Source organism: Micromonospora sp. NPDC049903 (assembly GCF_044460945.1).
GTDB lineage: Bacteria > Actinomycetota > Actinomycetes > Mycobacteriales > Micromonosporaceae > Micromonospora.
This window is the reverse complement of sequence record NZ_JBITKL010000007.1, coordinates 171463-228349: the sequence shown is the minus strand read 5'-3', so window position 1 is coordinate 228349 and position 56887 is coordinate 171463. Positions and strand designations below refer to the sequence as shown.

General features: G+C 72.8%; 51 protein-coding genes (2 of these 51 running past the window's edge). 19 read left to right on the top strand and 32 right to left on the bottom strand.

Translation table 11 applies throughout. The annotated features are described in order from the left end of the window. The 11 genes from ACIBO1_RS14870 to ACIBO1_RS14820 form a co-directional block, all read right to left on the bottom strand. Positions 1 to 282, bottom strand: the beginning of a protein-coding gene (locus ACIBO1_RS14870) for an HpcH/HpaI aldolase/citrate lyase family protein (RefSeq protein ID WP_396746015.1). Its footprint begins 594 nt before the window's first position; 282 of the gene's 876 nt are visible here — the first part of the coding sequence; the start codon lies at positions 280 to 282; its stop codon lies off the left edge, out of view. After that, complete coding sequence (locus tag ACIBO1_RS14865; protein WP_396746012.1) at positions 279 to 1745, bottom strand: dihydroorotase family protein; 1467 nt, start codon at positions 1743 to 1745, stop codon at positions 279 to 281. The genes ACIBO1_RS14870 and ACIBO1_RS14865 overlap by 4 nt, the downstream gene beginning before the upstream one ends. Before the next feature lie 41 nt (positions 1746 to 1786). Beyond that, on the bottom strand, positions 1787 to 3211 hold the full coding sequence (locus tag ACIBO1_RS14860) for an MmgE/PrpD family protein (protein WP_396746009.1): 1425 nt from the start codon (positions 3209 to 3211) through the stop codon (positions 1787 to 1789). Further along, positions 3204 to 4055 (bottom strand): cyclase family protein, encoded by an 852-nt coding sequence (locus ACIBO1_RS14855; RefSeq protein WP_396746147.1) that lies wholly within the window; start codon positions 4053 to 4055, stop codon positions 3204 to 3206. The genes ACIBO1_RS14860 and ACIBO1_RS14855 overlap by 8 nt, the downstream gene beginning before the upstream one ends. Before the next feature lie 38 nt (positions 4056 to 4093). Next, the gene (locus ACIBO1_RS14850; protein ID WP_396746006.1) at positions 4094 to 5305 is read right to left on the bottom strand and encodes a CaiB/BaiF CoA transferase family protein; all 1212 of its coding nucleotides are present in this window, start codon (positions 5303 to 5305) and stop codon (positions 4094 to 4096) included. 80 nt (positions 5306 to 5385) lie between these two features. After that, positions 5386 to 6630 carry an MFS transporter gene (locus ACIBO1_RS14845; RefSeq protein WP_396746003.1) on the bottom strand — a complete coding sequence of 415 codons (1245 nt, stop codon included), beginning with the start codon at positions 6628 to 6630 and terminating at the stop codon, positions 5386 to 5388. Beyond that, positions 6617 to 8041: an aldehyde dehydrogenase family protein gene (locus ACIBO1_RS14840; protein ID WP_396746000.1), complete on the bottom strand. Its 1425-nt coding sequence runs from the start codon at positions 8039 to 8041 to the stop codon at positions 6617 to 6619. Before ACIBO1_RS14840 ends, ACIBO1_RS14845 begins: the two co-directional genes overlap by 14 nt. Further along, positions 8034 to 9764, bottom strand: a complete 1731-nt coding sequence (locus ACIBO1_RS14835) for a thiamine pyrophosphate-dependent enzyme (RefSeq protein ID WP_396745997.1) — start codon at positions 9762 to 9764, stop codon at positions 8034 to 8036. Before ACIBO1_RS14835 ends, ACIBO1_RS14840 begins: the two co-directional genes overlap by 8 nt. Beyond that, positions 9761 to 10834, bottom strand: coding sequence for an ABC transporter substrate-binding protein (locus ACIBO1_RS14830; RefSeq protein WP_176094144.1), 1074 nt, complete (start codon positions 10832 to 10834; stop codon positions 9761 to 9763). Before ACIBO1_RS14830 ends, ACIBO1_RS14835 begins: the two co-directional genes overlap by 4 nt. A 124-nt stretch (positions 10835 to 10958) precedes the next feature. Beyond that, complete coding sequence (locus ACIBO1_RS14825; protein WP_176094143.1) at positions 10959 to 11831, bottom strand: ABC transporter permease; 873 nt, start codon at positions 11829 to 11831, stop codon at positions 10959 to 10961. Positions 11832 to 11853: 22 nt separating this feature from the next. Then, positions 11854 to 12645, bottom strand: a complete 792-nt coding sequence (locus ACIBO1_RS14820; RefSeq protein ID WP_176094142.1) for an ABC transporter ATP-binding protein — start codon at positions 12643 to 12645, stop codon at positions 11854 to 11856. 173 nt (positions 12646 to 12818) lie between these two features. On the opposite strand from ACIBO1_RS14820, the gene ACIBO1_RS14815 reads away from it, so the two are divergent. Continuing rightward, positions 12819 to 13439 carry a cysteine hydrolase family protein gene (locus tag ACIBO1_RS14815; RefSeq protein WP_396745992.1) on the top strand — a complete coding sequence of 207 codons (621 nt, stop codon included), beginning with the start codon at positions 12819 to 12821 and terminating at the stop codon, positions 13437 to 13439. On the opposite strand, the gene ACIBO1_RS14810 is transcribed toward ACIBO1_RS14815, so the two are convergent. The 4 genes from ACIBO1_RS14810 to ACIBO1_RS14795 form a co-directional block, all read right to left on the bottom strand. Next, positions 13370 to 14281: an IclR family transcriptional regulator gene (locus tag ACIBO1_RS14810; RefSeq protein ID WP_396745989.1), complete on the bottom strand. Its 912-nt coding sequence runs from the start codon at positions 14279 to 14281 to the stop codon at positions 13370 to 13372. The genes ACIBO1_RS14815 and ACIBO1_RS14810 overlap by 70 nt on opposite strands. Positions 14282 to 14358: 77 nt before the next feature. After that, positions 14359 to 15558 (bottom strand): FAD-dependent oxidoreductase, encoded by a 1200-nt coding sequence (locus ACIBO1_RS14805; RefSeq protein WP_396745986.1) that lies wholly within the window; start codon positions 15556 to 15558, stop codon positions 14359 to 14361. Positions 15559 to 15560: 2 nt separating this feature from the next. Then, complete coding sequence (locus ACIBO1_RS14800; RefSeq protein ID WP_396745983.1) at positions 15561 to 16343, bottom strand: hypothetical protein; 783 nt, start codon at positions 16341 to 16343, stop codon at positions 15561 to 15563. Positions 16344 to 16480: 137 nt separating this feature from the next. Further along, entirely contained in the window at positions 16481 to 17209 is a 729-nt protein-coding gene (locus ACIBO1_RS14795; protein WP_396745980.1) for an SDR family NAD(P)-dependent oxidoreductase, read from the bottom strand. 146 nt (positions 17210 to 17355) lie between these two features. Here ACIBO1_RS14795 and ACIBO1_RS14790 point away from each other — a divergent pair, with 146 nt between their 5' ends. Beyond that, entirely contained in the window at positions 17356 to 17817 is a 462-nt protein-coding gene (locus ACIBO1_RS14790; protein ID WP_396745977.1) for a peroxiredoxin, read from the top strand. Positions 17818 to 17889: 72 nt separating this feature from the next. After that, positions 17890 to 18591 carry a hypothetical protein gene (locus ACIBO1_RS14785; protein WP_396745975.1) on the top strand — a complete coding sequence of 234 codons (702 nt, stop codon included), beginning with the start codon at positions 17890 to 17892 and terminating at the stop codon, positions 18589 to 18591. A gap of 67 nt (positions 18592 to 18658) precedes the next feature. On the opposite strand, the gene ACIBO1_RS14780 is transcribed toward ACIBO1_RS14785, so the two are convergent. Genes ACIBO1_RS14780 through ACIBO1_RS14770 form a run of 3 tightly spaced genes read right to left on the bottom strand, consistent with a single transcriptional unit; the run spans position 18659 to position 21612 of the window. Then, a complete protein-coding gene (locus ACIBO1_RS14780) occupies positions 18659 to 19132 on the bottom strand; it encodes an OsmC family protein (RefSeq protein WP_396745972.1) in 474 nt (157 codons plus the stop codon). A gap of 51 nt (positions 19133 to 19183) precedes the next feature. Then, positions 19184 to 20182: a cytochrome d ubiquinol oxidase subunit II gene (cydB, locus tag ACIBO1_RS14775; RefSeq protein WP_396745969.1), complete on the bottom strand. Its 999-nt coding sequence runs from the start codon at positions 20180 to 20182 to the stop codon at positions 19184 to 19186. A 14-nt stretch (positions 20183 to 20196) separates the two neighbouring features. Next, on the bottom strand, positions 20197 to 21612 hold the full coding sequence (locus ACIBO1_RS14770; RefSeq protein WP_396745966.1) for a cytochrome ubiquinol oxidase subunit I: 1416 nt from the start codon (positions 21610 to 21612) through the stop codon (positions 20197 to 20199). A 175-nt stretch (positions 21613 to 21787) separates the two neighbouring features. On the opposite strand from ACIBO1_RS14770, the gene ACIBO1_RS14765 reads away from it, so the two are divergent. Next, the gene (locus tag ACIBO1_RS14765) at positions 21788 to 22567 is read left to right on the top strand and encodes a lysophospholipid acyltransferase family protein (RefSeq protein WP_396745963.1); all 780 of its coding nucleotides are present in this window, start codon (positions 21788 to 21790) and stop codon (positions 22565 to 22567) included. Between the two features lie 67 nt (positions 22568 to 22634). Here ACIBO1_RS14765 and ACIBO1_RS14760 read toward each other — a convergent pair whose 3' ends face one another. From ACIBO1_RS14760 to ACIBO1_RS14750, 3 genes are read right to left on the bottom strand one after another with little or no spacing between them, the layout of a single operon-like run. Beyond that, positions 22635 to 22994: a hypothetical protein gene (locus tag ACIBO1_RS14760; protein ID WP_396745960.1), complete on the bottom strand. Its 360-nt coding sequence runs from the start codon at positions 22992 to 22994 to the stop codon at positions 22635 to 22637. An 18-nt stretch (positions 22995 to 23012) separates the two neighbouring features. Next, positions 23013 to 24689, bottom strand: a complete 1677-nt coding sequence (locus ACIBO1_RS14755; RefSeq protein ID WP_396745957.1) for a hypothetical protein — start codon at positions 24687 to 24689, stop codon at positions 23013 to 23015. After that, complete coding sequence (locus ACIBO1_RS14750; RefSeq protein WP_396745954.1) at positions 24686 to 25366, bottom strand: hypothetical protein; 681 nt, start codon at positions 25364 to 25366, stop codon at positions 24686 to 24688. The genes ACIBO1_RS14755 and ACIBO1_RS14750 overlap by 4 nt, the downstream gene beginning before the upstream one ends. A 121-nt stretch (positions 25367 to 25487) precedes the next feature. On the opposite strand from ACIBO1_RS14750, the gene ACIBO1_RS14745 reads away from it, so the two are divergent. The 7 genes from ACIBO1_RS14745 to ACIBO1_RS14715 all read left to right on the top strand — a co-directional run bounded on the left by ACIBO1_RS14745 (position 25488) and on the right by ACIBO1_RS14715 (position 36204). Then, positions 25488 to 26255 (top strand): glycerophosphodiester phosphodiesterase, encoded by a 768-nt coding sequence (locus ACIBO1_RS14745; RefSeq protein ID WP_396745951.1) that lies wholly within the window; start codon positions 25488 to 25490, stop codon positions 26253 to 26255. 23 nt (positions 26256 to 26278) lie between these two features. Beyond that, a complete protein-coding gene (locus ACIBO1_RS14740; RefSeq protein ID WP_396745948.1) occupies positions 26279 to 27676 on the top strand; it encodes an MFS transporter in 1398 nt (465 codons plus the stop codon). Between the two features lie 109 nt (positions 27677 to 27785). Next, on the top strand, positions 27786 to 28475 hold the full coding sequence (locus ACIBO1_RS14735; RefSeq protein ID WP_396746144.1) for a thymidine kinase: 690 nt from the start codon (positions 27786 to 27788) through the stop codon (positions 28473 to 28475). A gap of 125 nt (positions 28476 to 28600) precedes the next feature. Further along, the gene (locus ACIBO1_RS14730; RefSeq protein ID WP_396745945.1) at positions 28601 to 31798 is read left to right on the top strand and encodes an FtsX-like permease family protein; all 3198 of its coding nucleotides are present in this window, start codon (positions 28601 to 28603) and stop codon (positions 31796 to 31798) included. Then, positions 31795 to 34473, top strand: a complete 2679-nt coding sequence (locus ACIBO1_RS14725; protein ID WP_396745942.1) for an ABC transporter permease — start codon at positions 31795 to 31797, stop codon at positions 34471 to 34473. Before ACIBO1_RS14730 ends, ACIBO1_RS14725 begins: the two co-directional genes overlap by 4 nt. Before the next feature lie 67 nt (positions 34474 to 34540). Beyond that, positions 34541 to 35509 carry an ABC transporter ATP-binding protein gene (locus tag ACIBO1_RS14720; RefSeq protein WP_396745939.1) on the top strand — a complete coding sequence of 323 codons (969 nt, stop codon included), beginning with the start codon at positions 34541 to 34543 and terminating at the stop codon, positions 35507 to 35509. Next, on the top strand, positions 35506 to 36204 hold the full coding sequence (locus tag ACIBO1_RS14715) for an ABC transporter ATP-binding protein (protein ID WP_396745936.1): 699 nt from the start codon (positions 35506 to 35508) through the stop codon (positions 36202 to 36204). The genes ACIBO1_RS14720 and ACIBO1_RS14715 overlap by 4 nt, the downstream gene beginning before the upstream one ends. Here the strand turns inward: ACIBO1_RS14715 and ACIBO1_RS14710 are convergent, their stop codons facing one another. From ACIBO1_RS14710 to ACIBO1_RS14695, 4 genes are all read right to left on the bottom strand, one after another. Further along, a complete protein-coding gene (locus tag ACIBO1_RS14710) occupies positions 36205 to 36612 on the bottom strand; it encodes a hypothetical protein (protein ID WP_350694927.1) in 408 nt (135 codons plus the stop codon). 106 nt (positions 36613 to 36718) lie between these two features. Further along, positions 36719 to 37717: a tyrosine-type recombinase/integrase gene (locus tag ACIBO1_RS14705; RefSeq protein ID WP_396745933.1), complete on the bottom strand. Its 999-nt coding sequence runs from the start codon at positions 37715 to 37717 to the stop codon at positions 36719 to 36721. Between the two features lie 132 nt (positions 37718 to 37849). Then, positions 37850 to 38275 (bottom strand): Hsp20/alpha crystallin family protein, encoded by a 426-nt coding sequence (locus ACIBO1_RS14700; protein ID WP_396745930.1) that lies wholly within the window; start codon positions 38273 to 38275, stop codon positions 37850 to 37852. Positions 38276 to 38376: 101 nt separating this feature from the next. Then, on the bottom strand, positions 38377 to 39036 hold the full coding sequence (locus ACIBO1_RS14695; protein WP_396745927.1) for a winged helix-turn-helix transcriptional regulator: 660 nt from the start codon (positions 39034 to 39036) through the stop codon (positions 38377 to 38379). 72 nt (positions 39037 to 39108) lie between these two features. Here ACIBO1_RS14695 and ACIBO1_RS14690 point away from each other — a divergent pair, with 72 nt between their 5' ends. The 3 genes from ACIBO1_RS14690 (at position 39109) to ACIBO1_RS14680 (ending at position 41311) form a co-directional block, all read left to right on the top strand. Beyond that, the gene (locus ACIBO1_RS14690) at positions 39109 to 39912 is read left to right on the top strand and encodes an alpha/beta fold hydrolase (protein ID WP_396745924.1); all 804 of its coding nucleotides are present in this window, start codon (positions 39109 to 39111) and stop codon (positions 39910 to 39912) included. 90 nt (positions 39913 to 40002) lie between these two features. Further along, positions 40003 to 40785, top strand: a complete 783-nt coding sequence (locus ACIBO1_RS14685; RefSeq protein ID WP_396745921.1) for an FkbM family methyltransferase — start codon at positions 40003 to 40005, stop codon at positions 40783 to 40785. A 58-nt stretch (positions 40786 to 40843) separates the two neighbouring features. Next, the gene (locus ACIBO1_RS14680) at positions 40844 to 41311 is read left to right on the top strand and encodes an HNH endonuclease (protein WP_396745918.1); all 468 of its coding nucleotides are present in this window, start codon (positions 40844 to 40846) and stop codon (positions 41309 to 41311) included. Between the two features lie 231 nt (positions 41312 to 41542). Here the strand turns inward: ACIBO1_RS14680 and ACIBO1_RS14675 are convergent, their stop codons facing one another. The 4 genes from ACIBO1_RS14675 to ACIBO1_RS14660 all read right to left on the bottom strand — a co-directional run bounded on the left by ACIBO1_RS14675 (position 41543) and on the right by ACIBO1_RS14660 (position 45321). Continuing rightward, complete coding sequence (locus tag ACIBO1_RS14675) at positions 41543 to 42235, bottom strand: class I SAM-dependent methyltransferase (RefSeq protein WP_396745915.1); 693 nt, start codon at positions 42233 to 42235, stop codon at positions 41543 to 41545. Positions 42236 to 42295: 60 nt separating this feature from the next. Next, positions 42296 to 42571, bottom strand: a complete 276-nt coding sequence (locus tag ACIBO1_RS14670; protein ID WP_396745912.1) for a putative quinol monooxygenase — start codon at positions 42569 to 42571, stop codon at positions 42296 to 42298. Positions 42572 to 42668: 97 nt separating this feature from the next. After that, on the bottom strand, positions 42669 to 43136 hold the full coding sequence (locus tag ACIBO1_RS14665; protein WP_396746141.1) for a DUF1992 domain-containing protein: 468 nt from the start codon (positions 43134 to 43136) through the stop codon (positions 42669 to 42671). A 181-nt stretch (positions 43137 to 43317) separates the two neighbouring features. Further along, the gene (locus ACIBO1_RS14660) at positions 43318 to 45321 is read right to left on the bottom strand and encodes a beta-galactosidase (RefSeq protein WP_396745909.1); all 2004 of its coding nucleotides are present in this window, start codon (positions 45319 to 45321) and stop codon (positions 43318 to 43320) included. Between the two features lie 162 nt (positions 45322 to 45483). On the opposite strand from ACIBO1_RS14660, the gene ACIBO1_RS14655 reads away from it, so the two are divergent. Further along, on the top strand, positions 45484 to 47826 hold the full coding sequence (locus ACIBO1_RS14655; RefSeq protein ID WP_396745906.1) for a TIM-barrel domain-containing protein: 2343 nt from the start codon (positions 45484 to 45486) through the stop codon (positions 47824 to 47826). A 109-nt stretch (positions 47827 to 47935) separates the two neighbouring features. Here the strand turns inward: ACIBO1_RS14655 and ACIBO1_RS14650 are convergent, their stop codons facing one another. From ACIBO1_RS14650 to ACIBO1_RS14640, 3 genes are read right to left on the bottom strand one after another with little or no spacing between them, the layout of a single operon-like run. Further along, complete coding sequence (locus ACIBO1_RS14650; protein ID WP_396745903.1) at positions 47936 to 48919, bottom strand: carbohydrate ABC transporter permease; 984 nt, start codon at positions 48917 to 48919, stop codon at positions 47936 to 47938. After that, positions 48916 to 49923, bottom strand: coding sequence for an ABC transporter permease (locus tag ACIBO1_RS14645; protein WP_396745900.1), 1008 nt, complete (start codon positions 49921 to 49923; stop codon positions 48916 to 48918). The genes ACIBO1_RS14650 and ACIBO1_RS14645 overlap by 4 nt, the downstream gene beginning before the upstream one ends. Continuing rightward, on the bottom strand, positions 49920 to 51584 hold the full coding sequence (locus tag ACIBO1_RS14640) for an extracellular solute-binding protein (protein ID WP_396745897.1): 1665 nt from the start codon (positions 51582 to 51584) through the stop codon (positions 49920 to 49922). Before ACIBO1_RS14640 ends, ACIBO1_RS14645 begins: the two co-directional genes overlap by 4 nt. A 211-nt stretch (positions 51585 to 51795) precedes the next feature. Here ACIBO1_RS14640 and ACIBO1_RS14635 point away from each other — a divergent pair, with 211 nt between their 5' ends. The 4 genes from ACIBO1_RS14635 to ACIBO1_RS14620 form a co-directional block, all read left to right on the top strand. Beyond that, complete coding sequence (locus ACIBO1_RS14635; protein ID WP_396745894.1) at positions 51796 to 53013, top strand: ROK family protein; 1218 nt, start codon at positions 51796 to 51798, stop codon at positions 53011 to 53013. 230 nt (positions 53014 to 53243) lie between these two features. Further along, positions 53244 to 55691 carry a glycoside hydrolase family 3 C-terminal domain-containing protein gene (locus tag ACIBO1_RS14630; RefSeq protein WP_396745891.1) on the top strand — a complete coding sequence of 816 codons (2448 nt, stop codon included), beginning with the start codon at positions 53244 to 53246 and terminating at the stop codon, positions 55689 to 55691. Beyond that, complete coding sequence (locus ACIBO1_RS14625; RefSeq protein ID WP_396745888.1) at positions 55688 to 56761, top strand: LacI family DNA-binding transcriptional regulator; 1074 nt, start codon at positions 55688 to 55690, stop codon at positions 56759 to 56761. Before ACIBO1_RS14630 ends, ACIBO1_RS14625 begins: the two co-directional genes overlap by 4 nt. Positions 56762 to 56807: 46 nt before the next feature. Next, a protein-coding gene (locus tag ACIBO1_RS14620) for a hypothetical protein (RefSeq protein WP_396745885.1) crosses the window boundary here: on the top strand, positions 56808 to 56887 show its 5' end (the start). 1114 nt of this gene lie beyond the right edge of the window; 80 of the gene's 1194 nt are visible here — the first part of the coding sequence; it begins with the start codon at positions 56808 to 56810; its stop codon lies beyond the right edge, outside the window.

Below are 56887 nucleotides of genomic sequence, written 5' to 3'. Positions count from 1 at the left end.
CACCACGCCGGTGAGGCGTGGCCCGGCGATCGCGGTGATGTCGGCCGCCGGGGTGTCGGCGTTGACGCGTACCCACCACTGGGGGGCGGCGGGCGCGTCGGCGAGGAACGTCGCGACGGTGTCGCGGGCGGCGCTCTTGTGTGCGGGTGCGACCGCGTCCTCCAGGTCGAGGATGCAGGCGTCGGCGCCGCGGGTGGCGGCTCGGGCCAGTTTGTCCGGCTGGTCCCCCGGTACGTACAGGTAGCTGCGGGCGATGGGCGGGGACGTGCCGACGGCGGTCACGGGCGGGTCGGGCGGGACAGGTATCGGCCGCGTGGCTGCCCGACCACGGTGCCGTCGCGCAGGATCTGCTCGCCGCGCAGGAACGTGTCGGTGACGCGGGCGGTCAGTTCCATGCCCTCGAACGGCGTGTACTCCTGTGCGGAGAGTGACTCGTCGGCGCGGACGGTCCAGGTGTGGTCGGCGTCGACCAGGCAGAAGTCGGCGTCCAGGCCTTCGGCGATGGCGCCCTTGGTGGCCAGGCCGAAGCGGCGGGCCGGTGCCCATGAGGTCAGTTCGGCGACGCGGGCGTAGGACAGGCCGCGTTTGGTGCCTTCGCTGATCAGGCCGGGCAGCAGGTATTCGGCGCCGCCGAAGCCGGACTTGGCGACGAAGATGTCGTCGTCGGGTTCGCCGAACTTGACTTCGGCGCGGCAGCAGGCGTGGTCGCTGACGACCCAGTCGAGTTGGCCGTCGAGCAGGTGCGCCCAGAGTGCCTCGACGTCCTCGCGGGGACGCAGCGGCGGGTTGACCTTGCCGCCGAGGCCGTAGGCGGTGTCGATGTCGGCCAGCAGGTGACCGATGGTGACTTCGCGGCGGAAGTCGACGTGCGGGAACGCCTGGGCCATGCGGATCGCCGCGTCGACGGCTTTGGCCGAGGAGAGGTGCAGCAGGTTGATGGTGGGTAGGCCGGTCTCGTGGGCGAGGTAGGCGGCGATGCTGACCGCGAGGCCCTCGGAGTGCGGTGGGCGGGAGGCGCTGTAGGCGGCCAGGCCGGTGAGGCTGCCCTCCTGTTCGACCATCCGGGTGTACGCGGACATGATCTCGGCGGTCTCGCAGTGCAGCGACAGGGAGATCTCGTCGGCGAGTTCGGGGAACTGTTCGCGGGCGGCCTGCACGCCGCGCATGACGAACTCGAAGTGCGCGTAGTCGTAGCGGGCGTCGGGCGGGATCATCAGGAACGAGCTCTGGTCGGCGGAGCGTCCGTGCAGGCCGTGGCCGCCGTAGAACATGAAGATCTTGAACGAGGTGATGCCGTGTTCGCGGACGAGGTCGGGGATCTCGTCGATGTGTTCGGCGGTCATCGGCGCCACGTGGAAGGCGTAGTCGACCCAGGAGCGGTGGTCGGTGGCGGCGCGGACCTCGGGGAAGAATTCGCCGTACGGTCCGCCCCGGTTGAGGTAGTACTGGCCGGTGCGGATGTAGTTGATGGCGGAGGTGACGCCGCCCTGGGCGCAGGCGCGGCTCTCGGTGCCGGTGTCCTCGGCCAGTGGGTGGTAGATGCCCCAGTGCTGGTGAGCGTCGACGACGCCGGGGAAGGCGAGTTTGCCGCCGCCGTCGACGACGGTGGTCGCCTCGGCGGTGTCGATGCTCGGGGCGAGGTGGGCGACCCGGCCGTCGCGTACGCCGATGTCCAGCGCCGCCGGCTCCGCCTGGTCGTGTCGCACCACGCGGACGTTGCGCACTACGAGATCGAAGGGTTGCATGTTGTGCTCCTGATGGTCGGCGGGCGACGGGTCGCGGGCGGTCAGTCGGTGACGGTGCGCAGCCGGGTCAGTGGGCGCAGCAGGTCGGCCACGTCGGTGACGTCGGCGAGGTCGGCGACGGCGGCCACCACCTTCTCGGCGGTGTCGGGGTCGAGGCGACCGGCGACGTTGTCGTGGAACTTCATGGCCAGTTCCGCGTCGGACAGTGGTCGTTGGGGGCCGCCCCGGTTGGTGAGGACCTCTTCGCGCCAGGTCCGGCCGTCGTCGGTGCGGACGGTCACGATGGCCGGGAACTGGTAGGGGAAGATCTTGGTGCATTCGTCGTCGGCGACCACGTCGACGCGGGCCATCAACGCGCGGCGGGCCGGGTCGCGGGCCAACTCGTCGGTGAAGTCGCCCAGGCCGAGGCCGAGTCCGCCGCCGCCGAGCAGTCCGGCGACGACGGCGTACGGGCCGCTGAACTGGGCCTGGTAGCCGGTGTCCGGGGTGCGTTTGGTGTCGATGGGCTGGCCGATGGTGCGGATGACGGCGGCGGGTACCCGCAGTTCGATGTGGTCGATGCGGTCGACCGGTATGTCTTGGGCGCGCAGGGCCAGGCCGGCGTCGATGGCGGCGTGGGTGAAGTGGTTGGCCGGGTAGGGCTTGAAGAAGATGTCCGGCACCGCCCAGCGTTCGCCGAGTCCGTCGGTGACCTGGTCGTGGTCGGCTTCGCCGCGCAGGAAGGCGGTGAAGAACCCGAACCGGCCCTCCAGCACGGTGGGTGGTCCGGTGAAGCCGCGTCGGACCAGGTCGGCGGCGGTGACGGCGCTGTGTGCGGCCCAGCCGCAGTGCAGTCGTTTGACGGTGCCGCCGGTGCGGTTGGCCTCGATCACTCCGGCGGCCATCGAGGCGGTCACGCCGAGTACGTCCAGCAGGCCGTCCTCGTCGAGGCCGACGAGCATGCCGGCGGCCACGGCGGCACCCATCGCGCCGCAGATGGAGGTGGCGTGCTGGCCGTGTTCGAAGAAGACCGAGTTGTTCAGCGCCGGGTCGTAGCCGGCCATGCCGAGGCGGACGGTGACTTCGATGCCGACGGCGACGGCGGTGGTGAGGGCCGTGCCGTCGGCGCCGGCGGCCTGGGCGGCAGCCAGGGCGGCCGGTACCACGGCGGCGCTGGGGTGCAGTACCGACGGCAGGTGGGTGTCGTCGTAGTCCAGCGAGTGGGCCAGGACGCCGTTGCCGAACGCGGCCTGCGCGGCGGGTACCGCGTCGGGTAGGCCGACGACGTACGCCTGGGCGCGTCCGCCCTGCTCGGCGACGTGGTCGAGGGCGGCGTGGCTGGTGGGGAGCCGGTGGGCGGCGACGCAGAGGCCGAGGATGTCCAGGACCCGTTGACGCACGCTGGTGACGACCGGTTCGGGCAGGGGTGCGGTGCGGGCGTGGGCGGCGAACGCGGCGAGCTGCCGGGCGAGGGTCTGCTCAGGCATCGACGACCACCGCCAGCGGACGCACCGGTGAGCCGGTGGCGCCGAAGATGGCCAGCGGTGAGAGCACGAACAGGAACTCGTGCACTCCGGCGGCGGCCAGTTCCTCCAGTGCCATCGTCTCGATGATGTAGACGCCGCGTTCGACCAGCAGCACCCGGTGTGCGGGCAGGACGCTGTGGCCGGCGCCGGGGCGCAGGCATTCGAAGGCGATGGTGTCCGCGCCGGCGGCGTGCACGCCCTGGTCGGCGAGCCAGGTGGCGCCGGCCTCACCGACGCCGGGTACGCCGCTGTCGTGGCCGACGAAGCGGGTGCGGTCGTCGTCGTCGAAGTGTCGGCCCCAGCCGCTGCGGATCAGCACCACGTCGCCGGGGCGCAGCGGGGTGCCCTGCTGTTCGGCGGTGCGGGTCAGGTCCTGTGGGGTGATCTCGTAGCCGGGTTCGCAGCCTTCGGGGGTGCCCAGCGCGGCCGGCACGTCGAGCAGCACACCGCGGCGCACCATCGGGGCGATGGTGTGGGCGCCCAGGTCGGCGAAGCGTCCGCCGCGTCCGGCGTCGGCGGCGTCGGCGCCGTCGTACAGCCGTCCGTCCTGGGAGACGTGGGAGAAGGCGTCGATGTGGGTGCCGACGTGGGTGCCCATGGTGATGATGTCGTTGGCGGCGGAGCCGCCGTCGACGCGGACCGCGTCGCCGTGCCGTCGCGGCAGGGCGTGCCAGAACGGCGGGTGGTTCGGTGACTGGGGCATGCCGATGGTCAGGCGGCGGCCCAGGTCGTAGACCCGGGTTCCGGTGGCCACGGCGGCCAGCAGCGTCTGCGTTCCGCTCGCCGGGCTGGTGGTGGTGCTCATGGTGGTCACGGCAATCCTTACCTTCGTGGTGGCGGCCGTCAGGCCACGATCTCCCGGTCGCGCAGGTCGGCGACGATGTCGGGGGTGCAGCCGAGTTCGTTGACGAGGAGATCGTCGGTGTCGGCGCCGAGTGGTCGGCCGGTGAAGCGGATCCGGCCGGGGGTCTCGGACATCCGCCACAGGACGTTGTGCATCAGGACCTGACCGAAGTCGGGGTCGGGGACGTCGACGACCATCTCGGCGGCGCGGACGTGCTCGTCGGTGACGATGTCGCGGGCGTCGTAGACGGGTGCGACGGCGGCGCCGGCCTCGTCGAAGGCCCGCATGACCTCGTCGCGGGTGCGTTCGGCGATCCAGCCGCCGACGTAGGAGTCGAGCAGGTCGGCGTGTTCGGCGCGTTGGCGTCCGGAGGCGAACCACGGTTCGTCGATGACCTCGGGGTGTCCGACGAGGCGCAGGACCCGTTCGGCGATGGTCTGGGCGCTGGTGGAGATGGCCACCCAGGAGCCGTCGCGGGTGCGGTAGGTGTTGCGGGGCGCGTTGTTGGTGGAGCGGTTGCCGTGGCGTTGGCCGATGATGCCGAGTTGGTCGTAGACGGTGGGTCCGGGACCGACGGCCATCATGATCGGTTCGAGCAGGCTGAGGTCGACGACCTGGCCCTTGCCGCCGTTGTGGTGGCGGGCCCAGAGCGCGACCATGGTGGCCGAGGAGGCGGCGATGCCGCAGATGCTGTCGGCCAGGCCGAACGCCGGCAGGGTGGGCGGGCCGTTCTCGTCGCCGGTGAGGTGGGCGAAGCCGCTCATCGCCTCGGCGAGGGTGCCGAAGCCGGGCCGGTGGGCGTAGGGGCCGCGTTGGCCGAAGCCGGAGATGCGGACGACGACCAGCGCCGGGTTGATCTCCAGGAGGGTGTCGGGGCCGATCCCCCACCGTTCCAGGGTGCCGGGTCGGAAGTTCTCCACCAGCACGTCGGCGGTGGCGGCGAGGCGGCGCAGCAGGTCGGCGCCTTCCGGTGTGGACAGCTTGAGGCCGAGCGTGCGCTTGTTGCGGGAGATCTCCTTCCACCACAGCGGTACGCCGTCCTTGGCGTGGCCGTGTCCGCGCATGCTGTCCCCGGCGACGGGGTGTTCGACCTTGATGACGTCGGCGCCGTAGTCGCCGAGGATCTGGCAGCACAGCGGTCCGGCCAGGATCGTCGAGGCGTCGATGACGCGCAGGCCGGTCAGCGGTCCGTCGTGCACGGGAGCCCCCATTTCATATCGTTCGCATCAAGCGAACGGTGTTTCGCTCAGCAGAATAGTTTGTTGTCGGGTGTGGGGTCAACGCACCGCCCTCACCGCCCGGCGGCGCGCAGCGCCCGTCGACCGCGCAGGACCACCGCGGCGGCGAGGGCGGCCACCACCGCCACGACCGCGCCGGTGCGTGCGGAAAACGCGTCGCCGAGCCAGCCGTGCAGGATCGCCGCCGCCGGGCGGATGCCCAGGAAACACATCGACCACAGCGCCATCACCCGGCCCCGTACCTCGTCGGCCAGGCCGTGCTGCATGGTGGCGTTGACGTCGCTGACCGCCAGCAGGTAACCGGCGCCGCCCACGGCGATGCCCACCGTGGCCATCACCGGCCCCGGACTGACCGCCAGCACCGCCATCCCGACGCCCAGGGCGGCCACCCCGACCGCGCCGGTACGGCCACTGCCCATCACCCGCCGCAACCGGCCCACCCAGCCGGCGACCAGCGCCGAACCGAGCCCGAAACAGGTGATGAAGATGCCCACCATCAGCTCACCGCCGCCGAAGCCCTCGGCGAACAGCGGCGACAGCGTGTTGATCGGCTCCATCGCCAACCCGATCAGGGCCACCGCCACCAGGCAGCGCACCAGCTCCGGCCGGTGGCGTACGTAGGCGACGCCGTCGAACACCCCCAGCCGACGCTTGCCGGTCCCGGGTTGCGCCCGGGGCAGCCGTACGCCGGTCAGCGCCAGCGCGAACACCAGGAAGCTGGCGGCGTTGACGGCGAACGCGGCACCGGCCCCGGCCAGCGCGTACGTGGCCGCCCCGGCCACCGGACCGATCGCCCGGGACAGGTTGAAGGTCAGCGAGTGCAGCGCGATGGCCTGCGGGACGTCGGCGCGTCCGACGATGTTGGGCACCAGCGCCTGGGCCGCCGGCCCGGTCACCGCCTGCCCCACTCCGGACAGTCCCACGAACGTCAGCAGCAGCGGGGCGTTGAGGGCGTCCAGGAACGCCAGCACCGCGAGCACCGCGGCGGCGGTCCCGCCCAACGTCTGCCCGACGATGATCAGCAGCCGCCGGTCGACCCGGTCGGCCACCGCCCCGATCACCGGCGCGAGGACCAGCTGCATCGCGAACTGCAACGCGGTGACCAGCCCCACCATGAAGGCGGAGCGGGTCAACGCGAAGATGGTCAGGATCGCCGCGACGTTCTGGAACCAGGTGCCGGTGTTGGACGCCAGCGACCCGAAGAAGTACGGGCCGAAGCGGCGGTCCCGCAGCAACGCGAGCGCGCCGCGACCCACCTCCTCGGCCGACGCGTCGGGCGGGCGGTCAGCCTGCGGCACCCGCGCCACCCAGGCCGTACCCCTGCGGTGTGCCGGCCGTCAGCGAGGTCCACACCGACTTCGGCCGCAGATACAGCCGCGCCGCCTCGGTGCCGTTCTCCCGCCCGTACCCGGACAGACCCACCCCGCCGAAGGGCACCAGGTCCGACAGCACCCGGTACGTGTTGATCCACACCGTGCCGGCGCGGACCTGCCCGGCGAACCGGTGCGCCCGGGCGATGTCGGCGGTCCACACCCCGGCGGCGAGCCCGAAGTCGGTGTCGTCGGCCAGCCGCAGCGCCTCGGCGTCGTCGCGGAACGACGACACCGCCAGGACCGGGCCGAAGACCTCCTCGCGCAGCAGCCGCGCCTGCGCGTCCAACCGGTCGAAGACCGTCGGCGGCACGTAGAAACCGTCGCGCAGCCGCTCGTCGTCGGGCAGGGCGGCCTGCGCCACCAGCCGCCCGGCGGAACGGGTCTCGGCGATGAACTGCGCCGTCTTGTCCCGCTGCGCCGAGGTGATCTGCGGACCCAGGTCGGTGTCGTCGTCGAACGGGTCACCGACGCGCAGCCCGCGTACCCGCTCCGCGACCCGGTCGAGGACCTCGTCGTAGACGGACTCGTGCACCACCAGCCGGGAACCGGCGATGCACATCTGTCCGCAGGAGGCGAACACGCCCAACACCACCGCGTCGACCGCCCGGTCCAGGTCGGCGTCGCCGAAGACCACCTGCGGCGACTTGCCGCCCAGTTCCAGGGCGACCGGGGTCAGGTGCTCCGCCGCCGCGCGGGCGATCGCCTTGCCGGTGTCGTGGTGCCCGGTGAACACGATCAGGTCCACGTCCGGATGCGACACCAGCGCCGCGCCGGTCTCCCGACCGCCCGGCAGCACCGCCACCAGTTCCTCGGGCACACCGGCCTCGGCCAGCAGCCCGGCCAGCCGCAGCGCGGTCAGCGGGGTCTCCTCGGCCGGCTTGAGCAGGCAGGCGTTGCCGAACGCCAACGCCGGAGCGATCTTCTTGGCGGCGAAGAAGAACGGCACGTTCCACGGGATGACCCCGGCGACCACGCCGTGCGGCTCCGGCACCGTGTACGTGTGGTACTCGACGCCGACCGGGATGGTCTCCCCGCGTACCTGCTCGGCCCAGCCGGCGTAGTAGCGGAAGCTGCCGGCCGCCCGGCGCACCTCGCGCCGGGTGTCGCTGAGGATCTTGCCGGTGTTGCGGGTCTCGATCTCGGCCAGTTCCTCGACGGCGGCCTCGATGAGGTCGGCGACGGCGTGCAGGATCCGGCCGCGTTCGCTGCCGGTGCGGCGGGCCCAGGCCGGTTGCGCGGCCCGCGCCGCGCGGACCGCGGCGTGCACCTCCTCCGGCGCGGCGGGTGCCACCCGGGCCAGGACCCGGGCGTCGATCGGGGAGACGACCTCAGCCATCACTGGTCCCTTCGTCAGCGGCCGGGGTACGCGCCCGGCGACCCGGGTCCATCGACCCGGTGAGGTGTTCGGGCACCCAGACGTCCAGCACCGCCGGCACCCGGTCACGCTGCACGGCGGCGCGGGCCCGGTCCAGGGCGGCGGCCAGATCGGCCGCGCGCACCACCCGCTCGCCGTGGCAGCCCTGCGCGCGGGCGTGCGCGGCGAAGTCCGGCGACGGGGTGAGGTGACCGCCGAGCACCGTGGGCTCGGCGACGGCCAGACCGTCCGGGTAGTGCGCGGCCAGCGTGGTGGTGCCGGTGCGGTACCCGCCGTTGTTGACCACGACGGTGACGATCGGGGCGTCGTGCTGCTGCTGCAACCACAGGCACGAGTCCGGCGAGCCGAACAGGTAGGAGCCGTCCCCGGTGACCGCGACAGCGTGCGCGCCACCGGCGGCGATGCTGGCGCCGGTCGCCGCCGCCACCGACCAGCCGAGGCTGGAGCCGCCCTTCTCGAACAGGGTGCCCGGCTTCGTGCGGCGCACCGCCGTGGTGTCGAAGACCTCCCAGGTGAGCAGGTCGTCGGGGTGCAGGTGCGCGTCCAGCGCCGCCGCGATCAACGCGGGGGTGGGCACACCGCCGGCCGCTCCCCTGCCGGCGGTGTGCCGCTTCGTGCCGACGCCCGGTGGCCGCTCGCGGCGCTGCCGCACCGTGTCGGCGTCGCCCGAGGAGACCTCGCCGAGCACCGCGGCCAGGAACGCCGCCGGGTCGGCGGTGGTACGGGCGTCGGCCCGCAACTCGTACAGCGGGACCCGGCTCTCGATCGGGTCGGGTCCCACCCAGCCGATCCACGCGTCGTCGGCGGGCTGTTCCACCGCGGGCATCCACGGCACCGGGTGGTCCAGCACGACGACGACGTCGAACTGGTCCAACGGCGCGTTGGTGTGCCACGGGTTGTCGTCGGGCAGGTTGACCCGGTAGCGGGAGGCGCGCACCTCCACGCCCAGGGTGTCGGCCACTTCGGCGAGCAACTGCACCGCGCGGGGGTTCTCGCCGACCCGGTCGGTGACCACCACCGGGCGGCGGGCGGTCCGCAGGCGGCGGGCCACCTCGCTGACCACGCCGGGGTCGCCGGGGCCCAGCGTCGGCACACCGAGGGCCTGGGCGCTGGGCACCCGGTCGCCGACGGGCACCGGGTGGCGACCCACCTCCTCCGGCATCGCCAGATAGACCGGTCCGCGTCGGGGCGCCAGGGCGACCTGCAGGCCACGCGCCACGACCAGCGCGGCGTCGTCGAGGGCGGAGAGCTTGTAGTCCCACTTGACGTACTGGCGCACGATCGCGCCCTGGTCCCAGCGCTGCTGCTTCCAGAACACCGGCGAGGTGCGCGACTGCGCGGTGGTCGGCGGATACCCCGACATGATCATGATGGGGTGGTCGCCCCACATGGCGTTGTGGATCGCACCGCCGTGGTGCAGCAGACCGAGGTCGGCGTGGGCGGCCGTCATGCTGGGTCCACCGGAGACCATGGTCTCGCCCATCGCCGCGGTCAGCGCGACGTGCTCGTGCGGGCAGGTGATGATCTCCGGGCTCGGCTCGCCCTTCTGGCGGGCCTGCGCGCCGGCCTCCTGGAAGGAGGTCAGCTCGGAGCCGCTGTTGAACCAGAGCCGGCGTACGCCGCTGGCGGCCGCCGCCGCGAGGACCGCGGCGGCGCCACCGACGGCGGCCGGGTCGGCCGTCACAGCTCCCTCGCGCGGGCGAGGTAGTCCGGGTAGATCAGCTTCTCGATCGGCGCGGCGGAGTTGACCAGCTTGGCCTTGACCAGGCTCTCCTGGCCGGTGAGCCAGGTCTGCGGGTTCATCTGCAGGGTGTTCTCCGGGCCGGCGGCCTGCCAGCTCTCCACCAGCAGCGGCAGCTCGGCGCGGGCCTGGGCGGCGTCCGCCTCCGGGTTGTACTTGCGCAGGTCGTTGATGACCTGCTCCCAGTTCTCCTCCTTGCTGGCGTAGTCGATGGCCTTGAGCACACCGGCCAGGAACCGCACCGGCATGTCGCTGTCCGACTCGACCATCTTGAGGCTGGTGTTGTACGAGTCCGAGGGCATCGGCGCGTGCTCGTCGGTGCTGAAGAAGACGACCTCGCCGATCTCCTTCTGGATGGTGGCCCGGTCGGTGTTGACGCAGATCCAGGCGTCCACCTCGCCCCGGCGCGCCAACTCGTACGCGGCGGTGCCGACACCGGTGACCGGACGCTGCACCGACCCGGGGTCGATGCCCGCGTTGATCAGCATGACGTCGAGCAGGTTCTCGGTGGCGCCGCCGGTGGAGACGATGCCGCAGGTGCGTCCGGCGAGCTGGGCCGGGCTGCGGATCGGGTCGTCGGGCAGGGACACCACCTCGAACTGCGACTTCTGCCGGACGCTGGCGATGCTGACGAACGGCGCGTCCTCGTTGGCCACCGCGATGATCGCGTTGATGCCGTTGGCGCGGGTCATGTCGGCCGAGCCGCCGAGGACGGCCTGGATGGCGGTGGCGGTGCCCTGCCCGCCCTTGATGTCCAGGTTGAGGCCGTGCTCGGCGAAGTAGCCGCGCTCCTTGGCGACCATCGTCTCCACGAAGCTCAACGTCAGGCCGGAGGCGGTCATGTACGAGCCGTTCAGGCTGCCATCGGCGTTGACCTGGTTGTCGTCGCCGCCGCAGCCGCTGAGCATCAGGGTCATGCCGCCGGCGGTGGGCAGCAGCAGTCCGGCGGAGGCGCCGAACCGCAGGAGCGAGCGCCGGGAGACCGGCGCGCCGAAGGAGGGGTTATGTGTCACGGAGGACTCCCGGGGCGAGGAAGGTACGGATGGGTGACGGATTCGGGCAAGGAGAGGTCCGCCAGTGCCGCGTCGCGGCGCCGACCGGGTCGTGTGGTGTGTCAGGTGAGGGCCGGGCCGCCGGTCAGGGGCGGCGGCGCGGCTGCACGGACTCGTGCCAGGGGATCAGCAGCCGGCGGGCGCCGGTGACGATGCTGTAGAGGGTGAAGCCGAACAGGGCCATGATCAGGATCGCGCCGAACAGCTTGTCGACCTGGAGGTTGTTCTGCAGGTTGACCGCGTACCGGCCGAGGCCCTTGTCACCGCCGAGGTACTCGCCGACGATCGCGCCGATGGTCGCCTGGACGACCGCCAGCTCCATGCCGGCCAGGATGAAGGGCATCGTGTAGGGCAGGTCGGCCTTCCAGAACCGTGTCCACCGCGACGCCTTGAGCGTCGTCATCAGGTCGTGCATGGAGCCCGGCACCGAGCGGACACCGAACGAGGTGTTGATCAGCAGCGGGAAGAAGGCCAGCAGTGCGGCGATGACCACCTTGGACGAGGGGCCGAAGCCGAGCCAGAGGATGAACAGCGGCACCAGCGCGACCTTCGGCACCACCTGGGTGGCCACGATGAACGGTCGGACGATCCGGTCGAACAGCGGCGACTTGCCGATCATCAGGCCGAGCCCGACGCCCAGCACGATCGCCAGCGCCAGACCCATCATGACCTCGTAGAAGGTCGTCCAGATGTGGGTCCGCCAGACGAACGGGTCGACGATCTGCTCACTGAACGCCTTGAACACCGCCTCCGGCGGCGGCAGCACGAACCGGGACAGGTCGGTGACCTCGACGTAGATCTTCCACGCCACGAGGAACAGCGCGATCAGCAGGGGGCTGGTGTAGAAGGACAGCCACCGGTTGTTGCGCAGCCGCTCTTTCCAGGTCGGCGGTGGTGGCTTCAGCAACTCTTCGGCGGAGGGTGTCGGCGCCGGCTGGCGCTCTTGAGTGGCAGTCACTGTGCGGCACCTCGGTATGCGGTCAGGCCGAGACGGCGGATCGGTTGTCGGGGTCCTGCACCGCGCCGATCTGTCGACGCAGCTCGGCGGCGAGATGGCGGAACTCGGCGGTCTCGGTCATGTCGATGGTGCGCGGCCGGGGCAGCGTCACCTCGGTGATGGAGTGGATGTGGCCGGGCTTGGTCCCCAGCATCACGATGCGGTCGGCGAGGAACACCGCCTCGGAGACGGAGTGCGTCACGAAGACGACCGTCTTGCGGTTCTCCAGCCAGATGCGCTGCAGCTCGGAGTTCATCATGTCGCGGGTCTGCGCGTCGAGCGCGCCGAACGGTTCGTCCATCAGCAGCACCTGCGGGTCGTGTGCCAACGCGCGGGCGATGGAGACCCGCTGGCGCATGCCGCCCGACAACTGGTGCGGGTGCTTTCCCTCCGCCTCCGGCAGGCCGACGAGTTCGAGCATCTCGCGGACCCGCGCGGTGCGTTCCCGGCGGCCGACGCCGGCCATCTCCAGCGGCAGGGCCACGTTGGCGGCGGCGGTCCGCCAGGGCATCAGGGTGGCCTCCTGGAAGACGAAACCCAGGGGGCGGTCGCCGTCGGACCGCGTGCCGTGGTCGAGGCTCACCCGGCCGACGGTCGGGCTCTCCAACTGACCGATGATGCGCAGCAGGGTGGTCTTGCCGCACCCGGACGGCCCGAGCAACACGACGAACTCACCGTCGGCGATGTCGAGCGAGACGTCGCTCAGGGCGAGCATCGACTGCCCGCCGGCGCCGGCGAAGACCTTGCTGACGCCCTCCACTTTGATCGCACTCATGGGCTACCCCTGTCACCGACCGGCCCGCGTTTGATCGCGAGATTGTTCGCTTGTGCAGTACGCCGTTCTGTTGGTGCGAACGTAAGCTATGTTCGGCGGCAAGGTCAATGGCCTGTAGGACCCGACTCGGCATCATCGATCCGGATCAATCCCCCGATTTGGGAGAAAACCTCATGAAGTTCCCCCCGCAGCGGACCGCGGTGCTGGTCATCGACATGCAGAACGACTTCTGCTCCCCCGCCGGAGCCATGGCGACGCTCGGCGCCGACGTCGGTGTCAACGCCGACCTGGCCCGCCGACTGCCGGGATTCCTGGACCCGGCGCGGGCCGCCGGCTGCCTCGTCGTCTGGGTCCGCCAGGCCGCCCACGACCAGCTCGTGTCGCCGGCCCGACGGGCGCGCGCCGAGGCGATGGGACGCAGCCCGCTCAGCGTCTGCGCGGCCGGCTCCTGGGGCGCCGAACTCGCCGACGGGCTACGCCCCGGGCCCGACGACTGCCACCTGGAGAAGACGCGCTACAGCGCCTTCGTCGGCACGCCCCTGCACAACCTGCTGCGGGCACACGAACGCGACCACGTGGTGGTGGTCGGCACGGCGGCCAACGTCTGCGTCGACTCGACCGTGCGCGAGGCGTACATGGCCGACCTGGCCGTCACCCTGCCGACGGACATGGTCGGCTGGACCCGCCCGGACCTGGCCGAGCCGGCGATCCGCAACCTCGGCTTCTACTTCTGCGAGACCACGACCTCGGCCGAACTGCTGTCGACCTGGTCGGCCGAGGCACGCGCCACCTGACGACGGGGGCTGCGACGCTTGGCCGGCGGCGCGGCCTCGGCCTGCTCCGGGGCGGGCTGGTAGCCCAGCTCGGCGCTGACCTGGCGGGCCGCGTCGGCCACCAGATCGCCGTACTCGGCCAGCAGGCGCGCGGAGAAGCGGTCCTGGGGACCGCACAGCGACAGCGACCCGTAGACCTCGCCGGAGGCGAGCCGGATGGCCGCCGCGACGCTCGCCGCACCCGCCTGCCGTTCACCCCGGCTCACCGCGTAGCCCTGCCCGCGTACCGCCCGCAGGTCCTCCCAGAGCTGCTCGACGGAGGTGATGGTGGCCGACGTCATCGACACCAGCTCGTGCGTGGACAGGTACTCGGAGACCTCGGCGTCGGGCAACGCCGCCAGGATCGCCTTGGACGACGAGCCGGCGACCAGCGAGTGCCGGGAGCCGAGCGTGACCGACATCCGGATCTCGTGCGGCGAGAGCACCTGGTCGGTGTAGACCCGCACCCAGCCCTGCCGCATCGACAGCGTGGCCGTCTCGCCGGTGATCTCCACCAGCCGTCGCATGTGCCGGTTGGTGGTCGCCTGCACGTCGATGGCGCGCAGCGCGGCCAGACCGGCGGCCAGCGCCCCCGGCCCCAGCCGGTAGCGCCGGGTGGCCTCGTCGAAGGTGACGAACTGGTTGGCCGTGAGCTCCTTGAGGATGCGGTGGGCCACCGCCTTGGGCAGACTCAGGTCCCGCGCGACGGTGGAGACCCCGACCATCTCGGGACTGCGTTCGGCGAGCAGGTCGATCACGGCCAGCGCGCGACCCAGGCCGCTCGCGGTGTAACGGTGGCCGTCCGCCGGCTCGTTCACCGGCACCGCTGACTCCATTCGACCGTGACCTCTCGTGCGTGCCGTCGAGCGGCACTTCGCGGGTGGGCACCGGCGTGCGGCGCCTAGTGCTGGATCCCGAGCATACTGACCCGCCGTAGATACGCTCGGGCCTCCTCGGCGTTGTCGGCCACGGCCCGGAGCCGGACCAGCCGCTCGCGGCGCCCCGCCAGGTCCGCCGCGTCCGCCGAGGTGCGGTTCTCAGTGGTGGTCGGCTGCACGAAGCGTTCGGCGATCGAGCGGCGTCGCTGCGCGTACGCGGTGGTCGCGGTGTCCTGGTCGGACTCGGCCAGCGCCGCGGCCACCGCCATCGCGTCGTGGATGCCGGAGTTCAGGCCCATGCCCCCGGTGGTGCTGCTCAGGTGGGCGGCGTCGCCGGCCAGCAGGACCCGGCCGATCCGGAACGAGTCGGCCAGTCGTTGGTGGCTGCGGTACATCTGGTGCTGGTGCAGCGGCAGCAGCCCGTCCGGCGGGGTCGGGGAACCCAGCAGCAGCTCCACGGCGGCCAGGAAGTCCGGGTGGGTGCCGGTCGGCGGTTCGTCGTCGACCCCGGTGTTCGTGGACAGCGCGGCGCGCCAGATGTCCGGGGTGCGGATCAGCGAGAACCGGCCGCGCGGGCCGGACCAGTAGCCGACCTCGCTGAGATCGGGCACCGCGTCCTCGAACCGGAACGGCGTGGCCACCACCAGGCTCATCGACGGGTACGTGAAGCCGGGGAACGGCACGTCGAGCAGCTTGCGGGCGATGCTCCGCGCGCCGTCGGCGGCCACCGCCCAGTGACACGACACCGTACGCCGCCCGCCGTCGACGGCCACCTCCAGCTCCACGCGGGTGTCGTCCTGGCGCAGCCCGACCACCTCGTGGCCGAACCGCAGGTCCACGTTCGGTGCCTCGGCGACCGCCCGACGCAACTGCCGGACCAGCTTGTACTGCTCGTACTGGAGCCGGAACGGGAAGCGGGTCTCGCCCTCCAGCAGGTCGTAGGAGAACTGGGCCGACTCGGTCAGCTCCAGGTCGCGGTAGTCCAGCCGACGTACCCGGACGGCCTCGGCGAGCACCGGCGCGGCCAGGTCCAGCTCGTCGAGCAGTTCGAGCGTGGGCGGGTGCACCGTCGAGCCGCGCCACTCCGAGCGCACCTCGTCGTGGCCCTGTTCCAGCACGACCACGGGTATGTCGTACCGGGCCAGCGCGAGGGCGGTCACCATGCCCACCGGTCCGCCGCCGAGGACGACGACCGGTGCCTCCACCGGGTGGCTTGGCGGCACGTTCACTCCTTCCGGCCGGCGGTCCCGCCGGCGATCTGCGTCGTGTCGGTGGCGGCCAGGACGTCGGCCAGGTGTCGCAGCGCCGGGCTCGGCGACTGCGCCGCCAGGTGCGCGGCCCCGGCGGTCCGCATCGACTGCCAGGCGCCGGCCAGGTTCGAGGAGAGCAGCGGCACGGGCGAGCGCGGCACGACCTCGTCGAGCACGTCCAGGCTCGGCGCGCCGGTGCCGGTGAGCAGCACCGCGTGTCCGTCGGCGGCGGTCGCGTCCAGGGTGTCCAGCACGCGGTGCACGGTGTCGCCGACGGTGGTCGAGGTGAGGTCGTAGATGGCGCCCGTGCCGGGCACGGCCACCACCTCGGTGACGGTGCGGCCGGTCGCCCGCCAGAACTGCGCCGCCTGCGCGGTGAGCCACTGCGGGTACGGCGAAACCAGCGTCAGCGACCGTACGCCGAGCCGGTCGAGCACCTGCCGCACGGCGCTCGCGGCACCGACCACCGGGCTGCCGAGCCGATCGCCGGCGGCCCGGTCGACGTGGTCGGCGTCCTGGTGCCGGTAGTAGCAGCCGGTGCAGGCCACGTAGGTGGCCCCCAGTTCCAGTCCCCGCAGCGTGGCGGCGGTCTCCGGGAGCAGGTCGGCGTACCGGTCCAGCCGGTCGGCGAGGGAGCCGTCGACGACCGGGAGGCGGGCCACGTGGTAGCGCAGCCGTGGTGGCAGCAGACGGCGCAGTTCGGGCTCGACGGTCGGGTTGGCCGGCGGGACGATGACGCCCAGAGCGGTCTCGACCACGACACCCCCATCAGAATGTTCGACTGAGCCGTACGCCGTTCGACGTACTGGAACGATAGGGGTTGCGGCGGGACATGGTCAACCCACCTGACGGGCGCGTCCGCGCACGCCAGGGCAGGGATGAGGACCCGGGAGGGTCAGAGACCGCCGCCGACGCGCAGCACCGCGCCGCTGGTGTAGGAGGCGTCCGGGCCGAGCAGCCAGGCGATGGCGGCGGCGACCTCGTCGGGTTCGCCGGGACGACCCAGCGGGATCCGCCCGGCGGCCCGCTCGGGCCGGTCCGGCTGCCCCGAGAGGACGTGGATGTCGGTGCGGATGATGCCCGGGGCCACCGCGTTGACCCGGATCCCACGCGGGGCCAGTTCCTTGGCCAGACCGACGGTGAGCGCGTCGGTGCCGGCCTTGACCGCGGCGTAGTGGACGTACTCGCCGGGACCGCCGAGGGTGGCGGCGACCGAGGAGATGTTGACGATCGCCCCGCCGGCCGTCATCCGTCGGGCCGCCTGCTGCGCGCAGAGCACGTAGCCGACCAGGTTGACGTCGACCACCTCGCGCAGGTCGTCCAGGCGCAGCTCGGTGAAGGGACCGATCGGGCTGGTGACACCGGCGTTGTTGACCAGGCCGGTCAGCGGGCCGAGGGCCTCGGCGGCGTCGAACAGGGCGGCCACCTGGTCGGGGTCGCGGGTGTCGGCGGGCACCGCGACGGCGCGTACCCCGGTGGCGTGCAGCTCGGCCACGACGGCGTCGGCGGCGGCGTGGTCGCGCCGGTAGCCGAGGGCGAGGTGGTGGCCCGCGTGGGCCAGCCGCCGGGCGGTGGCCGCGCCGATGCCGCGCCCGCCGCCGGTGATGACGGTGACCGGTGCCATTGATCGTCTCCCCTGCCCCCGAGCCGGTGTCGGCGACGTTACCGGGGCGTGCACCGGCCCCGGTAGCCGGGTGTGGCCGAGGACACGGCCGGTGACCGGGCGTGGCATACGCTCTCGCCGACGACGGTGTCGAGTGAGGAGCGCGCATGGCGGGTGTGGGTGTCGGGGATCTGGTCGAGGACTTCGTGCTGCCGGACGAGACCGGCCGTCCCCGGCGGCTGTCGGAGTTCCTGGCGGACGGGCCGGTGGTGCTGTTCTTCTATCCGGCCGCGATGACGCGCGGCTGCACCGCGCAGAGCTGCCACTTCCGTGACCTGGCGGCGGAGTTCGCCGCGGTGGGCGCGCAGCGGGTGGGCATCAGCCGGGACCCGGTGCAACGGCAGGCCGAGTTCTCCCGCCGCAACGACTTCGATTTCCCGTTGCTGTCCGACCCGGACGGCGCGGTGGCGGACCGCTTCGGGGTACGGCGGCGGCTGCCGCTGGGCGCGTTGAGCACCCGGCGGATGACCTTCGTGATCGGCGTCGATCGACGTGTCGTCGAGGTGGTGCACAGTGAACTGGACATGAACCGGCACGCGGACCGAGCGCTGAAAGCGTTGGGGGGCTGATCTTCACGGTGTCGCCGGGTGCTGGTATCAAGGCAGGCGACTGAACACGTGTACGACGGATGAGGGAGCGCGATGGGTGTCGCTGGCCAGGGTTTGTCCGATGACGAGGTGCGCGGCATCCGGGAGGCGTTGGCCGCGGGACGCAAGCCGAAGGTGGTGTTCACGGCCTCGGCCGGTCAGATCGCCGGGCAGATCGGCCAGGTGATCGAGCTGACCGACCCGGCGGTGTCCGACGAGTACGTGGTGGTGCGCTTCGGCCGCGACGAGCTGCCCTTCTCCCCCGCCGACGTGGCGGTGGCGCCCCGGGGCACCGGCCGTAAACCGGCCGAGACGAAGGTGGAGCCGGCACCGGTCGAGCCGCCGGTGGCGGAGCCGGAGTTCGTGCTGGACCGGGTGCCGCAGCCCCGGCGGGAGGAACCGGTGCGACAGGAGGAGCCGAAGGTGGAGACGGTCGAGGCCAAGCCCGCTGCGCGGCGGCCGGTGAAGGCGGCCAAGCCGAAGGGACCGGCCGGGTTGACGGTCACCCTGGCGTACGCCGAGGGCGAGTGGACGGTGGCCGCGCAGCAGGGCGGCAAGGTGCTGGCCAAGCCGTACGTGCTCAAGCCGGCCGAGGCGCTGCGGATGGTGGCGCTGGTCGACGTGCCCGGTGTGCACGAGGCGGTGGAGCAGATCCTGGCGTCGGAGCGGTCCGAGGCCGAGCGGCAGGCCGAGAAGCTGCGGGCCGAGCTGGCCGAGATCGAGGCCCGGCTGGCGGAGCTGCGCGAGGCGAGCTGAGGCAGGCACAGGTGAGCGTGGGGCCCGGGCGGATGCGTCCCGGGCCCCACGTGTGTCGTCGCCGGGGTCAGGCGGTGACGGTGCTCGGCTCGTGCCGGACCGGGAAGTTCACCGAGTTGGCGATGAAGCAGACCCGGTGCGCGTGGTCGTGCAGCGCGGTCGCGGTGTCGGTGTCGGCGGGGTCGGCGAGGGTGACCCGGGGTTGCAGGACGACCTCGGTGAAGTGGCCGCTACCCGTCTTGTTGTCGGTGGTCATGCTGCCGGTGGCGGTGTCGACGTAGTCGGTGACGACGATGCCGTTGTCGGCGCAGAGGTGCAGGTAGGCCAGCATGTGGCACTGGGACAGCGCGGCCAGCAGGAGCTGTTCGGGGTTCCACCGGGTGGAGTCGCCGCGGAAGGTCGGGTCGGAGCTGCCGGCGATCGGGGGCGGGCCGTCGGCGGTCACGTCGTGGTCGCGTCGGTAGGCGCGGTAGCCGCTGGTGCCGGTGCCGAGGTTGCCGGTCCAGGTGACGGTGGTGCGGTAGGTGTGCTGGTGAGGCATCAGGTCATGGTGCCGGATCGGCCCGGGATGCGGGGTCCCGGGCCGATCCGGTCAGTGCTGCGGGATGTGCTTGACGCCGATGCGCTTGCGGAACACCCAGTACGTCCAGCCCTGGTAGGCCAGCACGATCGGGGTGAAGAACACCGCCACCCAGGTCATGATCCGCAGCGTGTAGGGGGTGGAGGCGGCGTTGGTGGCGGTCAGCGTGCCGGCCGGGTCCAGCGTGGAGGGCATCACGGTGGGGAACAGCGCGGCGAACAGGGTCGCCACGGCCAGTCCGATGGCCAGCGCGGTGCCGGTGAAGGCCCAGCCCTCGCGCCGGACGCGGGCGGCGGCGAGGCCGCCGAGCAGGGCCAGGGCGGCGCCGGTGGCGAGCGCCACGGCGGCGGTGCTGGAGCGGATGGTCAGGGTCCAGGTGAGGAACGCGACGGCGAGCACGGCGGTGACCACGCCGAGGCGCACGGCGAGGGTGGCGGCGCGGCCCCGGATGTCGCCGACGGTCTTGAGGGCGATGAAGACGGCGCCGTGCGTGAGGAACAACGCCGCGGTGGTCGCGCCACCGAGCAGCGCGTACGGGTGCAGCAGGTCGACCAGTCCGCCGACGAACTCGTGGTCGGCGTCCAGGGGTACGCCGCGCAGGATGTTGGCGAAGGCCACGCCCCACAGGATCGCCGGGATGAGCGAGCCGAAGAAGATGGCGTTGTCCCAGCGGCGCTTCCAGGACGCCTCGGGGCGCTTGTGGCGGTACTCGAAGGCGACGCCCCGGGCGATCAGGGCCAGCAGGATGAGCAGCAGCGGCAGATAGAAGCCGGAGAAGAGGGTGGCGTACCACTCGGGGAAGGCGGCGAACATCGCGCCACCGGCGGTGATCAGCCAGACCTCGTTGCCGTCCCAGACCGGCCCGATCGTGTTGATCATGACGCGGCGTTCGCGGTCGTCGCGTCCGAGCACGGGCAGCAGCATGCCGACGCCGAAGTCGAAGCCCTCCAGGATGAAGTAGCCGGTGAACAGCACGGCGACGAGGAGAAACCAGATGGTGGTCAGTTCCACGGTGGGGCTCCGGGTCAGTAGGCGAACGCGAGCGGGCGGTCCGCGTCGTCGTCGGTGTCGTCGGGTTCGGGCGCGGGCGTGACGTCGGGTACGCCGGCCTTGGCGTACCGGATCAGCAGTTTGACCTCGACCACGGCGAGGACGGCGTAGATGATCGTGAAGGCGGCGAAGCTGGTGAGCACCTCGCCCAGGGAGACGCTGCGGGACACGCCATCGCGGGTGAGCATCTCGCCGAAGACGATCCAGGGCTGGCGGCCCATCTCGGTGAAGATCCAGCCGAAGGAGTTGGCCAGCAGCGGCAGGACCGGCATGACCAGGCCGGCGCGCAGCAGCCACCTGCCGCGAGGCGTACGCCCCCTGCGCTGCGACCAGAGCACGAGCAGCGCGATGGCGGCGGCGGCGAGCCCGAAGCCGATCATGAAGCGGAAGCTCCAGTAGGTGACCGGGATGATCGGCGTGTAGCTGCCGGGGCCGTACTGGGCGGTGTAGAGGGCCTGGAGGTCGTTGATGCCGTGCACGGTGCCGTTGGGGTCGCCGGTGCCCAGGTACGACAGCAGGTACGGGATCTTGATGGCGAACAGTTCCCGGCTGCCGTCGAGGCTGCCGATGGTGAGTACGGAGAACGAGGCGGGGCTCTCGGTGTCGTACAGCCCCTCGGCGGCGGCCATCTTCATCGGCTGCACCTCGGTCATGATCTTGCCTTGGATGTCGCCGGTGATCACCACGACGGCGGCCGCGACCAGGGTGACCCAGGAGCCGAAGCGGGCCGCGAACCGGTAGGCCGGGGTGTCCTCGCTGTCGGGGCGGCGGATCAGGTGCCACAGGGCGACCGCCACCAGCAGCGACCCGGCGACCAGGAAGGCGCCGGCGATGGTGTGCGGGAAGGTGATCAGGGCGACCTTGTTGGTGAGCACGGCGACGAAGTCGGTCAGTTCGGCACGCCCGGTCTCCGGGTTGATCCAGTAGCCGACCGGGTTCTGCATGAACGAGTTGGCGGCGAGGATGAAGTACGCCGACAGGTTGGTGCCGATCGCGGCGGCCCAGATGCTGGCCAGGTGCAGGCGTCTGGGCAGCCGGTCCCAGCCGAAGATCCACAGGCCGATGAAGGTGGATTCGAGGAAGAAGGCGACCAGCGCCTCGATGGCGAGGGGGGCGCCGAAGATGTCGCCGACGAAGCGGGAGTAGTCGCTCCAGTTCATGCCGAACTGGAACTCCTGCACGATGCCGGTGACCACGCCCATCGCGAAGTTGATCAGGAACAGCTTGCCGTAGAACTTGGTGAGCTTGAGGTACTTCTCGTCCCCGGTGCGGTGCCAGAGGGTCTGCAGGATGGCGACCAGGACGGAGAGTCCGATGGTCAGCGGTACGAAGAGAAAGTGGTAGACGGTGGTGACACCGAACTGCCAGCGGGCGACGTCCAACGCGTCCACCTGCGACCCCCAGAGCTGCTGATACTACAAGACGTAGTAAATACTACAGCCCGTCGTACGGCGATCGGCAGAGGCGGGGGACCCGAACCGCTCCGGGACCAATGACCCTGCTCACCTCCGCCGGGCGGCCCCCTGTCCGGCGCAGGCAGGTCCCGCCGTGCGACCATCACCGGCTGTGGACCACGCCCACTCCCCCTGGCAGCCGCCGCTGATCTGGCGTACCGCCCAGACGCTCGCCCGCGTCGTGGTCGGCGCGCTGGCCCGGCTGGAGGTCACCGGCGACATCCCCGCGCACCTGCGCGACGGGCCGCTGATCCTGGCCGCCAACCACATCAGCCCGTTCGACCCGATCGTGCTCGCCGCCGCCTGCCGCAGCCGCCGGGTGGCACCCCGGATCATGGCCACCGGTGGGCTGTTCCGCGCCCCGGTGATCGGCACCGCCATGCGGCGCGCCGGGCACATCCGGGTCGACCGGGGCACCACCGGCGTACACCGGGCCCTGGACGACGCCGCCGCCGCGGTCGCCGGGGGCGCGCCGATCCTGGTCTATCCCGAGGGACGGATCGGCCTCGACCCGGGCCTGTGGCCCGAACGCGGCAAGACCGGCACCGCCCGGCTCGCCCTGACCTGCGGCGCCCCCGTCGTGCCGGTGGCGCAGTGGGGTTCGCACGAGGTGCTGCCGTACCGGTCGCCCAAGGGTCTGCTCGGCGGCGTCGCCCGCGCGCTGGTCCGCCGTCCCACCGTCCGGGTGCACTTCGGCGACCCGGTCGACCTGGCCGACCTGCGTGCGGGTACGCCCGGCGTCGCCCGCCAGGCCACCGACCGGATCATCGACGCCCTCACCGACACCCTCGTGCCGCTGCGCCCGGACGAACCCGACCGGCCCCGGCACGTCGACCCGGGTCGGCCGGTGGACACCAGCCGCTCCCACCGGCGTCGCCCGGCCACCGGCTGACCCGCCCGGGCGCGGTGCGCGCCGTCGGCCTGTCAGGCGCGGATCAGTCAGCCCGGTCGGGCGCGGATCAGCCGGCCTGCTGGATCGCGCGCAGCACCTCGGTGACCGCCGAGGCCACCGGCGCGACCGGCGTCGCCAGAGCCGCCAGGCGCTGCAACAACGCCGTCACCCGCGCCGGTTCCGGATGCGGCCGGGCCAGCTGCGCCCGCAGCTCCGTGGCCACCGCGCGGGCCGGGGCGTCCAACTCGTCCCGGTGCCGGTCGAGCACCTCCACGAGCCGGGTCACCAGCGCCGGGACGTCCACGCCGGGCGCCGTCGCCCAGAGCGCGCCGCCGACCGCCGACGCGCCCGGACCGACAGCCTGGTTACCGACCTGACTGACCCCGCCGGACTGCTGGATGCCGTAGTTCGCCGACGTCTCCGACATGCGCCTCTCCCCTGTGTCTCATGCCGGCCGTGGCCGCTCACCGCCACCGGCCGGTGCCGACGGTCCGTGCTGCTCGGCCCGGGCACCGGACCCGACCGCCTGGTTGCCGACCACGCTGAGGCCGCCGGTCTGGACGATGCCCTGGTTGAGGATCGTCATCTGGCGGCTGCGGAACTCGGCGGTGTCCAGGCCCCGCTCGTCGAGGAAGTCCACGATCGCGGCGAGGACGTGCCGCTCCACCACCTTCAGGTGCTTCGCCGCGTCGAGCACCTGGAAGTAGTTGTGGTAGTCGGTGCCGGTCGCCAACTCCCGCACCCCGACCCGGGCGCCGTGGTCGTACCCGAGGTCCTCGCGGGCCAACCGCCGCAGCCGCGCCTGTCGCGCCCGGTGCCGCAGCGCGTGACCCAGGTCGGTCAGCAACCGGCCGGCGGCACCGACGGCGGTGGGCACCAGCCGGTCGGTGGCGACCGCGAGCATCTGCACCAACTGCCGCGCCGACATCCAGTCGGTCAGCCGGTCCACCTCGTGGTAAGCCCACCGGGGCGGCTCCAGCACCGTGCGGGCGCACTCCAGATAGAGCAGTTTCCCGTCGGTGGAGAAGTGCAGGAACGTGCCCGCCACCACCTCCGCGCCCCAGGACGGCACCAGCGCGCACAGGTAGTGCCGGGCCGCGCCCTGCGGGTTCGCGGCGACCTGGCGAATCTCCTCCGGGGTGAAGCGCTGTCGTGGCGCCCGTTCCTGGTCCGGCAGCAGCCGGGGGTCGCCGGTCAGCAGGTGGCCGCCGACGAAGACCCGGTCCTCCAGCGTCAGCCCGGCCAGCCGGTCCGCCCCCAGGCCGGCGTCGAGCGAGGCCAGCCGCCCGCGTACGTGGTCGATCAGCTCCAGCACGGTGAACGGGGCCGGCTCCGGCCGCTCCGGTCGGCTCAGCCCGGTGACGTGCTCGGCCGGGCGGATCGGCAGGGCGAACGACCACCCGGCCACCGGTGTGCCGTGCCCGACGAACGGCACGTACCCGCCGTAGACGGTGACGTTGCCGTGCTGCGCCTCGTCGACGGCGGCCAGCCGGTCGGCGTACCGGGACGGCAGGGACACCTCGTCGGGCGCCGTCGCCAGGAACCGGTCCCGGCGCAACCGGGTCACCAACAGCCAGCGGGTGCCGTGCAGGTGGATCGCGAGTGCCAGGAACGCGGCGATCCCGGCCGGCAACGCCAGCCACGGCCGCCCGATCAGCCACCCGGCCGGGCTGGACCCCACGACGGTGACCATCTGGAACCGGATCAGCAGGACCAGGGCGCTCAACGCGACGACGATCATGCCCAACAGCGGACCGAGCATCCGCTCCCGGGTCGGGCGGAACGGGGTCAAAGAGGTGCCGACCCGCATCGCGCCGATCACCAACAGGGTCCACAGCGGGGCGAGCAGCACCGCCAGGCCACCGAAGACCAACAGCCGCAGGTCCCGGCGACGACGCCGGTGGCGGGCCACCAGGCAGTGCCGCAGCACCGGCGAGACGTCGAAGCCCACCGAGGGTGCCACCGCCCGCAACTCGTCGCCGAGCACCTCGTCGAGCACCCGCTCGGCGAACCGCTCGTCGGTGTGCGCGGCCACGCACAGGTAGCGGGTCGCCTCGCTGGTCACCGGCGGGGACGACGGGCGTTGTCCCGGCACCACCGGCGGATCCGTACGTCCGGTCATCCCGGCCATCCCCCGTCCACCCGGCGCGGACGCGCCTCGGATCGCATCGCGGCCACGGCCAGTGCCGGGCCGTAGACCAGGCCGGCGAGCAGCGCGCCGGTGATCGTGGTGTCCACCCACCACCGTGGGTCGCCGTGCAGCACGAGATCGTCCGGGACGACCAGCAGGCCGACGAGGCCTCCGGCGAACGCGGCGAGCACCGCCGTCACGGTGGCCGCGCCGAGCACCGCGTACGCCCGGTAGGCCGCAGCCGGTGCGGATCGGGTCGCCAGCCAGCGCAGCAGCCACACGGTGCCGGCGACGAAGAACAGCGTGCGCAGGTTCTCCGACAGCCAGTACCCGACCATCGACGACCGCTCCGGTTCCAGCTCCCACCGGGCCCAGGTCAGGCCGTGGAGCAGGGCCCGCAGCAGTTCCGCCGCCAGCCCCGACGGCCCCTCGGCGGTGGGCAGGTCGGCGGCCCAGCCTCCGAGCAGTTCGGCTCCCCACCGGCTGCCGGCGGCCAGCGCGACCACCACGAACAGCCAGGCGCCGGCCGGTGTCCGGCGCGGCTGCGGCGACTCGTCCGGTGGGGTGACCCGGGGCGGCAGCGGGTCGACCGGATGCGCGGTCAGCGTCGACCGGGGCGCCGTCGGCGACCCGGGCTGCGAGAACGGCTGCCACGGCATCACTGCCACATGGTGACCGTCGCGAAGCGCATCGACCCGATCACTGTCCGGAATCCGGCACCTTCGGTGGGCACGCGCCGGTCACCGGCCGGTCGTCCGCAGGCCACCGGCGCCGGGCATACTGCGCTGCGTGCCATCCGGTCACCCGTACCTCGACGCCCCGACGCCGCTGGCCTTCGCGCACCGGGGCGGTGCCGCCGACGGCGACGAGAACACCACGGCGGCCTTCGCCCGCGCCGTCGAGCTGGGTTTCCGGTACGTGGAGACCGACGTGCACGGCACCGCCGACGGGGTCGCCGTGGTCTTCCACGACCACACCCTCGAACGACTCACCGGGCAGCGGGGGCGGCTGTCCGCGCTGCGCTGGGCCGACCTCGCCACGGTACGCGTCGGCGGGGCCGCCGCCGTGCCCCGCCTGGACGAGGTCCTCGACGCCTGGCCGCAGGTGCGCTTCAACATCGACGTGAAGTCCGACCCCGGCGTGGCACCGACGGTGTCCACCGTGGCCCGGGCCGGTGCCGGTGACCGGGTGCTGCTCGCCTCGTTCAGCGACGCCCGGCTGACCCGGCTGCGCGCCCTCACCCACGGTCGGGTCGCCACCAGCCTCGGCGTACGCGGAGTGGCCCGGCTGCGCTGGGCCTCGCTGACCGGTCGGCCGGTGCGGCTACCGCCGTCCGTGGTGGCCGCGCAGGTGCCGGTGCGCTTCGGCCGGATCCCGGTGGTGGACCGCCGCCTGCTGCGCACCGCCCATCGACTCGGGTTGCAGGTGCACGTCTGGACGATCGACGAACCTGCCGAGATGCACGAGTTACTTGATCTCGGTGTGGATGGCATCATGACCGACCACGTCGGCGTGCTGCGCGACGTCTACCGCAGCCGCGGCCACTGGGCCGCCTGAACACCCCGGGCAAAGGACCCCACATGGCCGAGACGGCGACCCCTGCCGCGCAGGACGACACCCCGCAACCCGCCAGCACGCGCCGCGAGCGCACCGGCTGGTACTTCTACGACTGGGCCAACTCGGCCTTCCAGACCACCGTCATCACGGTGTTCCTCGGGCCGTTCCTGACCAGCGTGGCCAAGATGGCCGCCGGCTGCCAGCTCGGCGCCGACGACTGCAGCGGGTACGTCTACCCGCTGGGCATCAAGGTGGCCGCCGGCTCGTACTACCCGTACCTGATCTCGCTGTCGGTGCTGCTGACCGTCTTCGTGCTGCCGGTGATCGGCGCGATCGCCGACCGCTCGCTGTACAAGAAGCGGCTGCTGGCCGCCACCGCCTTCACCGGCGCCGGCGCGACCATCGGGATGCTCTTCGTCACCGGCGACCGGTACCTGCTCGGCGGCGCGCTGTTCATGATCGCCAACATCAGCTTCGGCGCGGCGATCGTCGTCTACAACTCGTTCCTGCCGCAGTTGGGCGGGCCCGACGAGCGGGACGGCATCTCCAGTCGCGGCTGGGCGCTGGGCTACCTCGGCGGTGGCCTGCTGCTGGCGTTCAACCTGGTCGCGGTGCAGTCGTTCGACAACGGCACCCCGGAACGCACCCTCGACCTGGCCCGTTGGTCCATCGTCTCGGCGGGCGTGTGGTGGGCGGTGTTCACCCTGGTGCCGCTGCGCTGGCTGCGTGAGCGTCCCACCGCCGCCGCGGTCGCCGCCGGTCCCGGCGGCAACGTGCTCACCGACGGCTTCCGGCAACTGGGCCGCACCCTGCGGGAGATCAAGGCGTACCCGTTGACGCTGTTCTTCCTGCTGGCGTTCCTGGTCTACAACGACGGCATTCAGACCGTCATCACCCTGGCCAGCCAGTACGGCACCGAGGAACTGCGGCTGGACCAGAGCACCCTGATCGTGACGATCCTGCTGGTGCAGTTCCTGGCGTTCGGCGGCGCGCTGGGCCTCGGTTGGCTGGCCGGGCGGATCGGCGCGTGGAAGACCATCCTGCTGAGCCTGGTGCTGTGGACCGCGGTGATCCTCGGCGCGTTCCGCCTGCCGGCCGAGGCCCCGCTGCCGTTCATGGTGCTCGGCGCCGCCATCGGTCTGGTCCTCGGCGGCAGCCAGGCGTTGAGCCGGTCGCTGTTCAGCCAGCTCATCCCGGCCGGAAAGGAAGGCGAGTACTACGGCTTCTACGAGATCAGCGACAAGGGCACCAGTTGGTTGGGGCCGCTCGCGTTCGGTCTGGTGTTCCAGCTCACCAACTCCTACCGGGTGGGTCTGGTCTCCCTGCTGATCTTCTTCGTGGTCGGGTTCCTGTTGCTGCTGGCGGTGCCGATCCGGCGCGCGATCGTGGCCGCCGGCAACACGCCGCCACGGGTGCTGTGAGGCACACCGGCGGGCCGTCGGTGGACCGGTGGGCGCCGTCGATCGGCTAGGCTGCCGGTCCGTGACGAGCGCCGCAGACCCCGTACCCACCTGCCTGGCCCGCCCCCGGATGGCCGGTCCGGGCGACCCCTCGGGTGGGTGCGTGGCCGCCCGTGGCGTCGACGGGCGGCCTGCGCACGCCGCCGCGCTGCGCTTCTACTGGGGCCCGATGGACTGCGGCAAGTCCACGATGGCGTTGCAGATGAACTACAACCACTCCCGGCAGGGCCGCCGGGGACTGGTCACCACCCGCATCGACCGGTCCCTCGGCCCGCAGGTCACCACCCGCATCGGTCTGGCCCACGAGGCGATCGAGGTGACCGACGGACTCGACCTGCGCGCCCTGGTCCGCGACGCCTGGGCCGACGGGGTACGGGTGGACTACCTGATCTGCGACGAGGCCAGCTTCTACTCCGTCGAGCACGTCGAGCAGATGGCCGACCTGGTCGACAGCTACGACGTCGACGTGTACGCCTTCGGGCTGGCCACCGACTTCCGGTCCTGCCTGTTCCCGGCCGCCCAGCGGCTGTTCGAGCTGGCCGACTCGGTGGCCCGGATCCAGGTCGAGGTGCTCTGCTGGTGCGGCCGGGAGGGCCTGCTCAACGCCCGGGTCGCAGGCGGGCGGATCGTCCGCGAGGGCGAGCAGGTGGTCATCGGCGACACCGTCGACGACGCCGACGTGCGCTACCAGGTGCTGTGCCGACGCCACCACCGCAGCGGCGACCTCGGTCCGCGCGCCACCGCCTGGACCGAGTCCTGAGCGACACCCCGGATAACGAAACGATCACTGCTGCGAACCTTTCCCGGGGGCCCGCCGCTCCTGGTGCGTGACGAGTTGCGCACACGGGCCACACCGGCCCGCGGACCGGCGGGGGTACAGGACGGATGAGGTTCGCGTGGCGGCGTGCCCGGGGCACGAAGGGCCTGCTGCTCGCCGCGGCCGGAGCGGCACTGGTGGCGACGGTCGCGCTGACCGGCCTGGCCGCCTACAACCGGGACGTGGTCGACTCGGGCACCCGCAACGTGCTCGCCGGGGCCACCGCGGCGGAACGGTCGCTGCTGGTGCGGGCCTCCGCCGGGCGGACCGCCGACGCGCTGCGGGACCGCGACACCGCGCTCCGCGCCCAGGTCGACACCGACCTGGGCGGGTTGCCCGCCCAGGTCACCGGCGCCGGGTACGCGGCCGGACGGCAGTTGCGCGGCGACACCGGTGACGCCGTCGCCGACCGCACCGGCACCACGTACGCGTCGGTGATGTTCCTCGACGACCTGCCCGCGCATGCCCGGCTGGCCGCCGGCACCTGGCCGCAGGCCGGCGCGGAGCCGGTGCAGACCGCTCTCGCCGAGGCGGCGGCCCACACCCTCCGGGTCGACGTCGGTGACCGCGTCCCGATCACCGACGGGCTCACCGGGCGGATCACCGAGGTGACCGTCACCGGGCTGTTCACGCCGTTGGACCCGGACGACGCGTACTGGCGGCTGGCACCGGAGACGGCCACCGGCGCGCTGCCGCAGTCGGCCACGTACGGGCCGATGACGGTGGCCCGCGAGGACTTCCTCACCCACTTCCTGGCCAACGCGTCCGCCGGCTGGCTCGTCGAACCCGACCTGACCGCGGTCGGCCCCACCGCCCTGGACCGGTTGGCCGAGGCCGCCGGCCGGATCACCACCAGCACCCCGGCCGAGGCCGGGCTCGGCGAGTCGGCGATGGCCACCAGCGACCTGGCCAGCCTGGTACGCCGGCTGCAACAGGCCACCCTCGTCGGCCGGTCGGCGCTGGTCACCCCGATGCTGCTGGTGACGGTGCTCGGCGGGTACGCGTTGCTGCTCGTCGCCGTGCTGCTCACCGAGCACCGCCGGGGTGAGACCGCGTTGCTGCGGGCCCGGGGTGCCGCCCGTCGGCAACTGGCCGGGCTGACCGCCCGGGAGGCCACCCTGGTCGTGCTGCCCGCCGCGGTGCTCGCCCCGCTGCTCGCCGGGCAGGTGCTCGGGCTCGCCGGCCGCCTGCCGGGGCTCACCGCGGTGTCGCTGCGACCGGGCGGCGTACCCGACGCGACGGTGTGGCTGGTCGCCGGGGCGGCGGCGGCCGGCTGCGCGCTGGCGATGATCGGGCCGAGCCTGCGCCGGGGCGACAGCTACGTCGCCGACCTGGCCAGCCGCTCCCGGCCCAGCCGTCGCGGCATGGTGCAGCGGGCAGGCCTGGACGTGCTGCTGGTCGGGCTGGCCCTGCTCGCCTGGTACCAGCTCAGCCGCTACTCCTCCCCGCTGTCCCGGTCCCGGGGCGGTGACCTGGGGGTCGATCCGCTGCTGGCCGCCGCACCCACGCTCGGGGTCCTGGCCGGCGCGGTGCTGGCGCTGCGGCTGCTGCCGCCGCTGGTCCGGCTCGCCGAACGATGGGTGGACCGCAAGCCGTGGACGGCCGTCATGCTCGGCACCTGGCAGGCCGGGCGACGACCGCACGCCGGACCGGTGCTGCTGCTGGCCCTCGCCGTGGCAGTCGGCACCCTCGCCTGGTCCCTGGCCGGCACCTCCCGGCGTTCGCTGGACGACCAGGCCGCGCACCTGGTCGGCGCGGACCTGCGCCTCACCGAGGTCAACGGCTCCGCCGCCGCCGACCGGGCCGACCAGCTCGCCGGGCTGCCGGGCGTGCAGGTGCCGCTGCCGGCCTGGCGCGACACGGTACGACTCGGTCCGGCCGCCGCACCGGCCACCATGCTGGCGGTCGACGCCGACGCCGCCGGCCCGGTGGTGCGACTGCGGGCCGACCTGGCCGGCGGCTCCACCGCCGACCTGCTCGACACGCTCACCGCCGGCCGGGTCGAGGCGCCCGGCACGGTGTTGCCGGAGGGCACCCGGCGGTTGACCGGGCAGGTGAGCACCCGGATCGAGGACACCGAGACGAACTCCCCGGTACGCCACCACGTGGTGCTGCTCGACCCGCACGACACGCACCGCAGGCTGGCGTTGGGCACCGGCGACCGGGACGGCACACCGCTGCGGTTCGCCGTCGACCTGCCGCCCGGCCCCGGCCCGTGGCGGTTGGCCGGCTTCGCCACGGAGACCCTCGGGGCACCACGGACGAGCCTCGACTGGCGGCTGTCCGACCTGCGGGCCAGCCCGGACGACTCCCCCGGCACCCCCGTCGCGCTGACCGCGGACGGCTCCTGGCACCTGGTCGACCGCACCGGTGCCGCCACCGGTGCGACCGCCTCCGACGCCGGGCTGACCGCCCGCTACTCGCGGGACGTGCCGGGCGGCTGGTTCGCCCGCAGTACCCCGCTGCACCTGGCCGTGACCCGCACCGCCGACCCGACCCGGGTGCCGGTGGTGGCCACCACGGCGGCCCTCGACGCGCTGCGCCTGGACGTGGGCGCGCAGACCCGGCTGTTCCTGGGCGGGGCCGAGGTCGACGTGGTGGTGGTCGACGTCGTGGCCGCGTTGCCCGGTGACGCCGAGGACGCCGCGCTGCTGGTCGACCTGCCCTCGCTGGGTGCCCGACTCTTCCACGACCACGGGCTCGTCCGGTCGCCGCAGGAGTGGTGGCTGGCCGTGCGGCCCGGCGAGGCGGAGCGCGTGGCCGAGGCGGCCGGCGCGCTCGGCGGCCTGACCGTGCTGGCCCGCGAGGACGTCGCCGCCGAGTTGGCCCGCGACCCGTTCGGGGTGGGCGCGCGAGGTGCGCTGTTCGCCGCCGCGCTGGCTGCGGTGCTGCTGGCCGCCGTGGGCGTGGCCGTGGACGTCAGCGCCACCGCGCGACGCCGGGCCACCGAGCTGGCGGTGCTGCACACCCTCGGCGCCGGACGACGCCTGGTGGCCCGGTCGTTGCTGGCCGAGCAGTCGTTCCTCGCTGGGATGGGCGTACTGGTCGGCCTGCTGGTGGGTGTCGGGGTCGCCGCGACGATGGCACCGCTGGTGATCCTGACGCCGTCCGCCGAACGCCCGCACCCGCCACCGCTGCTGAGCGTCGACTGGCCCCCGGTGCTCGCCACCGGCGTGGGCCTGCTGGCCCTGGCACTGGCGTTCAGCGCCGCCGCCTCCACCGGCATGCGCCGTCGCCTGACCGTCACGGACGGAGAGACCCGATGATCGGCCGGATCAGGGTGTACGCGGGTCAGATGGGTCTGCTGGCGTTGCTGGGGCTGGTCGCGGCGCTGCTGGTGACCGCCGCGCCGCGACTCGCCGACGGGTACGCCGACCGGGGGCTGCGGGCCGACGTCGTGGACCTTCCGCACCTGGTCCGCGACATCTCCTTCGGCGTGGCGCGTCCCGCACCGGCCGAGGCCGGACAGGCCGAGCTGGACCGGTACGCCGCCGCGCTGCCGCAGCCGCTGCCCGCCCTGGTGGACCACCGGTGGTACGCCTCCTCGATCGCCCCGGCGGTGCTGCTGGCCAGCGGCGACGAACCACCCATGGACGGCGGCGCGCGCAAGGAGTTCGGGGTACGCGCCCAGACCGGCGTCGAGGAGGCGGCCGAGGTGACCGACGGCCGGTGGCCGCGTACCCAGGCGGGCGGCCCGGCCGAGCTGGCGGTGTCGGTGCAGGTGGCCGAGGTGCTGTCCCTGCGACCCGGCACCGACCTGCGGTTCGGGGGCGGCGACCGGCAGGCGTCGGTACGCGTCGTCGGGGTGTTCACGCCACGGGACGCCACCGACCCGGTCTGGGACGACCTGCGGCCGGCGCTGAACCCGACCGTGCCGCTGCTCGACGGCGACCCGTACGTGGTGGCGGGCGTGACCGACTGGGCCGGCATGGACCGGATCTCGGCCGGTGCCGGGGTGCCGGCGGTGAGCGGCTGGCGGTACCGGCTCGACGAGCAGCGGCTGGACACCGCCGTGCTCGACGCGGTCACCGCGGCGGTGGCCGAGACCCGCCGCGCCGAGACGGTCCCGGGTGCGCTGGTGCAGACCTCACTGGACACCGCGCTGGTGCGCTTCGCCGACGAACTGCGGTCGGTCCGGGCGCTGCTGGCCGTCGTGCAGACCGGGCTGCTGGCCAGCCTGCTCGGGCTGATCGTGCTGGCGGCCCGGCTCGCGGTACGACGTCGACGGGCGGAACTCACGCTGCTGCGGGCGCGGGGGGCCTCGCTGGGCACGATCGGTCGCCGGTTGTTCGTCGAGGCGGTGCCCGTGCAGCCGCTCGCGGTGCTGCTGGGCGCTCTGGCCGGGGCGGCGGTGCCGGGCCGCTCGACCGGGCTGCCCTGGCCGGTGCCGGTGCTGGCGGTGCTCACCACCGTCGTGGTGCCGGTGCTTGCGGCGCTCGCCCACCGGCGGGTCGGTGTGGTCGCCGGCCGCGCGGACGTGGTGGCGCAGCGTCCGAGCGCGCGTCGGCTCACGCTGGAGGCGAGCGTGCTGGTGCTCGCCGGGCTCGGCGTGGTGCTGCTACGCCGCCGGGGCCTGGACGCGGCCGGCGGCGTCGACGCGTACCTGAGTGCGGTGCCGGTGCTGGTCGCGGTCGCCGCCGCGCTGGTGGCGATCCGGTTGCTGCCGTGGCCGCTGCGGCTGGTCGGCCGGTTCGCCACCCGGGCCCGGGGCGCGATGCTGTTCCTCGGCGCGGCCCGCGTCGGCCGGGGTACGCCGGTGGCGTGGGGGCCGCTGGCGGTGCTGATCGTCGCGGTCAGCACCGGCGTGTTCGGTGGCGTGGTGACGACCACGGTGGCCGACGCCCGGGACCGGGCCGCCACGCTGAGCATCCCGGCCGACGCCTGGCTGACCGGGTACACCTTCGCCCCGGACGCCGCCGACGCGCTCGGCGCGGTGCCCGGCGTGCAGGCGCTGGCCCGGGTGTGGGTGGAGTCGAACCGGCGGCTGTTCTCCGACAGCGGTCCGGCAGCACGCCAGCTCGGCCAGGCCCGGGTGCTGGTGGTGGATGCTCCGGCGTTCGCCGAGGTGGTGGCGCGCAGCGGCGTGGACGTCGACGTGCCGGCCGCGTTGCGTGACGCGGCCCGTGGCGACGGGCCGGTGCCGGCGGTGGTGTCGCCCCGGGTGGCGGCGGAGGTCGGCGACGGCGCGGTGGCCGACGTGCAGAGTCGGCGGTACGCCTTCCAGGTCGCGGGGATCGCCGACGCCTTCCCCGGGGTGGGATTGGGCGTGGAGCGGTTCGTGGTGCTGCCGTGGCAGGCGCTGCCCGAGTACGAGTACACCCCGATCGTGCCCAACCGGTACCTGCTCGCCACCGACGGCGTCGACGAGACGCGGTTGCTGGCGGTGGCCGACGAGGAACAACGGCGGCGACAGGCCGACGTGCTCGGCAGGGAGGTGACCCGGGCCCAGGTGCCGGCGGCCCTGCAGACGCGGCAGGCGTACCGGGACGGGTTGGAGCGGACCGGGGCCAACGAGGTGTTGACCCTGGCGTTCACCGTGGGCGCGGCCGGTGGCACCGCGCTGGCGGTCCTCGCCGTCGGGTTCGCGGTGGTCGCCGACGCCGCCGGCCGGGGCCGGACGCTTTCGCGGCTGCGCACCCTGGGGCTGTCGGCGGCGGGCGGTCGGCGGCTGCTGGTGTACGAGCTGGTGCCGCTGGTGGTGGTCGCGGCGCTGACCGGCGCGGCGGTGGGGGTGGCCCTGCCCCGACTGCTCGGTCCGACCCTGGGACTGGCCGCGTTCGCTCCCGGGGTCCCTATCCGCGACCACCTGGACCCGCTGGTCGTGGGCGGGGTGCTGGCGCTGGTGGTGCTCGGCCTGCTGGCCGGTCTGGTGGTGGAGAACCTGGTGAACCGGCGGATGCGCCTCGGCGAGGTGCTACGCCTGGGAGAGGAGAACCCATGAGCGAGCGTCAGCGAGCGGATCATGGACTGGTGTCTCATGGCGGCGCGCAGCGGAGCGGAGAGTCGGCATGACCCTGATGGAGGACGTGCCGGATCTGGCGACGTTGCAGCGGCGGGCGGCGGAGCGTGCCGCCGCCCGCGCCGGTGGCGCCGAGCGGTTGCGTGGCCACATCGTCTGCGACGGCCTGGTGCGGATCTTCACCAGCGAGGGGGTGGAGGTCGTCGCGTTGCAGGGGCTCGACCTGGTCGTGGACCGGGGCGAGCTGGTGGCGATCGTGGGCGCCTCCGGGTCCGGCAAGTCCACGGTGCTCAACATCCTGTCCGGGCTGGACACGCCGACCGCCGGGATCGCCCGGGTCGCCGGCTACGACCTGTTGACCATGTCGGCCCGCAAACGGCTGCGCTACCGGCGGCACACCGTCGGGTTCGTGTGGCAGCAGACCAGCCGCAACCTGCTGCCGTACCTGTCGGCGCGGGAGAACGTGGCGCTGCCGATGCGGCTGGCCGGTCGGGGTGGCCGGGCCGGTCGGCGACGCACGGCGGAGCTGCTGGACATGGTCGGCGTCGGGTACTGCGCAGACCGCCGGCCGGGGCAGATGAGCGGTGGTGAGCAGCAGCGGTGCGCGGTCGCGGTGGCGGTCGCCAACGACCCGGAGGTCCTCTTCGCCGACGAGCCGACCGGTGAGCTGGACGAGGCGACGGCGGCGGAGGTGTTCGGGGCGCTGCGCACCATCAACGCCGAGTTGGGCGTCACGGTGGTGGTGGTCACGCACGACCCGCAGGTCGCCACGCAGGTCCGCCGGACGGTTTCGATCCGCGACGGGCGCACCGCCTCGGAGGTGCACCGCACCGCGCGCATCGGCGCCGACGGCGTCGAGGAACTGGTCACCGAGGAGTACGCGGTGCTGGACCGGGCCGGGCGGATGCAGTTGCCCGCCGGGTTCGTCGACGCGTTGGCGCTCAAGGACCGGGTGAAGCTGACCCTGGAACCGGACCACGTGCAGGTCCGCGCAGGCGACGGGAGGGACGTGACGTGAGCGAGGACCTGGTGCGGGTCGAGGGGTTGTGCCGCGACTACGGCAGCGGCGACCGGGTGGTCCACGCGGTGCGGGACGTGTCGTTGCGGGCCGGTCGCGGTGAGCTGGTCGCGGTGCGGGGGCGCTCGGGTGCCGGCAAGACCACGTTGCTGAATCTGATCGGCGGGCTGGACCGGCCCACGGCCGGACGGGTGTGGGTGGCCGGTCGGGAGGTGACCGCCGCCGGTGAGCAGGAGTTGCTGCGGCTGCGCCGGGACACCGTCGGTTTCGTCTTCCAGTCCTTCGGGCTGATCCCGATCCTCTCCGCCGCCGAGAACGTCGGGGTGCCGATGCGGCTGGCGAAGACGCCGGCCGCGCAGCGCGAGGAACGGGTGTCGGTGCTGCTGGAACTGGTCGGGCTGGGCGGGCAGGCCGCGCAGCGCCCGTACGAGATGTCCGGTGGGCAGCAGCAGCGGGTGGCGATCGCCCGCGCGTTGGCCAACGATCCCGAGCTGCTGATCGCCGACGAACCCACCGGCCAGTTGGACTCGGAGACCGGCCGGGCGGTGATGGACCTGCTGCGGGCGCTGGTGCACGCGCGCGGGATGACCGCGCTGGTGGCCACGCACGACCCGACGCTGGTGGAGATGGCCGACCGGGTGCTGGTGCTGCGCGACGGCCGGTTGGTCGAGTCGGCCGAGCCGGTCGGCGTGTGATCAGTACGGGTCGCCGCAGACCCGCCACCCGTCCTCCCGCACCACCGACAACTCACGCTGCTCGGTGGCGCCGCTGTCGCGGGTCAGCCGGACGGTGACCGTGCCGTGGGGCTTGCCCCGGTCGGTGGCCACCGACACGTCGACGATCTCGTAGTCGCGCACGATCGGCGGGGTGCGGACCCAACTGGTGAAGCCCAGCTCGCTCCACCGACTACGCGAGTCGGCGCAGAGCCGCTCGTACGCGCTGTCGGTGTCGCCCGTGGTCACCTCGCGCAGGAACCCCTCGGCGGTCTCCCGCACCGGGCCGGCGGCCTGGGTCACGACCTGCACGTTCCAGGCGCCGAGACCGGCGACGCCGATGCAGCACAGGGCCACGCCGGCGCCGGCGAAGACGAGCCCGACCCGCATCGGGTGGCGTCGCCGGGCCGGCCTGCTCCACGGCTGCGCCTCGCCCACACCATCCGACCGTAGAGAATCGGGCGCGTCGGCGGGCGGAAAGCCGTCCGGTGCCGGGTCAGTTGCGGCGGCGGGCCCGGGCGGCCCAGATGGCGTACGCGGGGTCGCGGTCGAGGTTGTGCCGGTCGCGGTCGTAGCGTCGGGTGGTGCGCGGGTCGGCGTGCCCCATCGCGTCCTGCACGTCCTCCAGCGGTACGCCCTCGGCGCGGGCGGTGGTGGCGAAGGCGTGCCGCAGCGAGTGCGGTGACAGTCGCGCCCAGGCCGGGATGCCCGCGTCCCGGGCGAGTCGCCGGATCAGCCGGAACACCGAGTGCCGGTCCAGTCGGGCGCCGCTGGCGGTGACCAGCAGTGCACCGGTGAGCTGGTGCGCCGCCACGCCCTGCTCGGCGGCGCGCTGGGTCAGGTAGGCGTCCACCGCGTACGCGGTCGAGGGGGTCAGGGCCCGGCGGCGTGACTTGCCGCCCTTGCCGGTGAAGCGCACGCTGCGGTGTCCGCGTTCGGCGCCGAGGTCGGCGACGTCCAGGGAGACCAGTTCCCCGACCCGCAGGCCCAGGTCGGCCAGGAGGGTGACGGCGGCGCGGTTGCGGGCCGCCGTCGGCCCGGTGTCGGTCTCGGCGGCGGCGAGCAGCGCGTCCACCTCGTCGGGGGCCAGGCCCACCGTGCCCGAGTGGTCGCGGTCGATCCGGGGCCGGTCGGCGTCGGAGACCGGGTTGGCGTGCACCGCCTGGAGCTTGACCAGGAAGTCGTACCAGCTGGACATGGCGGAGAGCTTGCGGGCCACGGTCGCCGGGGTCAGCGGCCTCCCGGTACGCGCCGCCAGGGTGTTCTCCAGTGCCCGCGCGTACTCGTTGACGTGCAGGAAGTTCGCCCGCAGCGGGTCCAGGTGGCGGGCGTCGCACCAGCTCAGCCACCCGGCGACGTCCCGCCGGTACGCGTCCCGGGTGTGCTCACTCAACCGCCGGTTACGCAACCACGCGTCGGTGACGGCCATCGGCCCCCCGGGCAGGGCGGGATGGGCCGGCGGGCGGTACAACACCGGGGTCTCGGTCGAACGCATGTGAAAAATGTTCTCAGTCGTGTTTCAGGATGACGAACAGGCGCGCCGACGCGTCATGATCGCACACCGCCGTCCCGGACCGTCGCGGCACACGGCCGGGCGGGAACACCTCCCACCCGGCCGTCGCGTGCGTCAGGCGTTGATCTGCCGCCGACCGTCGCCGGTCGCGCTGACGGTGACCTTGCGCGGCTTGGCCCGCTCGGCCACCGGGATCCGCAGCGTCAACACGCCGTTCTCGTACCCGGCCTCCAGCCTGTCCGTGTCGAGCGTGTCGCCGAGGAAGAGCTGCCGACTGAACACCCCCATCGGGCGCTCGGCGGCGACGAGTTCGACGGTGTCCCCGGCGGGCCGGCGACGCTCGGCCCGGACGGTCAGGACGTTGCGCTGGACGGTGCAGTCGATGCTGTCCGGGTCCACTCCCGGCAGGTCGAAGGCGGCGTAGAAGTGGTCGCCGTCGCGGTAGGCGTCCATGTGCATGACCGCCGGGCGGCTGGTGGTGCCGAAGAACTGCTCGGCGAGCCGGTCGATCTCACGGAACGGGTCGGTGCGCATCAGCATCACGTGCCTCCTCGGTTCCTCTGCGCCGAAGGTTTCGGAAGTAGTTGAGCCTTGGCGACTCAACTTGCTGTCTTCTTATTTAGCGCGCCGGGCGCGCATCGTCAACTCCTGCGCGGGGTTTCGCGGTGGTCGTCGAAGGCGGCCAGCAGGCGGCGCAACAGCCGCAGGTCTCCCTCGGCGCTTGCGGCTCCGCTGCGGACGGCCTCGTCGAGCTCGCGTCGGTCGAACACCAGGTCCTGCACGGTGCGCGCGGTGGCGGTCAGGGTGGCATCGGCAGGTGCCTCCCGCCGGATCGCCTCCAGTCCGCCTTCGCCGACGGTGAGGAGGAACGCGTCGCCGGGCAGCCGGAGCGTGACGGTGCCGCGCACCGATCCCATCGCGGCGGCGTCGAAGGTGGTGCGAAGCGCCAGGGCGAGCGCGTCCGGGCTGAGTTCCTCGGCCGAGTCCGGCTGTGGCGACAGTCGACTGCCCCAGTTCCCCAACGCCAGCAGGACCGGTTCGAGTGCGCGACCGCGGTCGGTGAGCTCATAGATCAGCCCGGTCGCCGGGGGCAGCGCGCGATGTCGCGCCAACACGCCGGTCTCCTCCAGCTCGCGCAGTCGCTGGGTCAGCACGTTCTGACTCATGCCGGGCAGTCCACGGTGCAGGTCCGTGAACCGCTTGGGGCCGAACAGCAGCTCACGGACCACCAGCAGCGCCCAGCGTTCACCGACCACGTCGAGCGCTCTGGCGATGCCGCACAGGTCCAGGTAGCTCCGCATCCGCAGATCGTACCTTGCATTCGACACCAGTTACTCCTACTTTAGGAGTGACACTGATCGAGGGGGTGCGGCATGCCGCATGTGTACTCAGCCGACGGCACGTCGATCGGCTACGACCGGCTCGGTGACGACGGGCCTGCGCTGGTGCTCGTCGGGGGCGGCCTGGACGACGGCACGGAGAACCGACCGCTGGGCGAGCACCTGGCCACCGGCTTCCGCGTCGTGAACTACCGGAGACGTGGCCGAGGCGACAGCGGCGACGGCCGGCCCTACGCCGTCGAACGGGAGGTCGAGGATCTCGCGGCGGTGATCGACGCCGCCGGAGGCCGCGCGCACCTGTTCGGCGCGTCGAGCGGAGGAGCGCTCGCGCTCGAAGCGGCCGCCGCCGGACTCCCGGTCGACCGGATCGCCGTCCACGAGGTGCCGTACCAGGTGGACGATGCGATGATCGCCACTTGGCGGGCGTACCGGCGCGAGCTTGAGGCCGCGCTCGACGCCGGCGACCGCGATCAGGCGCTCACGCTGTTCATGCGGCTCGCCGGCTCCTCCGAGCAGGACATCGCGGGCGCGCAAGCCGCCCCGGTGTGGCCCGCGCTCCGTGCGCTGGCACCGACGTTGCGCTACGACGCGGCATGCCTCGGCGACGGCCCGCCACCCACACACCGTCTCGCGATGGTGCGGCAGCCGGTGCTCCTGACGACCGGCGTCACGGTCGACCCGCAGATGGCCGGACTTCCCGTCGACTTCTTCGGCGCGGCGGCAGACGCGGCCGCCGCCGCACTGCCCGACGCCCGGCGGCACACCTTCCCGGTCGAGGGCCACGTCGCCGATCCGGCCGTACTCGGTCCCCTCCTCACCACGTTCTTCGCCGGCTGACCCGTCTTCTCGGCACCCTGAGGTCACACCGGGTGACGGGCGTCGTCGAGCCGAGCCACCTCGGCCAGTCGGGCGGGTTAGGGTGCTGCGATGGGTACACACACCGCTGCGGTCGAGGCGCTCAAGGCCGACCCGGCGACCGCCGGGCTGCGCCGGTCGCTGGAGGTCTACTACGGCGACCCCGGACGGGACGCGGCGATGGACGCCTTCTACGCCCGCTTCGTCCGCCCCGGCGACCTGGTCTTCGACATCGGCTCCCACGTCGGCGACCACATCGGCAGCTTCCGCCGCCTCGGCGCCCGGGTGGTCGCGGTCGAGCCGCAGCCGTTGTGCCTGCGGGCGCTGCGCACCATCTACGCCGACGACGACCAGGTCACCCTGGTCGAGGCGGCCTGCGGGGCGCAACCGGGCCGGATCGGTTTCCTGGTCAACTCCGCCAACCCCACCGTCTCCACCGCCTCCACCGACTTCGTCAGCGCGGCGGCCGGGGCCGGCGGCTGGGAGGGGCAGACCTGGGACGGTCAGATCGAGGTCCCGGTCACCACCGTGGACGCCCTCATCGCCGAACACGGCACACCGGCCTTCGCCAAGATCGATGTGGAGGGCTTCGAGGACGCCGTACTGGCCGGACTGAGCGCAACGCTGCCCGCGCTGTCGTTCGAGTTCACCACGATCGAACGCGAAGTGGCGCTGCGCTGCCTGGACCGGCTGACCACGCTCGGCTTCGGCGGCTTCGACGTCGCGCTCGGCGACCACAAGGAGCTGAAGCTCGGCCGCTGGGCCACCGCCGAGGAGATGGCGGCGTACCTGACCGCGCTGCCGCACGAGGCCAACTCCGGCGACGTCTACTGCGTGCCGTCGCCTTCCCGCTGACACCCCGACCCGCCGTTCGCCGGTCCTCCGCTGGTGACCGCCGCCGTACCCTGACCGGGTGCTGTCCCAGATCACCGGCCTGTCCCGACACTTCACCGAGGACACGCTGCGGGCGTACCTGCTGAGCCGCTCGACACGAACTGACAACGGATGCCTCGTCGTCCGTGGCTACGGCACCCGGCGGGGCGTGTACCAGAAGCTGGCGGGCCGGGCCTGGGCACACATCGCGGCCTACGTGGTCTTCGTCGGCGACTACGACCCCACTCTCGAGATCCACCACGGCTGTGGGGTGCCGGACTGCATCGAGCCGACGCACCTGCGCCAACTCAGCCACGCGGACACCTGCCGAGAACGCCGCCAGGCCCCGCTGTGCCGCAACGGGCATGAGCGGGAGATCGAGCCGGCGACGGGCCGCCTCCGACGAGTCTGCCGGACCTGCAACCGCGAGGCGCAGAAGCGCTGGCGCGAACGCCAGGCCGCCGAGGTCGCCGCAGCCCGAGCGACGTACCGGCCGACGCCCTCCTGACGCCCCGAGAGCCCTGACCAGGCGGCGAAGTCCGTCGACTACACCAGCGTAAGTCCTTACGCACATTAACAGTCATTATGATGCACCACCGCTATGTCCGTTTTGTGGCGAGTATTTATTTGATTGGCGTTATCGGTAATTCAATAAATACTCGCTGGTCCGCCATGGGCCGGATGAAGAGATAGCCGAGAGCGCGTCGAGGCTCCCCCGGGATTGCTGCCGTGAGCGTCGTCAGGGGCGGCGCAGGCGCAGGGCTACGAAGCTCGGGCGCTCGGTCAGCCGCTCGTAGCGCTCCGGGTCGACGGCGCGCAGCGTCTCGACCGCCCTCGGCTCGACCAGCCGCTCCAGCACGAACCCGGCGTCGAGTACCTCGGTCACCAGAGACTCAAGGGTCATCCGCTGCAAGCGCATGCTGATCCCGTCGGCCATCGGGAACTCGACCCAGCTCTCGTCGAAGTACGATCCGCCGTAGTACCTCCAGTCCGACGCCGGATGTGTCGTCGACAGCAGGAACCAACCGCCCGGGCGCAGCACTCGCCGCACCTCTGCGAGGAACCGGGCCCGGTTGGTCAGGTGGTGCAGGACCAGCGCGCAGACGACTCCGTCGAACGACGCGTCGGCCGCGAACTCCAGCGGGGCGTCCAAGTCGTGCTGTCGGACGTCGGCGCGATCGCCGAGCACGGCCCGGGCGTGCTCGACCAGCGTGGCGCTGCCGTCCACCGCCACCACCTCGGCCCCCCGGGCGACCAACTCGGCCGCATAGTGGCCGCCACCGCAGCCGGCGTCCAGGACCCGGAGACCGGCGACGTCGCCGGCGAGCGTCAGCATGGCCGGCCGGTCCGTGTAGGCATTGTGCGGACTGTCAGCGGCGTGCGCCGCGAAGACGTCACCGGCCTGGTCGTGATACGCGTGGGCTGCGGACATCCGGGAAGCTTGCCCGGGTCGTGGCGCGGGCCGCAAACCGAATCGGGACACCGGCACGGGTCAGAGACCCAGACCGCCCCGGACGGTCGTCTCCTGACCGGTGAACTCGCCGGTGAGCAGGGGCATGGCCCGCGCGATCGCCGCCTTGGTCTCCGGGAGTTGAAGCGAGCGGGCGTGGTGTTCGCGGCTCTGCCAGACCTCGTTGACGACCACGAGGTCCGGATCGGTGTCGGAGACGCCGACGACATAGAGGTGGCACCCCGCCGCCCGCAGACCCTCGACACCGTCGAGCAGGATCGCCGCGACCTCGTCCCGGTGGCCGGGCCTGGTCCTCATGGAGCCGTTGTAACCGAACACGATCGCTGCCTCCCGGATGCCGACGGAGAACCGACCGTACTGTCCGGCTACGACATCCCCGGCCGACCCGGACCGCTCAGGCGGCGCGTCGTCGGCGGAACGGGAACCAGGACCACCGGGGCGCGGGCGGCCTCGGGGCGACGACGGGTGCCACCGGGGTGGTGGCGGCCCGACGCGCGGCACGCCACGTCGACACCACGGCGTCGGCGTCGACCGGGCGCACCACGACCCGAGGGCCGGACGGGTTGCGCAGCCAGGCCATCACCTCGGCGTTCAGGTCTGCGACGCAGGAGCGTACGGCCTGCTCGGTCGGTAGATCGCGGACCTCGTCCGGTAGGCGTTCGATGCGGCGGCGCAGCAGCAACGGGGTGGGTAGCAGCAGGTCGGTGGGGAGCTTCTCGCGCTCCATGAAGCTCTTGATCCACCAGGACTCGTCGTAGGGCAGTCCCCGGCCCGGGATCGGCCTGCCCGCGCCGGGCAGGTCGTCGAACTCCCCGCGTTCCTGCGCCGAGCGGATCTGCGCCTCGACCGACGCCTCCCACATCCTGTCCACGCGTTCCACCTCCCCGTTCCTCCCACGGTAACGCGAACCACCGGACGGCCGGTCCGACGACGATCCGGACGCCCGGGTTCGCCGGGCTGGACCTGGCCGACCTCGACTCAGACACCACCACCGTCGAGGTCCGTGCCCACATCGACCGGGTCGTCGTCTTTTCCCCCGGGCGCTACCGGTGGCCCTCGCGCAGCACGGCCACCCCGCCGGGTGCCAGGGTCACCGCCTCGTCGACCTCGGCGTCGGTGAGCAGGTCCCGGCCGCAGGCCGGTACGCGCTGCGCGCGGTCGGTGTGGTTGAGCAGGAACAGCCAGCTCACCCCGTCACCGAGGCGACGGACCGCCTCGACCCCGGCGGGTGCGTCCGGGCAGACCGGGGTGACTCCGGCGGCGCGGGCGGCGGTGTCGAGCAGCCGGCGGTAGGTGGCGTCGTCGGGGCGGGTGGAGACGTACCAGGCGGTGCCGGTGCCGTGGCGGTGCCGGGTGACCGCCGGTGACCCGTCGAGCAGCCCGCCGACGTACGCGGTGACCGTCTCCGCGCCGGTCAGGTGGACGGTCTCGGCCCAGATCCGGCCGGTGCCGCCGTCGCCGAGGCGCACATGGTCGCCCTCGGCGTACGGGTGGAACTCCTCCACCCGTACGCCGAGCACGTCGCGCAACGCGCCCGGGTAGCCGCCGAGCCGGACCCGCGCGTACTCGTCGGCGGTGCCGCTGAGGTACGTGGCGAGCAGATGACCGCCCCGGTGGACGTACTCGCTGATCCACTCGACGGTGGCGTCGTCGATCAGATAGAGCGCGGGCAGGACGAGCAGCCGGTACCCGTCGAGGGGGTCACCGGGCGCGACCGTGTCGCAGCCGTGGCCGGTGTGCCACAGGGCGCGGTGGGCGGCGGCGAGTTCCTGCTGGTGGTCGAGTCGGGTGGAGGGCAGGCCCGGGTGGCGCAGCGCCCAGGCGCTCGGGGCGTCGACGGCCAACGCCACGGACGCCTCGACCCGGCCGCGTACCTCGGTGAGCCGTTCCAGCGCCGCGCCGAGCTCGACCGCCTCACGGAACGCCCGGCTGTCCGGGCCGGCGTGCGGCACCAGGGCGGAGTGGAACCGTTCGGCGCCACCGGCGGACGCCCGCCACTGGAAGAACATCGCGCCGTGCGAGCCGCGCGCCACGTGCGCCAGGCTGTGGCGCAGCATCCGTCCCGGCTCCTTGGTGTGCGACCGGCCGGTGGTGTGGATCTGCTGGGCGGCGCTCTCCATCAACAACCAGGGCGGCGTCGGGGTACCACGGTCGACGGCGGCGTGCCGGGCCCAGCCCCGGGCCAGGTCGCCGACGAGCGCGGTCTGCTCCTCGGCGCCGCCGTCGACGGCCGACGGGTAGTGGTCGACGGCGACCAGGTCCACCTCGCGGGCCCAGCGGGCGTGGTCGACCGGCACCCAGTCGCCGAGCACGTAGTTGGTGGTGATCGGGGTCTGCGGGGCGGCGGCGCGCAGCAGGTCCCGCTGTTCGGCGTAGGCGGCGAGCAGGGTGTCCGACCAGAAGCGGCGGAAGTCCAGCAGGTGGCCGGGGTTGCCCAGGTACTGGGTGGCGCGGGGCGTGCTGATCTGCGCCCAGTCGGAGTAGTGCTGGCTCCAGAAGCCGGTGACCCAGGCGTCGTTGAGGGCGGCCAGGTCGCCGTAGCGCCCGGCCAGCCAGCGCCGGAAGGCCCGGGCGGTGTGCTCGCAGTGGCAGGTGGTGCCGTACTCGTTGTGCACCCGCCACAGCGCCACGGCCGGGTGGTGGGCGTACCGGTCGGCGAGGGCGGCGGTGATGCGGCGGGCGGCGGAGCGGTAGGCGGGGGCGGCGGCGCAGTAGGTGTCGCGGCTGCCGTGGTGCAGGCGGACCCCGTCGGCGGTGACCGGCAGCGCGCCCGGGTGGGCGAGGGAGAACCAGGGTGGCGGGGAGGCGGTGGGGGTGGCCAGGGCGACCCGGATGCCGCCGTCGTGCAGCAGGTCGAGGACCTGGTCGAGCCAGTCGAAGGTGTACCGGCCGGGGGCCGGCTCGAGGCGGGACCAGGCGAACACGCCGACGGTGACCAGGTTGACCCGGGCCCGGCGCATCAGCGCGACGTCCTCGGCCCAGACCTCCGCCGACCACTGCTCCGGGTTGTAGTCACCGCCGTAGCAGAGTCGACCGTCGTGCCACATCGCCCACCATCCGTCGGATTAGTTGATGATCCGTCCAAACTATGGAGGCGGTTTGCCCATGTCAACGACACCGATAGTTTCGACATCGATGATCCTCGTTGACAGTTCGTTGGGTAGTTAAAGAAACTATCCGCACCGCCGTACCCTCGTCGAGGAGAGCCGATGCCGTACCGACCGCCGTTGGTGCCGTACGAGACGTTCGTGGCCGACCCGCCCGACCTGCCCGCCCGCTCCCCCGGCGAGGGTGGGACCGCGGTGGTGGGACGGGCCGAGTTCGTCGGCGGCGACACGTCCGGGGCCACCTTCAAGGCGGCGCTGGCCGACGGGGTGACGGCGGTGGTCCGGGTGGAGGCCGCCGGTGACGGCGTGATCCGGGTCCGGCTCGCCGAGGACCCCCAGGCCCGGACCCGCTCCGCGCGCGCGGCGACGCTGGTCCGCCCGCAGGCGCGGCCGGCCACCGTGACCGCCGACGACCGGTGGGTACGCGTCGACGCCGGAGCCGTCGTCGCCGAGATCCGGCTCGACCCGTGGCGGATCCGGTTCCTGCGCCCCGACGGCACCGTCCTGCTGGAACAGGACCCCGGCACGGTCGACATCAGCGGCCGGCGGCGCACGCTGCCCTTCGGCCGCTCCACCGTCGACGGGGTCCACGTCGCCTGGCACGAGAGCTTCGCCGCGCCCGGCGACGAACGCTTCGTCGGCTTCGGGGAAAAGTTCACCCCGCTGGACAAACGCGGCCAGCGGGCGTTGATGTGGAACTTCGACGCCTTCGGCAGCGAGTCCGACCGGTCACACAAGAACGTGCCGTTCTATCTGTCCAACCGGGGCTACGGGCTGCTCGTCGACAGCGGCCTGCCGGTGCAGTTCGACGTCTGCCAGTCCACCCACAGCACGGTCCAGATCCTGGTCCCCGACGACCTGCTGGACTACTACGTGCTGGCCGGGCCGACCCCCGTCGAGGTGCTGGACCGATTCGACCGGCTCACCGGTCGGCCGTACCTGCCGCCCCGCTGGGCGTTCGGCGCCTGGATCTCCTCTGGCTTCTATCCGGACAGCCAGGAGAAGGTGCTGGAGCGGGCACGGCGCATCCGTGAGCGCGACATCCCCTGCGACGTGCTGCACCTGGACTGCTACTGGCAGGTCGCCGGGAACTGGTCGGACCTGCGCTGGGACGCCGAGGCGTTCCCCGACCCGGCCGGGATGCTGCGGACCCTCGGCGAGCAGGGCTTCCGGGTCTGCCTCTGGATGAACCCGTACCTGATGACCGGCAGCCCGCTGTACGCCGAGGCGGAGCGCGCCGGCTACTTCCTGCGCCGCCCCGACGGCGGCACGTACGTCGCAGACGTGTGGCACGGTAGCTACCCGGTCAGCGCCATCGTGGACCTGACCAACCCCGCCGCCGTCGACTGGTTCACCGGCCTGCTGCGGCCCCTGCTGGAACAGGGCGTGGCGGTGTTCAAGACCGACTTCGCCGAAGGGGTGCCGGCCGACGCGGTGGCCCACAACGGGATGACCGGCGTCGAGCTGCACAACGTCTACAGCCTGCTCTTCAACGACGTGGTCGCCCAGGTCACCGAGGAGGTGGCGGGTCACCGGGCGGTGTGGGCGCGCTCGTCGTACCTGGGTGGGCAGCGGCACAGCGCACAGTGGAGCGGCGACGTCAACGCGACCTGGCCGGCGCTGGCCAGCACGCTGCGCGGCGGGTTGTCGCACGGCCTGTCCGGGGTGCCGTTCTGGAGCCACGACACCGGTGGTTTCCACGGCACCCCGGAACCGGATCTATACGTCCGCTGGTCGCAGTTCGGGGCGTTGTCGCCGCTGCTGCGGCTGCACGGCACCACCAGCCGGCTGCCCTGGGACTTCCCGGCCGAGACCGAACGGCTGGCGGTGCAGGCGCTGCGGCTGCGCTACCGGCTCATGCCGTACCTGTGGTCGGCGGCGGTGCAGGCCGCCCGTACCGGCGCGCCGATGATGCGCGCCCTGCTGGTCGACACGCCGCAGGACCCGACGGCCTGGACCACCGACCTGCAGTACCGCCTCGGCACCGACCTGCTGGTGGCGCCGGTGCTGGACCCGACCGGGCAGCGTGACGTCTATCTGCCGGTCGGGGACGACTGGATCGACGCGGCCACCGGCGAGCAGCACCCGGGTGGGCGGCACCTGCGGGTCACCGTGCCGCTGTCGCGCACCCCGCTGTACGTACGCCACGGCACGCTGCTGCCGCTGGTCGCGCCGCACCCGACCGTCGGCGACCGGCCGTTCCGCGATGTCACGCTGGTCAGTTGGGGTGCCGTCGAGGGGCGGACGGTGGTGCACGACGTCGACGGCGACACCGTCATCGAGGCGTTCCGCGACGGCGACGAGTTGCGGATCAGGACGCGAGGGCCGCTGCTGGTGGGGCGGTTGGCCTTCGCCGGGGTCGGCGAGTCCGACCTGCCGGCCCGGTCACTGCTCAACGGTGCGGCGGTGACCGTCGTGCCCTTCGCGGGGTTGTTCCCCGCCTAGGGCCGACCGTCGCGCGTGGCGCCCGGCTGGACGGAGTCGGGCGTCACGCGGGACGGGGCCGGACCCACCCGGGTCCGGCCCCTGCCGGGCGACGCCGCACCGCGCCCGGTCAGCCCTTCACCGCACCGGTGATGACACCCTTGGTGAAGTGCCGCTGCACGAACGGATAGATGATCACGGCGGGGATGACCGTCACGATCACCACGGCCATCTTGACCGCGAGCGTCGGCGGATACGCCGTCACGCCGGGCAGGCTCACCGACGCGCCGGAGACGTTCGGTGACTGTCCGGCCAGGATGTAGCTCTGCAACACCCGCTGGATCGGGAACTTGTCGTTGGAGTCGATGTAGAGCACCGCGTTGAAGTACGCGTTCCAGTAGCCGACCGCGTAGAAGAGCCCGACCACGGCGATCACCGCCTTGGACAGCGGCAGCACGATCCGGGTGAGGATGCGCAGCTCCCCCGCGCCGTCGATGCGGGCGCTGTCGAGCAGTTCGGCCGGCACGTTCATGAAGAACGCGCGGATCACCACCAGGTTGAACACGCTGATCGCGCTGGGCAGGATCAGCGACCAGATGCTGTCCTTGAGGCCCAGCCCGGTCACCACCAGGTAGCTCGGCACCAGCCCCGGGAAGATCAGGAACGTCAGCAGGAAGTAGAACAGCAGCCCACGGTGGCCCACCGAACCCGGCCGGGACAGCCCGTACGCGGCCAGCACGGTGAGCAGCAGGCTGACCGTGGTGCCGAGCACGGTGACCAGGGTGCTGATCCACACCGCCTGGGTGACGTCGCCGCCGCTGAAGATGGTGATGTACGCCGACGGGTCGATCTCCCGGGGGATGATCACCATGCCGCCGGCGTCGTCGATGGTGCCGCGCGAGGCGAGGCTGGTGACCAGCACCGCCCAGAGCGGCACCAGCACCGCCGCGACCAGCAGCGTGAGCACGACCCCCTTGCCGATGGTCAGGGACGTCGAGGGGTGGCCCGCCCACACCGGACGACCGGCGGGACGTCGCCGAGGCGGTGGCGCGGGTGGTCCCGCCGTTGTCGGTGCCGCGGGCACCGGCCCGGCACCACTGAGCTGCGCGGTCATGATTTCGCGTACACCCCCTGCTCGCCGAGCCGGTGCGCGACCTTGTTCGCGGTGATGATCAGCGCCAGGCCGACCACCGCCTTGAACAGGCCCGCCGCGGCGCCGAGTCCCCACTGCTGGGTACTGATCGCCTGGTAGTAGACGAAGGTGTCGAGCACCTCGGCGGCCTCCCGGCCGACCGCCTCACGTTGCAGGATGAACTGCTCGAAGCCGACCGAGAGCGCGTCGCCGAGCCGCATGATGAGCAGCAGCACGATCACCGGACGCAGGCCGGGCAGGGTGATGTGCCACAGCCGCCGCCACCGCCCGGCGCCGTCGGCCGCCGCCGCCTCGTACAGGTTCTGGTCGATCGCGGAGAGCGCGGCCAGGAAGACGATCGCGCCCCACCCGAGGTCCTTCCAGACCGCCTCGGCGGTGACCAGCACGATGAACGTGTCCGGGTTGGTCATGATCTCCCAGGGCTGCATGCCGGCCTGGCGCATCTCCTGGGCGAGCAGTCCGGCGCCGCCGAACATCTGCACGAAGAACGTCACCACCAGCACCCAGCTGAAGAAGTGCGGCAGATAGACGACGCTCTGCACGAAGCCGCGCAGCCGCCCGGAGACCACGCTGTTGAGGATGAGCGCCAGCAGGATCGGCAGCGGGAAGAAGAACACCAACTGGAAGGCGGTGATGCTCAGCGTGTTGCGGACCGCGTCCCAGAACAGCGGGTCGCGGAAGAGCGCCTCGAAGTTGCCGAAGCCGATCCACTCGCTGTTGAGGAACGCGTCCAGCGGGTCGTCGCCGACGAACGGGTTGTAGTCCTGGAAGGCGATGACGTTGCCCAGCGTGGGCAGGTAGTGGAAGACCAGCAGCAGCAGGGCCGCCGGAGCGGCCATCGCCAGCAGCGGCCAGTCGCGGCGCAGCCGGGCCCGCAGGCTGCGCCGCCCACCGCGCCGGGGACGCCGCGGTGGCGGCGTACGCCCGGTGGGTGGTCGCTCCTCGACGGTGCCGGGGGCGCTCATCGGCCGTTGTCGGCGAGCGCCTTCTCGTGGAACGCGCGGCCCTCCTCGCCGCCGGTGTCGAGGAACTCCTTGCGTACCTGGGCCAGGTCGCTGACCGGGCGTCGACCGCGCAGGATGTCGCGGACCTTGTCGTCGGTCGGCTGGATGATCTTCGACCAGTTCGCCGGCAGTTCCAGCTTGATCCCGGCGAACAGGTCCTTCTCGATCGAGGCGATGTTGGTGCGGTAGTAGCCCAGGTAGTCCTGCACGAAGTTGGGCGTGTCACCGCTGCGTACCTTGACCGGCACCCGACCGCCGATGTGGGTGTACTGCGCGCCCAGCTCGGTACGCCCCCGCTCGGTCAGCGTCGGCGTGCCGTCGGCGCCCCGGGTGAAGTGCTGCCCCTCCACGCCGTACTCGCGCAGCTCGAACTCCCGGCTGCCGAACGGGGCGGCACACCAGTTGAGCACCCGCAGCAGCTCGTCGACGCGCTCGGCGGGCAGGTCCTTCTTGAGGAAGGTGTAGAAGATCGGCTTCTCACTGCCCCAGATGACCGGCTGGGCGCCCTGCGCGCCGAAGACCGGCAGCGGCTGCATGTCGAAGGTGGGCAGTTCCTTGACCCGTTCGCTCTGCATGCCCTGCCAGGCGCCGAGACCGTCGCGGTACATCAGGATCTTGCCGGAGTTGAACAGCTGCTTCTCGTCGGCGCCCTTGCTGGCCACCGTGTCCGGGTGCACCAGCCCCTCGGCGAACAGCCGTGCGGTGAACGCCAGCGCCGCCTCGAAGGCCGGGTCCTCGAACTTGTGCTGCAGGCCGCCGTCGGGCTTCTTGCGCCAGGTCTGGTGGCAGCCGAAGTACTGCTGGATCATCTCGAAGACGCTGCCGAAGGCCCACACGCCCTTGGCCGGGTCGGTGGCCTTCTTGCCGAACTCGTACAGCTCGTCGGGGCTGGTGGGGGTGGCCAGGCCGGCGGCGCCGAGCAGGTCCTTGCGATAGAACATGGCCCACGCGAACGGGCCGTCGGTGGGGAACGGCACGGCGTAGAGCCGGCCGGCCCAGACCGAGTACTCCCAGGCGCCGCTGGGCAGCGCCGCCAGGTACGGGTACTTCGCCGCGTTGTCGCCCTGGAGGTGGTCGGTCAGGTCGGTGAACAACGCCTTGACCGCGTCGGAGAACCGGGCGACCTTGTCCACCTCCCAGTTCGGCGCGGACAGCAGCTCCGGCACGTCGCGGGCGCCGAGCATGGCGTTGAGCTTGTCGGCGTAGGTCAGGCCGTCCTGCAGGCTGGGGTTGACCTCCACGCCGAGCTTGCCGTTGACCGCGGCCAGGTAGGAGTTGCGGCCCAGCGGGGGCGGGGTCGGACCCCACCACGGGCTCATCGTCTGGATCGGCGGACCACCCCGGCCGGGCTGCTCGGTGACCGCGTCGACGAGCTCGCGGGGGTAGCTGAGGTAGCCGTCCGGGATCGGGCCCTCACCGGGGATGTCCGGCTTGAGCAACTCGGCCCGCTGGTAGGTGGGCAGCACCGCCTTGATGGCGTCGGCGCTGGTGGCGCTGCCCTGGCTCCCGGCTTCCTTGCTGCAACCGGCCAGGGCGCCGCCGCCCATGGTCGCGGCGGCGCCGAGGCCGATCAGCCGCAGCATGGTCCGGCGGTCGGTGGATGTGCGCGCAGAAGGCGTCACGGCGCACTCCCTTCGTCGTCGATAACGGTTTGCGGAGCGGAGGACTCCGGCTAGGATTAGTTGGGGTTCTAGCCGAACAAACTAATCGACGGCTATCCCGTCCCACAAGACAGGGCGTGCCGGCGGCCCGGACGGCGTGGTCGGTCCCGCCACCGCGGTACGCGATGATGGACGCGCGCGCCACGACACCGGCGCAGGGAGCGGGCAGATCGTGATCAGCATCCAGAACGAACCGCAGCCGACCGACCTCGGTGACGTGCGGGTCGCCAACCGCGCGGTGGTCCTGCGGCACGTCCGCCTGCACGCCCCCTGCTCCCGCGCCGACATCGCCGCCCGCACCGGCCTGAACAAGGCCACCGTCTCCAGTCTCGTCACCGAGCTGATCGACCAGCGGCTGGTCCGCGAGACCGGCCTCACCGAGAACCGGGTCGGCCGCCCCGCCACCATGCTGGTGCTCGACGGCGAACCGTACGCCGCCCTCGGCCTGCAACTCGGCGCCGACGAACTGGTGGCGGTCGCCATCGACCTCGGCGGCAACCGGCTGCTCACCTGGCGGCGGGCCTTCGCCGCCGACACGGTCTCCCCCGCCGAGACGCTGCGCGCGCTGACCGCCCTGGCCCGCCGCGCCATCGGGCGGGTCACCGCACAGGGCCGCACCATGCTCGGCCTCACCGTCGGGGTGCCCGGGCTGGTCGACCCCGCCGGGGCGGTCCCGCTGGCCGACGCCCTCGGCTGGCGGGACGTGCCGGTCGCCGCCGACCTGCGCGCGGCCCTGCGGGAGCCAGCCTTCACCGTCGGCGTGGACAGCGTCGCCAACCTCGCGGCCCTGGCCGAACAGCGCCACGGCGCGTACGCGGGCACCGCCGACCTGGTGCACCTCAGCGGCGGCATCACCGTCGGCGCCGGCATCATCGTCGCCGGGCGGCTGCTGCGCGGCGGACGCGGCTTCGCCGGCGGCATCGGCCACCTGCCCGTGGACCCGGCCGGGCCGCCCTGCGACTGCGGCGCCCGGGGCTGCCTGACCACGCTGGTCGGGCTGCCCGCCGTGGTACGCCGACTGCTGCCCGACGCCGAGGCCGACGGCCCGGTCACCGACTACCTGCCCGAGCTGACCCGGATCGTGGCGCTGGCCCGCCAGGACGACCCCACGGTCTGCAACGGCCTGGCCGAGACCGGCCGGCACCTCGGTCGTGGCGTGGCCGTCCTGGCCGACCTGCTCAACCCGGAGGCGGTGGTCCTCGGCGACCACTTCGCCACCCTGGCGCCCTGGCTGCTGCCGGCGGCCCGGTCGGAACTCGCCGCGCGGGCCCACGCCCCCGGCGCCGGCGGCGTACGGCTCGACGCCTCCACCCTGGACACCGCCGCGGCGCTCGGCGGGGCCACCGCAGCCCTGGCCGCCGTCGAGGCGGGACGCTTGCCGACCCGTTGACCTGGGCGCCGTCGCCCGAGTCTTGACCGGATCGGTCGATGGTGCCAACCTCGAAGCGAGCCGCTCCGCTCGGGCACCCGGGGCGGCTTGCTTTCCGCGGTTCGTCGAAGCGCTTCACCTGCGTCCGGGGCCGACGACCGTTACCCCACCGTCACCTGCGATGCCGCTCGGCCATCCGCCGTCGAAGCGCTTCGACCTCCGGCGCGCCGGGCACTGGAAGGCGATCCACCATGACCGACCGCACCCTGCCCGCATCCCGGGACCGGATCGATGACCTGTTGGCCCGGCTCACCATGCCCGAGAAGATCGGCCTGCTGCACCAGTGGCAGGCCCCGGTCCCCCGGCTCGGCCTGCCCGCGTTCAAGACCGGCACCGAAGCGCTGCACGGCGTCGCCTGGCTCGGGCCGGCCACCGTGTTTCCCCAGGTCATCGGCCTGGCCAGCAGTTGGGATCCGGATCTGATCCGGGCCGTCGGCGCGGCCGTCGGCACCGAGGTACGCGCCAAGAACCACGCCGACCCGGACCGCGTCGGCCTCAACGTCTGGGCCCCCGTGGTCAACCCGCTGCGCGACCCGCGCTGGGGCCGCAACGAGGAGGGCTGGTCGGAGGACCCGTGGCTGACCGGCCGACTCGCCACCGCGTACGCGCAGGGGCTGTGCGGCGACCATCCCGAGCGGCTGCGGACCGCCCCCACGGTCAAGCACTTCCTCGGCTACAACAACGAGACCGACCGGGCCGCCACCTCCAGCGACCTGCCGCCCCGGGTGCTGCACGAGTACGAGCTGCCCGCCTTCCGCGCCCCGATCGCCGCCGGTGCGGCCTTCGGCGCGATGGCGTCGTACAACCTGATCGACGGGGTGCCGGCGCACCTGAGCCCACTGATCGACGACGAGTTGCGCAGCTGGTCACCGGACGAGCTGCTGGTGGTCGGTGACGCGGGCGCAATCGGCAACCTCACCGAGGTGCAGGGCCAGACACCCGACCACGTCCACGGGTTCGCCGCCGCGCTGCGCGCCGGAATCGACAGCTTCACCGAGAACCACACCGACAGCGCCCCCACCCGACGGTGGTTGACCGAGGCACTCGACCGGGGCCTGATCTCCGCGTCCGACGTGGACCGTGCGGTGCGGCGCATCCTGTCCGTGCGGCTGCGACTGGGCGACCTGGACCCGCCACACGACGACCCGTACGCCGCGACTCCCGCCGACGTCGTCGACTGCCCGGCACACCGTGACCTGGCCCGGCAGGCCGCCCGCGACTCCGTGGTGCTGCTGCGCAACACCGGCCTGCTGCCGCTGCCCGCCGGTACCCGGGTCGCCGTGCTCGGTCCGCTGGCCGACACCGTCTACGAGGACTGGTACAGCGGCACCCTGCCGTACGCGGTCACCACCGTCCAGGGGCTGACCGGGCGGCTGCCGCAGGTCACCACGCACCCGGGCACCGACCGCGTCGTGCTGCGGGTCGGCGACCGCTACGTGGGTTGCCCGGACACCGCCGACGGCGGTCCGCTGACCGTCGGCGCCGACGCCACCCGGTTCGACGTGTTCGACTGGGGACGCGACACGGTGGCGCTGCGGGCCGTCGGCAACGGCCGGCACGTCGGCGTCGACGACGACGGCGACCTGCGCAACGACCGACCCGGTCCGGGCGGCTGGGTGGTGCGCGAGACGTTCCAGTTCGATCCGCTGCCCGCCGGCACCGTGCTGCTGCGGCACCTGGCCACCGACCGGTACGTCACCGTCGACGACCAGGGGCGGCTGCGGGTCGACGGCGACGACCGGCAGGCCGCCACCGCCTTCGGCATCGACCTGGTGATCGACGGCGCGGCCGAGGCCGCCGCGCTGGCCGCCGACGCCGACGTGGCGGTGGTGGCGTTGGGCAACCACCCGATGGTCAACGGCCGCGAGACCGAGGACCGGGTGGACCTGGCCCTGCCCTCGCGGCAGGAGGCCATGCTGCGTGCCGTGCACGCCGCCAATCCGCGTACGGTGCTGGTGGTGACCAGCAGCTACCCGTACGCGATCGGGTGGGCGCAGCAGCACCTGCCGGCGGTGCTCTGGTCCGCCCACGGCGGTCAGGAACACGGCCGGGCCCTGGCCGACGTGCTGCTCGGCGACGCCGACCCGGCCGGCCGGCTCACCCAGACCTGGTACGCCGACACCGCCGACCTGCCGGACCTGCTCGACTACGACGTGATCGGTGCCGACGCCACCTACCTGTACTTCCGGGGCGAGCCGCTGTACCCGTTCGGGCACGGCCTGTCCTACGCCGACTTCGACTACGCCGACCTGCGGCTGAGCACCGACACCGCGACGGTCGGCGACACCGTCGAGGTGAGCGTGGACGTCACCAACAGCGGCTCGCGGCCCGGTGTGGAGGTGGTGCAGCTCTACACGCGGCAACGCCGTTCCCGGGTCAAGCAGCCGTTGCGACAACTGCGTGACTTCGCCCGGATCACCCTGGACCCCGGGGAGAGCCGGACCGTCACGCTGCGCCTGCACACCGGCGAGCTGGGCTGGTGGGACGCCGATCGCGGCGCTCTCGTGGTGGAGGACGCCACTCACAGCGTGCTGGTCGGCCGCTCCGCCACCGACGTGCGGCTGGTCGGCGCGCTGGCGGTACGCGGTGACACGGCGGCCCGGGCGGGGCGGCTGCACAGCGCGAGCGGGGCCCGGTGAGCCGGCGCGGTCGGGTCGCGTCGGGTCAGCCCACCATCGCCGACGTGGCCCGGCACGCGGGTGTCGCGGTGAGCACCGTGTCGTACGTGCTCAGCGGCAAGCGGGCCATCTCGGAGCTGACCCGTAACCGGGTGCTGGCCAGCATCCGGTTACTCGGCTACCACCCGAACGCCGGGGCGCGGGCCCTGGCCAGCCGCCGCTCCAACGTGATCGCCCTGGTGCTGCCGCTGCGCTCGGGCATCCAGGTGCCGGTGGTGATGCAGTTCGCCACGGCGGTGGTGACCTCGGCCCGCCGCCACGACCACGACGTGCTGCTGGTGACCTCCGACGAGGGCCCGGAGGGGTTGCGTCGGGTCGCCGCCGGGGCGCTGGTCGACGGGGTGCTGGTGATGGACGTGGAGCTGCACGACGTACGGGTGCCGCTGCTGCGGGAGTTGGGTCGGCCCAGCGTCCTGATCGGCGTACCCGCCGACACCGCCGGTCTGAGCTGTGTGGACCTGGACTTCCACCGGGCCGGCCAGGTGTGCGTGGAGCACCTGGCCGGCCTCGGGCACCGGCGGGTGGCGCTGCTGGGCGCGCCGGCCGCCGTCTACGACCGGGGCACCGGGTTCGCGCACCGCACCCGGGCGGGTGTGGTGGAGGCGGCGGCCCGGCACGGCGTCGAGGCGGTGACGATGCCGTGCGAGGAGAACGCGACCGACGTCCGCCGCCGGGTGGTGGAGCTGTTCGCCCGGCATCCCGACCTGTCCGGCCTGGTGGTGCAGAACGAGGCGGCCGTCGGTGCGGTGCAGGCGGCGCTGGCCGGCTTGGGCCGGCGGGTGCCGCACGACGTGTCGATGGTGGCGGTCTGCCCGGACCAGTTCGCCGAGCACGCCGGTCCCCGGCTCACCTCGGTGCCGGTGCCCGCCGAGGAGATCGGCCGGCAGGCGGTGGCGCTGCTGATGCGCAAGCTGGCAGACGAGCCGGTGCCGGAGACGACGCTTCTGGAGCCCCGGCTGACGGTGCGGGACAGCACCGCCCCTCCGGTGGTCGACACGGCGTCCTACGGCGGTCCGGCGTCGGTGCGGTGACGGTCCGGCGGGGCGGTCGGGCGCGGCTCACTAGACTGCCCGTTCGATGGACGTCCAGCCCGCCCCCACCGCCGACACCCGCCCCTGCGCCCACTGCGGCCGCGACGTGCCGCAGCGCGTCGGCGC

Excerpts from the sequence above, each read along its gene's own strand:
- ACIBO1_RS14815 (WP_396745992.1), top strand. The coding sequence starts at position 12,819 with ATGAAGTTCCCCCCGCAGCGGACCGCGGTGCTGGTCATCGACATGCAG.
- ACIBO1_RS14690 (WP_396745924.1), top strand. The coding sequence starts at position 39,109 with ATGCCGCATGTGTACTCAGCCGACGGCACGTCGATCGGCTACGACCGG.
- ACIBO1_RS14820 (WP_176094142.1), bottom strand. The coding sequence starts at position 12,645 with ATGAGTGCGATCAAAGTGGAGGGCGTCAGCAAGGTCTTCGCCGGCGCC.
- ACIBO1_RS14785 (WP_396745975.1), top strand. The coding sequence starts at position 17,890 with ATGGGTGTCGCTGGCCAGGGTTTGTCCGATGACGAGGTGCGCGGCATC.
- ACIBO1_RS14665 (WP_396746141.1), bottom strand. The coding sequence starts at position 43,136 with ATGTGGGAGGCGTCGGTCGAGGCGCAGATCCGCTCGGCGCAGGAACGC.
- ACIBO1_RS14650 (WP_396745903.1), bottom strand. The coding sequence starts at position 48,919 with ATGACCGCGCAGCTCAGTGGTGCCGGGCCGGTGCCCGCGGCACCGACA.
- ACIBO1_RS14660 (WP_396745909.1), bottom strand. The coding sequence starts at position 45,321 with ATGTGGCACGACGGTCGACTCTGCTACGGCGGTGACTACAACCCGGAG.
- ACIBO1_RS14730 (WP_396745945.1), top strand. The coding sequence starts at position 28,601 with ATGAGGTTCGCGTGGCGGCGTGCCCGGGGCACGAAGGGCCTGCTGCTC.
- ACIBO1_RS14790 (WP_396745977.1), top strand. The coding sequence starts at position 17,356 with ATGGCGGGTGTGGGTGTCGGGGATCTGGTCGAGGACTTCGTGCTGCCG.
- ACIBO1_RS14865 (WP_396746012.1), bottom strand. The coding sequence starts at position 1,745 with ATGCAACCCTTCGATCTCGTAGTGCGCAACGTCCGCGTGGTGCGACAC.
- ACIBO1_RS14670 (WP_396745912.1), bottom strand. The coding sequence starts at position 42,571 with ATGAGGACCAGGCCCGGCCACCGGGACGAGGTCGCGGCGATCCTGCTC.
- ACIBO1_RS14685 (WP_396745921.1), top strand. The coding sequence starts at position 40,003 with ATGGGTACACACACCGCTGCGGTCGAGGCGCTCAAGGCCGACCCGGCG.
- ACIBO1_RS14725 (WP_396745942.1), top strand. The coding sequence starts at position 31,795 with ATGATCGGCCGGATCAGGGTGTACGCGGGTCAGATGGGTCTGCTGGCG.
- ACIBO1_RS14705 (WP_396745933.1), bottom strand. The coding sequence starts at position 37,717 with ATGCGTTCGACCGAGACCCCGGTGTTGTACCGCCCGCCGGCCCATCCC.
- ACIBO1_RS14755 (WP_396745957.1), bottom strand. The coding sequence starts at position 24,689 with ATGACCGGACGTACGGATCCGCCGGTGGTGCCGGGACAACGCCCGTCG.
- ACIBO1_RS14645 (WP_396745900.1), bottom strand. The coding sequence starts at position 49,923 with ATGAGCGCCCCCGGCACCGTCGAGGAGCGACCACCCACCGGGCGTACG.
- ACIBO1_RS14675 (WP_396745915.1), bottom strand. The coding sequence starts at position 42,235 with ATGTCCGCAGCCCACGCGTATCACGACCAGGCCGGTGACGTCTTCGCG.
- ACIBO1_RS14780 (WP_396745972.1), bottom strand. The coding sequence starts at position 19,132 with ATGCCTCACCAGCACACCTACCGCACCACCGTCACCTGGACCGGCAAC.
- ACIBO1_RS14795 (WP_396745980.1), bottom strand. The coding sequence starts at position 17,209 with ATGGCACCGGTCACCGTCATCACCGGCGGCGGGCGCGGCATCGGCGCG.
- ACIBO1_RS14655 (WP_396745906.1), top strand. The coding sequence starts at position 45,484 with ATGCCGTACCGACCGCCGTTGGTGCCGTACGAGACGTTCGTGGCCGAC.
- ACIBO1_RS14700 (WP_396745930.1), bottom strand. The coding sequence starts at position 38,275 with ATGCTGATGCGCACCGACCCGTTCCGTGAGATCGACCGGCTCGCCGAG.
- ACIBO1_RS14855 (WP_396746147.1), bottom strand. The coding sequence starts at position 4,055 with ATGAGCACCACCACCAGCCCGGCGAGCGGAACGCAGACGCTGCTGGCC.
- ACIBO1_RS14720 (WP_396745939.1), top strand. The coding sequence starts at position 34,541 with ATGACCCTGATGGAGGACGTGCCGGATCTGGCGACGTTGCAGCGGCGG.
- ACIBO1_RS14860 (WP_396746009.1), bottom strand. The coding sequence starts at position 3,211 with ATGCCTGAGCAGACCCTCGCCCGGCAGCTCGCCGCGTTCGCCGCCCAC.
- ACIBO1_RS14710 (WP_350694927.1), bottom strand. The coding sequence starts at position 36,612 with ATGCGGGTCGGGCTCGTCTTCGCCGGCGCCGGCGTGGCCCTGTGCTGC.
- ACIBO1_RS14695 (WP_396745927.1), bottom strand. The coding sequence starts at position 39,036 with ATGCGGAGCTACCTGGACCTGTGCGGCATCGCCAGAGCGCTCGACGTG.
- ACIBO1_RS14740 (WP_396745948.1), top strand. The coding sequence starts at position 26,279 with ATGGCCGAGACGGCGACCCCTGCCGCGCAGGACGACACCCCGCAACCC.
- ACIBO1_RS14735 (WP_396746144.1), top strand. The coding sequence starts at position 27,786 with ATGGCCGGTCCGGGCGACCCCTCGGGTGGGTGCGTGGCCGCCCGTGGC.
- ACIBO1_RS14850 (WP_396746006.1), bottom strand. The coding sequence starts at position 5,305 with ATGGGGGCTCCCGTGCACGACGGACCGCTGACCGGCCTGCGCGTCATC.
- ACIBO1_RS14760 (WP_396745960.1), bottom strand. The coding sequence starts at position 22,994 with ATGTCGGAGACGTCGGCGAACTACGGCATCCAGCAGTCCGGCGGGGTC.
- ACIBO1_RS14630 (WP_396745891.1), top strand. The coding sequence starts at position 53,244 with ATGACCGACCGCACCCTGCCCGCATCCCGGGACCGGATCGATGACCTG.
- ACIBO1_RS14840 (WP_396746000.1), bottom strand. The coding sequence starts at position 8,041 with ATGGCTGAGGTCGTCTCCCCGATCGACGCCCGGGTCCTGGCCCGGGTG.